The sequence below is a fragment of the Kineococcus siccus genome (assembly GCF_009906795.1).
Lineage (GTDB): Bacteria > Actinomycetota > Actinomycetes > Actinomycetales > Kineococcaceae > Kineococcus > Kineococcus siccus.
The window spans coordinates 1-57,671 of the sequence record NZ_JAAALN010000001.1 but is presented as its reverse complement, the minus strand read 5'-3'; the positions used below and the strand labels follow the sequence as shown (position 1 = coordinate 57,671).

The 57,671-nt window shown below is 72.9% G+C and carries 44 protein-coding genes and 2 pseudogenes; 24 read left to right on the top strand and 22 right to left on the bottom strand.

Features of this window, described 5'->3' with window-relative positions:
* Positions 1-135 precede the first annotated feature (135 nt).
* From GTR02_RS24070 to GTR02_RS00205, 6 genes and pseudogenes are all read left to right on the top strand, one after another.
* Complete coding sequence (locus GTR02_RS24070; RefSeq protein WP_166605458.1) at positions 136-3,180, top strand: PD-(D/E)XK nuclease family protein; 3,045 nt, start codon at positions 136-138, stop codon at positions 3,178-3,180.
* Complete coding sequence (locus GTR02_RS00230; protein WP_166605457.1) at positions 3,177-6,413, top strand: UvrD-helicase domain-containing protein; 3,237 nt, start codon at positions 3,177-3,179, stop codon at positions 6,411-6,413. Before GTR02_RS24070 ends, GTR02_RS00230 begins: the two co-directional genes overlap by 4 nt.
* Before the next feature lie 119 nt (positions 6,414-6,532).
* Positions 6,533-7,119 (top strand): annotated as a pseudogene (locus GTR02_RS24830) (DUF6308 family protein).
* Between the two features lie 87 nt (positions 7,120-7,206).
* Positions 7,207-8,070, top strand: a complete 864-nt coding sequence (locus GTR02_RS00215; RefSeq protein ID WP_166605454.1) for a hypothetical protein — start codon at positions 7,207-7,209, stop codon at positions 8,068-8,070.
* Between the two features lie 562 nt (positions 8,071-8,632).
* Positions 8,633-11,725 (top strand): DEAD/DEAH box helicase, encoded by a 3,093-nt coding sequence (locus tag GTR02_RS00210; RefSeq protein WP_166605453.1) that lies wholly within the window; start codon positions 8,633-8,635, stop codon positions 11,723-11,725.
* Positions 11,726-12,228: 503 nt separating this feature from the next.
* Positions 12,229-13,623: a hypothetical protein gene (locus tag GTR02_RS00205; protein WP_166605452.1), complete on the top strand. Its 1,395-nt coding sequence runs from the start codon at positions 12,229-12,231 to the stop codon at positions 13,621-13,623.
* Positions 13,624-14,238: 615 nt separating this feature from the next.
* Here GTR02_RS00205 and GTR02_RS00200 read toward each other — a convergent pair.
* Complete coding sequence (locus GTR02_RS00200) at positions 14,239-15,459, bottom strand: 5-methylcytosine restriction system specificity protein McrC (RefSeq protein ID WP_166605451.1); 1,221 nt, start codon at positions 15,457-15,459, stop codon at positions 14,239-14,241.
* Between the two features lie 10 nt (positions 15,460-15,469).
* A complete protein-coding gene (locus tag GTR02_RS00195; RefSeq protein WP_166605450.1) occupies positions 15,470-18,769 on the bottom strand; it encodes an AAA family ATPase in 3,300 nt (1,099 codons plus the stop codon).
* 164 nt (positions 18,770-18,933) lie between these two features.
* Between GTR02_RS00195 and manD the strand changes: the two genes are divergently transcribed.
* On the top strand, positions 18,934-20,154 hold the full coding sequence (manD, locus tag GTR02_RS00190; RefSeq protein WP_166605449.1) for a D-mannonate dehydratase ManD: 1,221 nt from the start codon (positions 18,934-18,936) through the stop codon (positions 20,152-20,154).
* 13 nt (positions 20,155-20,167) lie between these two features.
* Here the strand turns inward: manD and GTR02_RS00185 are convergent, their stop codons facing one another.
* A complete protein-coding gene (locus GTR02_RS00185) occupies positions 20,168-21,448 on the bottom strand; it encodes a DUF4143 domain-containing protein (protein ID WP_205708352.1) in 1,281 nt (426 codons plus the stop codon).
* Between the two features lie 95 nt (positions 21,449-21,543).
* Here GTR02_RS00185 and GTR02_RS00180 point away from each other — a divergent pair, with 95 nt between their 5' ends.
* Positions 21,544-22,938 (top strand): ADP-ribosylglycohydrolase family protein, encoded by a 1,395-nt coding sequence (locus GTR02_RS00180; protein WP_166605448.1) that lies wholly within the window; start codon positions 21,544-21,546, stop codon positions 22,936-22,938.
* Positions 22,939-23,009: 71 nt separating this feature from the next.
* On the opposite strand, the gene GTR02_RS00175 is transcribed toward GTR02_RS00180, so the two are convergent.
* The 3 genes and pseudogenes from GTR02_RS00175 to GTR02_RS24825 form a co-directional block, all read right to left on the bottom strand.
* A complete protein-coding gene (locus tag GTR02_RS00175) occupies positions 23,010-23,429 on the bottom strand; it encodes a peptidase inhibitor family I36 protein (protein ID WP_166605447.1) in 420 nt (139 codons plus the stop codon).
* A gap of 134 nt (positions 23,430-23,563) precedes the next feature.
* A complete protein-coding gene (locus GTR02_RS00170) occupies positions 23,564-24,604 on the bottom strand; it encodes a helix-turn-helix transcriptional regulator (RefSeq protein WP_166605446.1) in 1,041 nt (346 codons plus the stop codon).
* A gap of 86 nt (positions 24,605-24,690) precedes the next feature.
* A pseudogene (locus GTR02_RS24825) lies at positions 24,691-25,090 on the bottom strand (very short patch repair endonuclease).
* A gap of 267 nt (positions 25,091-25,357) precedes the next feature.
* Between GTR02_RS24825 and GTR02_RS00160 the strand changes: the two are divergent.
* The 5 genes from GTR02_RS00160 (at position 25,358) to GTR02_RS00140 (ending at position 30,187) form a co-directional block, all read left to right on the top strand.
* Positions 25,358-26,170 (top strand): transglutaminase-like domain-containing protein, encoded by an 813-nt coding sequence (locus GTR02_RS00160; RefSeq protein WP_166605445.1) that lies wholly within the window; start codon positions 25,358-25,360, stop codon positions 26,168-26,170.
* Positions 26,167-27,051: a transglutaminase domain-containing protein gene (locus GTR02_RS00155; protein WP_166605444.1), complete on the top strand. Its 885-nt coding sequence runs from the start codon at positions 26,167-26,169 to the stop codon at positions 27,049-27,051. The genes GTR02_RS00160 and GTR02_RS00155 overlap by 4 nt, the downstream gene beginning before the upstream one ends.
* Before the next feature lie 25 nt (positions 27,052-27,076).
* Positions 27,077-28,591: an IS1096 element passenger TnpR family protein gene (locus GTR02_RS00150; protein WP_166605443.1), complete on the top strand. Its 1,515-nt coding sequence runs from the start codon at positions 27,077-27,079 to the stop codon at positions 28,589-28,591.
* A 130-nt stretch (positions 28,592-28,721) separates the two neighbouring features.
* Positions 28,722-29,333: a DUF6318 family protein gene (locus tag GTR02_RS00145; protein WP_166605442.1), complete on the top strand. Its 612-nt coding sequence runs from the start codon at positions 28,722-28,724 to the stop codon at positions 29,331-29,333.
* 413 nt (positions 29,334-29,746) lie between these two features.
* The gene (locus GTR02_RS00140; RefSeq protein ID WP_166605441.1) at positions 29,747-30,187 is read left to right on the top strand and encodes a PKD domain-containing protein; all 441 of its coding nucleotides are present in this window, start codon (positions 29,747-29,749) and stop codon (positions 30,185-30,187) included.
* Here the strand turns inward: GTR02_RS00140 and GTR02_RS00135 are convergent, their stop codons facing one another.
* From GTR02_RS00135 to GTR02_RS00125, 3 genes are all read right to left on the bottom strand, one after another.
* Positions 30,188-31,306 (bottom strand): NAD(P)/FAD-dependent oxidoreductase, encoded by a 1,119-nt coding sequence (locus GTR02_RS00135; protein WP_338073476.1) that lies wholly within the window; start codon positions 31,304-31,306, stop codon positions 30,188-30,190. It abuts the gene before it with no gap.
* A gap of 287 nt (positions 31,307-31,593) precedes the next feature.
* Positions 31,594-31,914, bottom strand: a complete 321-nt coding sequence (locus GTR02_RS00130; RefSeq protein ID WP_205708350.1) for a PadR family transcriptional regulator — start codon at positions 31,912-31,914, stop codon at positions 31,594-31,596.
* Positions 31,911-32,912, bottom strand: coding sequence for a hypothetical protein (locus GTR02_RS00125; RefSeq protein WP_166605439.1), 1,002 nt, complete (start codon positions 32,910-32,912; stop codon positions 31,911-31,913). The genes GTR02_RS00130 and GTR02_RS00125 overlap by 4 nt, the downstream gene beginning before the upstream one ends.
* A 117-nt stretch (positions 32,913-33,029) precedes the next feature.
* Here GTR02_RS00125 and GTR02_RS00120 point away from each other — a divergent pair, with 117 nt between their 5' ends.
* Complete coding sequence (locus GTR02_RS00120) at positions 33,030-33,230, top strand: hypothetical protein (RefSeq protein WP_166605438.1); 201 nt, start codon at positions 33,030-33,032, stop codon at positions 33,228-33,230.
* 9 nt (positions 33,231-33,239) lie between these two features.
* Here GTR02_RS00120 and GTR02_RS00115 read toward each other — a convergent pair whose 3' ends face one another.
* Together GTR02_RS00115 and GTR02_RS00110 are read right to left on the bottom strand one after the other, a co-directional pair.
* Entirely contained in the window at positions 33,240-34,331 is a 1,092-nt protein-coding gene (locus tag GTR02_RS00115; RefSeq protein WP_166605437.1) for a glycosyltransferase, read from the bottom strand.
* Positions 34,328-35,422: a glycosyltransferase family 4 protein gene (locus GTR02_RS00110; RefSeq protein WP_338073475.1), complete on the bottom strand. Its 1,095-nt coding sequence runs from the start codon at positions 35,420-35,422 to the stop codon at positions 34,328-34,330. Before GTR02_RS00110 ends, GTR02_RS00115 begins: the two co-directional genes overlap by 4 nt.
* A gap of 112 nt (positions 35,423-35,534) precedes the next feature.
* Between GTR02_RS00110 and GTR02_RS00105 the strand changes: the two genes are divergently transcribed.
* Positions 35,535-36,653: a spore photoproduct lyase family protein gene (locus GTR02_RS00105; RefSeq protein ID WP_166605436.1), complete on the top strand. Its 1,119-nt coding sequence runs from the start codon at positions 35,535-35,537 to the stop codon at positions 36,651-36,653.
* On the opposite strand, the gene GTR02_RS00100 is transcribed toward GTR02_RS00105, so the two are convergent.
* From GTR02_RS00100 to GTR02_RS00075, 6 genes are all read right to left on the bottom strand, one after another.
* Positions 36,641-37,636: an ERCC4 domain-containing protein gene (locus GTR02_RS00100; protein ID WP_166605435.1), complete on the bottom strand. Its 996-nt coding sequence runs from the start codon at positions 37,634-37,636 to the stop codon at positions 36,641-36,643. The genes GTR02_RS00105 and GTR02_RS00100 overlap by 13 nt on opposite strands.
* 43 nt (positions 37,637-37,679) lie before the next feature.
* The gene (locus GTR02_RS00095) at positions 37,680-38,459 is read right to left on the bottom strand and encodes a GolD/DthD family dehydrogenase (RefSeq protein WP_166605434.1); all 780 of its coding nucleotides are present in this window, start codon (positions 38,457-38,459) and stop codon (positions 37,680-37,682) included.
* A gap of 42 nt (positions 38,460-38,501) precedes the next feature.
* Positions 38,502-39,572 carry a substrate-binding domain-containing protein gene (locus tag GTR02_RS00090; RefSeq protein ID WP_166605433.1) on the bottom strand — a complete coding sequence of 357 codons (1,071 nt, stop codon included), beginning with the start codon at positions 39,570-39,572 and terminating at the stop codon, positions 38,502-38,504.
* A gap of 66 nt (positions 39,573-39,638) precedes the next feature.
* A complete protein-coding gene (locus tag GTR02_RS00085; RefSeq protein ID WP_166605432.1) occupies positions 39,639-40,625 on the bottom strand; it encodes an ABC transporter permease in 987 nt (328 codons plus the stop codon).
* Position 40,626: 1 nt separating this feature from the next.
* Positions 40,627-42,225: a sugar ABC transporter ATP-binding protein gene (locus GTR02_RS00080; RefSeq protein WP_338073473.1), complete on the bottom strand. Its 1,599-nt coding sequence runs from the start codon at positions 42,223-42,225 to the stop codon at positions 40,627-40,629.
* A 120-nt stretch (positions 42,226-42,345) separates the two neighbouring features.
* A complete protein-coding gene (locus GTR02_RS00075; RefSeq protein WP_166605431.1) occupies positions 42,346-43,872 on the bottom strand; it encodes an FGGY family carbohydrate kinase in 1,527 nt (508 codons plus the stop codon).
* A 158-nt stretch (positions 43,873-44,030) separates the two neighbouring features.
* Here GTR02_RS00075 and GTR02_RS00070 point away from each other — a divergent pair, with 158 nt between their 5' ends.
* From GTR02_RS00070 to GTR02_RS00055, 4 genes are all read left to right on the top strand, one after another.
* Positions 44,031-44,846 carry a DeoR family transcriptional regulator gene (locus GTR02_RS00070; protein WP_166605430.1) on the top strand — a complete coding sequence of 272 codons (816 nt, stop codon included), beginning with the start codon at positions 44,031-44,033 and terminating at the stop codon, positions 44,844-44,846.
* 12 nt (positions 44,847-44,858) lie between these two features.
* The gene (locus GTR02_RS00065; RefSeq protein WP_166605429.1) at positions 44,859-45,905 is read left to right on the top strand and encodes a zinc-dependent alcohol dehydrogenase; all 1,047 of its coding nucleotides are present in this window, start codon (positions 44,859-44,861) and stop codon (positions 45,903-45,905) included.
* Between the two features lie 5 nt (positions 45,906-45,910).
* A complete protein-coding gene (locus tag GTR02_RS00060) occupies positions 45,911-46,552 on the top strand; it encodes a class II aldolase/adducin family protein (protein WP_166605489.1) in 642 nt (213 codons plus the stop codon).
* 112 nt (positions 46,553-46,664) lie between these two features.
* Positions 46,665-48,443, top strand: coding sequence for an alpha/beta hydrolase (locus tag GTR02_RS00055; protein ID WP_166605428.1), 1,779 nt, complete (start codon positions 46,665-46,667; stop codon positions 48,441-48,443).
* A gap of 13 nt (positions 48,444-48,456) precedes the next feature.
* Here GTR02_RS00055 and rfbB read toward each other — a convergent pair whose 3' ends face one another.
* A complete protein-coding gene (gene rfbB / locus GTR02_RS00050) occupies positions 48,457-49,425 on the bottom strand; it encodes a dTDP-glucose 4,6-dehydratase (RefSeq protein WP_166605427.1) in 969 nt (322 codons plus the stop codon).
* A gap of 31 nt (positions 49,426-49,456) precedes the next feature.
* On the opposite strand from rfbB, the gene rfbA reads away from it, so the two are divergent.
* Positions 49,457-50,329, top strand: coding sequence for a glucose-1-phosphate thymidylyltransferase RfbA (rfbA, locus tag GTR02_RS00045; protein ID WP_166605426.1), 873 nt, complete (start codon positions 49,457-49,459; stop codon positions 50,327-50,329).
* A gap of 17 nt (positions 50,330-50,346) precedes the next feature.
* On the opposite strand, the gene rfbD is transcribed toward rfbA, so the two are convergent.
* Entirely contained in the window at positions 50,347-51,198 is an 852-nt protein-coding gene (rfbD, locus tag GTR02_RS00040; protein WP_166605425.1) for a dTDP-4-dehydrorhamnose reductase, read from the bottom strand.
* A 107-nt stretch (positions 51,199-51,305) separates the two neighbouring features.
* Here rfbD and GTR02_RS00035 point away from each other — a divergent pair, with 107 nt between their 5' ends.
* Positions 51,306-51,932 (top strand): dTDP-4-dehydrorhamnose 3,5-epimerase family protein, encoded by a 627-nt coding sequence (locus GTR02_RS00035; protein ID WP_166605424.1) that lies wholly within the window; start codon positions 51,306-51,308, stop codon positions 51,930-51,932.
* Positions 51,933-51,946: 14 nt separating this feature from the next.
* Here the strand turns inward: GTR02_RS00035 and GTR02_RS00030 are convergent, their stop codons facing one another.
* Genes GTR02_RS00030 through GTR02_RS00020 form a run of 3 tightly spaced genes read right to left on the bottom strand, consistent with a single transcriptional unit; the run spans position 51,947 to position 55,090 of the window.
* Complete coding sequence (locus GTR02_RS00030) at positions 51,947-52,921, bottom strand: glycosyltransferase (protein ID WP_205708349.1); 975 nt, start codon at positions 52,919-52,921, stop codon at positions 51,947-51,949.
* Positions 52,918-54,021: an acyltransferase family protein gene (locus GTR02_RS00025; protein WP_166605423.1), complete on the bottom strand. Its 1,104-nt coding sequence runs from the start codon at positions 54,019-54,021 to the stop codon at positions 52,918-52,920. The genes GTR02_RS00030 and GTR02_RS00025 overlap by 4 nt, the downstream gene beginning before the upstream one ends.
* 1 nt (position 54,022) lies before the next feature.
* Positions 54,023-55,090 carry an acyltransferase family protein gene (locus tag GTR02_RS00020; protein WP_166605422.1) on the bottom strand — a complete coding sequence of 356 codons (1,068 nt, stop codon included), beginning with the start codon at positions 55,088-55,090 and terminating at the stop codon, positions 54,023-54,025.
* A gap of 319 nt (positions 55,091-55,409) precedes the next feature.
* Between GTR02_RS00020 and GTR02_RS00015 the strand changes: the two genes are divergently transcribed.
* From GTR02_RS00015 to GTR02_RS00005, 3 genes are all read left to right on the top strand, one after another.
* Positions 55,410-56,192: a CDP-alcohol phosphatidyltransferase family protein gene (locus GTR02_RS00015; RefSeq protein WP_205708348.1), complete on the top strand. Its 783-nt coding sequence runs from the start codon at positions 55,410-55,412 to the stop codon at positions 56,190-56,192.
* Positions 56,189-56,629, top strand: a complete 441-nt coding sequence (locus GTR02_RS00010) for an adenylyltransferase/cytidyltransferase family protein (protein ID WP_166605421.1) — start codon at positions 56,189-56,191, stop codon at positions 56,627-56,629. The genes GTR02_RS00015 and GTR02_RS00010 overlap by 4 nt, the downstream gene beginning before the upstream one ends.
* A gap of 5 nt (positions 56,630-56,634) precedes the next feature.
* A partial coding sequence (locus GTR02_RS00005) for a glycosyltransferase (protein ID WP_205708347.1) occupies positions 56,635-57,671 on the top strand: 1,037 nt, incomplete at its 3' end.

Sequence of the window (57,671 nt, the reverse complement as noted above, 5' to 3'; positions counted from 1 at the left end):
GCCTTCCGCGCGCGGACGACAGGACCCGCGCGTAACGGGGGCTGAGGTCCGTCGCCTTCACAAGTTGCCCGGCCCGAAGGACGTAGCGATGGGCGCCGCATCGACAGATTGCAACCGTCTGACTACGGTCCGATGGTGAGCGCTGACCGGTTCGAGGCCGCGCGAGCCACGCTGCTCGACGCTCGCGCCGGGGATCCGCTGGCTCGCACCCACGTGATCGTCCCCGGCACCATCGCGGCCATCACCCTGCGGCGCACGCTCGCGGCCTCGTCCGGTCTCGCCAACGTCCGGTTCGGGTCCGTCAGCCAGCTCGCCGAGCAGCTGGCCGCCCTTCACTTGGCTCTGGATCTCGCCGGCCCACGCTCACTGGTGACACCAGGCCGCCGATGCGAGGCCCTGCGCCGCGCCCTCGCCACCTCCTCCCCCAGCTCAGTCACGACCATGGCCGACGACCTCGCCGGCGCCCGGCTGCTCGAGAGGCTGGTGGGCGAGCTCGACCGGGCGGACGTCGACCCCCTTCACCGCCCGACCGATCTCTCTCCACGCGCCGGGGACGTCCTCGACCTGTACGCGGACTACCGCCACCACCTCGGCGGTGCGCTCACCCCTCCGGAGCTGCTGCGGGCGGCGGCAGCAGCGGTCAGAGCGGGCACCGACCTGCCGGTGCGGGTGCTCCTGGCCACCGACGAGCCGGTCAACGCCGCCGAACGTGAACTCCTGGAGGAGCTCAGCGCCGCCGGTCACCTCCACCGCGTGCCGCGGGAGGCGTCCCCGACGACCGTCGACGTCCACCTCACCGTGGCCCCGGACGCGGAGGAGGAGGTGCGCACGGCGGTGCGCCGCGTGGTCGACCACCTCGAACGGCACCCCGTGCGGCCGGAGCGCCTCGGGATCGCCTTCAGCACCGAGGTGCCGTACGCCCGGATGCTCGCCGAGCAGCTCAGCGCCGCTGGCCTTCCGCACCACGTCGCGGTGCGGCGTCGCCTGGACGAGACCCTCGCGGGCCGCACCCTGCTGTCCGCTCTTCAGCTGCACCGTCGCGGGTACCCCCGCGCTGACACGCTGACGTGGCTCTCCGCGGCGCCGATGAGGACGGCGGACGGGGAGCCGGTGCCGTCGTGGCGGTGGGAGCAGATCTCCCGAGAAGCCGGCGTCTCCCGCGGGCTGGACACCTGGCGGTTGCGGCTGGACCGCTGGAGCCGCAAACAAGCGGCCCACGACACCACCGACGGGGCTGCTCGAGAGGCCCGCGACCGGCGACTGGCCGACGCGGCGAGCCTCGGCGACACCGTGGAGGCGATCGCTGGGCTCGCCGACGCGGCCCTCACGGCAACGACGTGGACCGACGTGTCGAACGGCTTGCTCGCCCTGCTCCGGCAGTGCCTGGGTGAGCCGACGGTGGTGGACGGCTGGTCGCGGAGCACCTCTGCCGACCTCGACGCGGTGGTCGAGCGCGAGCAGCAGGCGCACACCGACGTGACCCGGGCGCTCACAGACCTCGCCGAGCTGGACCGCACGTCAGCTCCACCGACCCCGGCCTCGGTCGCGGACGTCGTCGCCGACGAGCTCCGCGCCTCCGTGCCCGGCACCACGACCCTCGGCCGAGGCATCCTCGTGGGCTCCATCGCTGACTTCACCGGAGCGGAGCTCGACCTGCTGGTCGTCGTGGGGCTCACCGAGGACGCGGCGCCCGCCCGGCAACGCGAACACCCCGTCCTACGAGACGCCGATCGCGAGCTCCTGTCACCGCACCTCGCCACAGTGGCCTCCCGTCGTGCGGACGCGCGAGATGCCTGGGTCGCAGCACTCGGCGCGGCACGGCACGTGCACCTGTCCACGGCACGAGCCAACACCCGCTCCCAACGTCGTCAGTTCCCCTCGCCCTGGTTCCTCGAGGAAGCTGAGCGGCTGGCCGGCCGACGGGTGTCGATGGAAGACCTCACGGCCCTCACCGCCGACTGGCTCACGACGTACGACTCGTCCACCGACGCCCTGCTCCGCACCGGAGTCTTCGCCTCCCCGCACGAGCTGGACGTCGCCATCGCGGTGCGCGGCGGCGTCGACGTCCTGGCTTCCCACGACCACCGTCTGCGCCGTGGTCTGCGCGCCGCCCGCACCCGAGCGCGCGGCACCTTCGGGGAGTGGACAGGAGGCGTAGGCGCACTGCCAGCGGTCGTGCGCACGGAGATCGACCAGCGCCACTCGGCGAGCGCCCTCCAGGAGTGGGCGACCTGCCCCACCCGGCACCTGTTCCAGTACGTGCTGGGGATCCGCGACGTCGAGGACGTCGGTGCCCGGGACGGGGTGGACCCCCGGGAGCGCGGGACCCTGGTGCACGCCGTCCTCGAGCAGTTCCTGTCGGATCACCTCGGAGACACGGAGCGGCCCGGCCGTGACCCGGGGGAGGCCTGGTCCGACGCCGACCTCGACGACCTCCTGCGCATCTTCGAAGACCGCGTTGCCGGCTTCGTCGCCGAGGGCCTCGCGGGTCGTCACGCCGCCGTCTGGTCCGTGGAACGGTCCCGGCTGCGGCGAGCGCTCACCGCAGCGCTGCAGGCCGACAGCGAGTCCCGCCGCCGCAACGGTTCGTGGCCCATCGCCCTGGAGATGCCGTTCGGCCGCGATGGTCACCCCGACCTCGAGGTGTACCTGCCGACGCAGGGTCCGGTCACCTTCGCGGGCTTCGTCGACCGGGTCGACGCCACCATCGACGGCGGACTGGTGGTCCTCGACTACAAGGCCGGGAAGGCGGCGAAGTACGCCGACCTGCCGGTGCGGGGCAGCGGCGAGGCGGCGCCAGACGTCGTCGACCGGGGACGCATGCTGCAGCTCCCGCTGTACGCCCTCGCCTCTCGAGCTCGGTTCGGATCAGATCGGACACCTGTCGAGGGTTACTTCTCGCTGGTGGAGCGCGGGGGCGTCGAGGTCGGATCGGCGATCGACGACGCCGCGGTCGAGCGGCTCACGGACGCCCTCGAGGTCTCCGTCTCCGGCATCCGTTTGGGGATCTTCCCCGCCAACCCCGGCAAACCGGACGACAGCCGCGGGTGGGACGCGTGCCGCTACTGCGCGTTCGACCGGGTGTGCCCCGACACCCGGGGGGAGCAGTGGCGCGCGGCGCGCGAGAGCCCCGCGGTCGCCGAGTACCGCCGTCTCGTCGGCACGGAGGAGGAGGCGTGAGTACCCCCTTCGCCGACCAAGCAGACCGGAACCGCATCCGCACTGCCCACACAAACACCCTCTTCGTCGAGGCCGGTGCAGGCACGGGGAAGACGACGGCCCTGGTCGCTCGCGTCGTCGACATGGTCGCCACCGCGCACTTGACGTCCATCGACGGACTGGCAGCCATCACCTTCACCGAGAACGCGGCGGCAGAGCTGCGCAGCCGCATCCGGGAGGGCCTCGAGGACGGTGCGCGCGGGGCGCACCGCGGCGCCGCGTACGACGACGCACAACGAGCGCGGTGCCGGAGCGCGCTGGACCACCTCGACGACGCTGTGATCGCGACGTTGCACGGGTGGGCTACCCGTATCCTCGGCGAGGCACCGCTGGAGGCAGGCCTCCCACCGACCTTCACGATCGCTACCGCCGCGGGCGGGCACGACCTCGTCGCCGAGGACTGGCAGGACGCCCTCTCCGACCTGCTCGCTGACGAGACGCTGCAGCGGCACGTCGTCGCCGGCCTCACGCTCGGCCTCTCCCTCGACAAGCTGCGCGAAGTCGCGACCGCACTGTCGCAGTCGTGGGACCGGCTGGTGACACGTCCGCTGCGAGCGCGGCCCATGCCGAGGGTCGACGCGTCGTCCATCACGGGCCACCTGCGCCGCGCCGTGCAGGACGCCCCGGCGTGGCCCGCCGGCGACCGTCTGACGGACTTCCTGCAGGAGTGGATCGTCCCCCTGCTCGACGCTCTCGAGCACGCCCGCGAGGAAGCCGACGTCCTCGACCTGCTGACCGAGAAGGTGCTGAAGAACGTCGGCAACAAGGCTGCCTGGACGGCCGCCGGTCTCGACAAGGGCCGCGTCATCGACGCGCTGACACGCGCTGAAGACGAGCGGCTGGCCCTGCTCGGTGCCGTAGGGGCGGCGGTCACCGAGACACTCGCGGCCCGCCTGCAGGACTGGGTGCTCGAGCAGTCGACGCGCCGACGAACCGAAGGGGCGCTCGACTACCACGACCTCCTGGTGCACGCGCGGGACCTGTTGCGCGCGGAGCGGTCAGTCCGGGAGAAGCTCCACGCGGCGTGGCCCGTGCTCATGATCGACGAGTTCCAGGACACGGACCCGCTGCAGATCGAGATCGCCTGCCTCATCGCGGGGGACTGCGGCGCGGCCCCTCCGACGCACTGGTCGCAGATTCCCATCCCGGACGGTCGCCTGTTCTTCGTCGGCGACGCCAAGCAGTCCATCTACCGCTTCCGCCGGGCCGATGTCGCGACCTTTGCGGCGGTCGGCGACGAGCACGACTCCGGCCGCAGCGGACTGACCGTCAACTTCCGCAGCGTGCCCGGAGTGCTGGCCGCAGCCAACCACGCCTTCGACGAGCTGATCGGCTCCGACCCGGGCGCCGGCATGCCTTACTCGCGGCTGCACCCCGCCCGCGCGGCCGTGGTCGCCGACCAGCCTCCGGTCCTGCTCCTCGGTGGCCCGCACCCTGGCGCCGGGGCAGCCACACTGCGGCAGCAGGAGACCGAACACATCGCCGACGTCATCGTGCGGGCGAAGGCCGAGGGGTGGCTCGTGGGCGACGGGCGACCCGCGACCTTCTCGGACGTCGCGGTCCTGCTCCCCACCCGGACGACGCTGCCCGCGCTGCAGCGGGCGCTGGACGCTCGGGGTGTTCCGTACCGGATCGAGAGCCGCAGTCTCGTGTGGTCGACCGAGGCCGTCCGCAACCTCGTGACGCTCCTGCAGGCGATCGACTCCCCCGCCGACGAGGTCGCGCTGCTCGCGGCGCTGCGGCAGCCGGGGCTCGCGTGCTCGGACGTCGACCTCCTCGAGTGGCGGGCCGCCGGTGGGCGGTGGTCGCTGTTCGCGCGCACTCCCGACGAGCTGACCACCGAGCACCCCGTCGCATCGGCCTTGCAGCTCTTGCGCGGCTGGCACGAGCGCCGTTGGTGGATCCCCGTCAACCACCTCGTCGACGAGGTCGTGCGCGAGCTGCGCCTCGTTGAGCTGACGGCGTCTCAGCCACGACCGCGTGACCACTGGCGTCGGCTCCGCTTCGTCGTCGACCAGGCACGAGCCTGGTGCGACGCCGGTGGCGCCGGGCTGAGCGGGTTCGTCGCGTGGGCCGTCCAGCAGACGGAGAGCGACGCTGACCTGCTCGAGACGGTGGTCCCCGAGGCCGACGACGACGCGGTGCGCATACTCACGGTCCACGGGTCCAAGGGGCTCGAGTTCCCGATCACGGTGGTAGCTGGCCTCAGCAGCTCCGGCCGCCGCACGGACAGCGTGCTCTGGGCGGACACCGGGCCGCTCGTCCGCTTCAAGGCCGACGTCCTCGAGATGGCCGGCTGGCCGGACGCCACCACCACCGAGGACGCCGAACGCGCACGGGAAGCAACGCGTCTCCTGTACGTCGCGCTCACCCGGGCCATGGACCATCTCGTCATCGGTTGCTACTACCGGCCCCCGAAGACGAAGTCGAGCAAGACCAGTGCTGCACAGCGCCTGTGGGAGCTGTTGTCGCCGGCCGGCCTGGTCCGCACGGAGGCAGCCCCGCCCCCCTCGGCCACCGACCCTCTGCTCGAGCCCGTGACCACGTGGTCGATCCCCGACCGCGACGCCTTCTCGCGCGACCGCGCCCAGCTGCTCGCTGACCTCGCCGCGCGAGTGGCGACCAGCCCCACAGCGCTGGCGCGGGAACGAGCAAGCTCCGACGAGTCGACCGTTCCGGTGGACGTCCCGCTGACCGCTCCACAGCGGTCGAGGGGGTCTACTCGCCGTGGTGGCCGCGGCGCGGCCATCGGTACCGCCGTGCACCGGGTCCTCGAGCTCGCCACCCTTCCGACACCCGCGGAGGAGGAGCTGCAGGCACTGGCGCTTGCGGCGTGCCTAGCGCAGGGCATTCCGGACCTGGTCACCGACGTCGCCGGTCGTGTGCGGACCGCACTGGCCTCTGACGTGGCCCAGCACCTCACACCGGAGTCGTCGTGGCGAGAGGTGTACCTCGTCGTCGACGACGGCACGCGGTACGTCGAGGGCTACATCGACCTGCTTGCGGAGACCGACGACGGCCGTCTGGTGGTGGTGGACTGGAAGACCGACAGGGCCGTCACCGCCGCGGAGATGGCCGCCAAGCGAGAGCTCTACCGACCGCAGCTGTCCGCCTACGCCGACGCGGTGGAGCGCGTCCTCGGACGCCGTCCCGAGACCCACCTCGTCTTCGCCCGTCCCACCTCTGAGGAGTGACTCTGGTGCCCAGCACGACAACGCCCCTGCGCGGAGCCGACCTGCACGCTTGGCTCGACCGTCCGTCAGTCGTGCAAGACCTCAAGACCTACTTCGGCGTCGGACGACCAGCCGACGAGATGCCCCCCGTCACCGGCGGGTGGTTCGAGGCCATCGACGGCGGCGGTGATCGCCCAGCGGTCGCCGACGTCATCACGGCCGTCGACGTCCTCGCGGTCGGCGCGTTGAGCGTCGCGATTCCCGCGCCGGCGGCGCTGGACCTGGTGGACGGTCCCGTCGGGCGGAGGCTCGCTGCGCTGCTCCCCCAGATCCCCGTTGGCGTCGACCTGGCTGGTTCCGAGGTCCTCGTCGTGTCGGACGATGGGGCGGCCGCCGATTTCTGGAGGACTGTGCAGGAGTTGAAGGGCGTCGGTTCCGTGACCGCCGGCAAGCTGCTCGCTCGAAGCGGCCCGCCTTGATCCCGGTCCACGACGGCGTGGTCAGGGCCGCCTTGGGGTGGTCCCGCAACCGCTTCTGGCTGACCATGTGGGAGGAGTTTCAGGACCCAGCACTATCAGTCGCGCTCCGTCGTCTCGCCGCAGAAGCCGACCTGCACTTTCGCGTCTCCGCCCTGCGGGTCCTCGACGTCGCTCTGTGGATGGGCCACCGCAGGGACGCGGTACAGCTCGACCTCGACGAGCTTCCGGTGTCGCACAAACTGGCGTGAGAAGGACAGCAGGCTACCGACACGCACTACCGGTGCACGGGACGCGGACCGGGGCATGCTCAAAGCATGAGTGGCGATGACTCCCTCGTGGACGGTCAGTTCGTGAAGCACGTGCGTGGCCGGTTGACGCAGACGGTGCGCATCTTTGTCGGCCCCGAGGTCAACAGCGGCGTCGACGCCTGCTACCGGCTACCGATCGCTCAGGAGGTCTCCCGGGAACTTATTTACCAGCACAACGAGATCGGCTCACTGAAGGAGTGGCTCGTCGTTCGGGGCGGAATGCTCGAGCTGCCGGGCGAAGGTGGAGGCGGTACAGGGCCGGGTCTTGAACCCCTGGTCGGCCTGACGGCCGCGGACAGAGCGTGGGCGGAGCAGGCGCGGCCCGCGGTAGAGCGGGCCATCACGGCCGTCGTGACCGAGTTCATCGACAACCCGTACTTGCACCGCGTTGAGCACTCCCTGCATGCCGAGTTGTTCCACTTCGTCAAGGAGCATGAGGTGCTGTCTCAGATAGTCACCTTTGCCGGTGGCGCCCTGAGCACTCAACTAGTTCACAAGGAGTGGCCTGAAACAAGACCTCGCCCAGACAAGGAAGGACAAGGACGCGGGAACTTCGATCTGGCGATCCTGGCGCCAGCGCAGGTGCAGCGAGCAACCTTCAGGCAACTGCGTGACGGTCGAATCGAGGCGCCGATCGTCATCGAAGTGGGGCTCGACTACGGCCTCAAGCACCTGCGACAGGACGCCTACAAGTTCAGCAACAGTCAGGTCGCCTTTCCCTATCTCTTGCACCTCTCGCGCGTCGCCATCCGAGATGCTCCGAAGATCGAAGAGTATCTGCAAACGCTTGACGCTCCTTTTCGTACTGCCTACGTGCAGGTCGACCCCCGCGGTGGTCCGGTTCGCTACAAGCACCTCGGTGACGACCGTGTCCACACTCGGGGTCGGTGAGGCTGTACCGCATGTCATCAGTGATCGACCGAAGCTAGTCGAAGCAACGCCACCCGTACGTCGCGCGACATCTTCAACTCGGGCTCCCGGTCTTGGCGCACCGCTGCCACTGCCGGGGGTCGAAGGCCGGCGGGTCGCTCGAGAGTTCCGGGCGCGCTGGGCCGACATGGCTGCCGGCTCTCACCATCACTACGTCACCGGCGGACTCCAGCTCAGTGACGTCATGCACTCAGCCACGCACGGCGTCGTTTCTACAACCGCGCGACCCAGCTCGAGTCCGGCTCAGACGCGCGGCTCGACGCGATCGACATCAGCCTCAGCGCCGCCCTGCTCGATGCGGAGGAGGGCCGTGACCTCGCCAGGCTCGGCGTCCCACGCATCGGGGCCGGCATCGGCGGGCTGCGCTGGTCCGACCTATCAGCGGTGCTCACACGAGCCGGCGACGACTCCCCCGTCGAGCTCGTGGTGGTCACGCGGTCGCAGTCCCGCTGAGGCCGCGCGCCGGCCATCCCGGACGATCGGTGTCCTCGTCTGAGAAGGTGCAAAGGTGAGCACGGAAGACGTGAGACTCGTTGAAGGCCTGCACGAAGTCCTCATCGCGGAAGACCTCGCAGCTGCGCTTGCCAGCGCACAGGACTGGACGACGGTCGTCAGCAGCGTTGATGACGCGGATGCGCCGCACGTCTTGGCTCGGCACGTCAGCGCCCTGGTTCAGCGGTCGCTGGAAGCGACGACGGACCGCTCCGAGCGCCTCGCGCTCGTGCGCGGTGTTCTCGACGCCCTAGGGGAGTCGCGAGCGATGCCGATGGCCGACACAGCCGATGCGCCTCGACAGCTCTTGTCAGCCCACCGGGCACGCGCCCTCGCGCAGCCGGCGACCACTCGACCCGCGACTCCCCTGTCCGAGGCGGCCCTGCTGACCAACAGCTCAGCCGACCCGAGCCTCGCGGCGGAGCTGCGCGCCGAGCTGGCCAGTGCGGACCGCGTCGACTTGCTGTGCGCCTTCGTGAAGTGGTCCGGGATGCAGCTGCTGGAGCGGGCTCTCACGGACTTGAGGGACCGCGGCGTCCCCTTCCGTGTCATCACGACGACGTACATGGGAGCGACGGAGCGCCGGGCCGTGGACGCCCTGGTCAACGACTTCGGCGCCGACGTCAAGGTCATCTACGAGACGACGCGGACCAGACTGCACGGCAAGGCGTGGGTGGTCCACCGAGAGACCGGGTTCAGCACCGCGTACGTCGGGTCGTCCAACCTCTCGCGCTCAGCGTTGCTGGACGGCCTGGAGTGGAACGTCCGGCTCTCCGCCGTGGCCAACCCGGCGTTGCTGGCGAAGTTCGACGCGACCTTCGCCAGCTACTGGGCCAGCAGCTCGTTCGAGACGTACGTGCCCGCACGCGACGGCGAGCGGTTGGACGCGGCGCTCGCCGACGCGGGTGGCCAGCGCGGTCCCGGCACACCCGTCGACCTCTCGGGCCTGGAGGTCACCCCTCGCCCTCACCAGCAGGAGATGCTCGAGCAGCTCGCCGGCGAGCGCCAGCTGCACGACCGCCACCGCAACCTGGTCGTCGCTGCCACCGGCACCGGCAAGACCGTCCTCGCCGCGTTCGACTACCGACAGCTGCGCGAGCAGCACGGCCGGGACCTCACGCTGCTGTTCGTCGCGCACCGTCGCGAACTCCTCGAGCAGGCGCGCCGCACCTACCGTGAGGTGCTGGGAGACGGCGCCTTCGGTGAGCTGCTCGTCGGAGGCGAGCGCCCGCGGAGGGGCACGCACGTCTTCGCGAGCGTGCAGTCGCTGAGCGCCGACGTGGTCGAAGCCTTGGACCCCCACCGGTACGACGTCGTGGTGCTCGACGAGTGCCACCACGCCAGCGCGAGCAGCTACCAGCGGATCCTCGGGCGGCTCCAGCCGATCGAGCTGCTGGGCCTGACGGCGACGCCGGAGCGCGCCGACGGGCAGGACGTGTTGGCCGTCTTCGGTGGTCGCACAGCGGCCGAACTGCGCCTGTGGGACGCGTTGGCGGACGACCTGCTCGTACCGTTCCACTACTTCGCGGTCGACGACGGTACGGATCTCCGCGACCTCACGTGGCGCCGCGGCGGGTACGCCGTCGAAGGGCTGACCAACCTCTACACCGGCGACGACGCCCGCGCCCGCCTCGTGCTGCGCGAGCTGCGCCGCCGGGTGAGCGACGTCCGCACCATGCGAGCCATCGGCTTCTGCGTCAGCGTCGAGCACGCCCGCTACATGGCCCGGGTCTTCCGCGACGCGGGCATCGACGCGCTGGCCGTCAGCGGGAGCAGCACACCCGAGGAACGCGCCGCGGCCCTGCGTCGGCTGAGAGACGGCGAGGTCCGCATCGTCTTCGCCGTCGACCTCTACAACGAGGGCGTCGACGTCCCCCAGGTGGACACCGTCCTCTTCCTGCGACCGACCGAGTCCTCCACCGTGTTCCTGCAGCAGCTCGGGCGTGGGCTGCGGACGGCGCCCGGCAAGCCGGTGCTGACAGCCCTGGACTTCGTCGGCCATCAGAACGCCGACTTCCGCTTCGACACCCGGTTCCGCGCCCTCACGGGCGCGAGCCGCGGCAACCTACAGCACCAGGCGGAGCAGGGCTTCCCCTTCCTCCCCGCCGGGTGCTCGATCGTGCTCGACGAGGTGGTGCAGCAGCGCGTCCTCGCCAGCATCCAGCGCCAGCTCAGCCCGCGAGCGCGCGCCATCCTGGCCGAGGTCCGGGCGAGGGGCGCGAACCGCATCGCCGACTTCCTCGACGAGAGCGGCCTGAGCGTGCGCGAACTCCTCGGCACCAACCGCTCGTGGACGGACCTGCGGCGACGCGCCGGCGTGGAGGAGCGTCCGACTGGACCCCTCGAGACCACCCTGCTGAGGCGGGTCCGTGCCGTCACCCACGTCGACGACCGCGCCCGCCACGACGCCTACCGCCGAATGCTCACCGACGACGTCAGTCCCGATGCGCTCTCCCCTGTCGAACGCCACCTCGCCGGCATGCTCACGAGCTCCCTCTGGCCATCGGGCGCACCGGGCGACCTGCCGACCGTCCTGGACGTCCTGCGGCGAGAGGCCGCGGTGCGGGACGAGCTGAGTCAGCTCGTCGAGATCGCCTTCGATGCCGCCCGCCACCCGACGACCGCCCTCACGGGTGACCGCGCCGACCTGCCGCTCAGCGTCCACGCGCGCTACTCCCGCGACGAGATCGTCAGCGCACTCGGTGTGGCCACCCCGGCGCGGCCGCCGGTGTCCTTCCGCGAGGGAGTCGTCTGGGCGCCCGAGCGGCGGACCGACGCCCTCCTCGTCACGCTGGCCAAGTCGGAAGCCGACTACTCGCCCACAACCATGTACCGCGACTACCCGCTCACGCGGGAACTCTTCCACTGGGAGTCGCAGTCGCGCACGACCGTGGCGTCCGCCACCGGGCAGCGCTACCTCAACCACCGGACGCTCGGCACGCACGTCCTCCTCTTCGCGCGGCAGCGCAAGCAGGGCGACATGGGCGCCGAGCCCTACCTGTTCCTCGGGCCAGCCGACTACGTGTCGCACGAGGGCGAACGGCCCATCGGCATCACCTGGCGGCTGCACCACTCGATGCCAACGGACTTCTTCGCAGAAGCCGCCCTGGTCAACGCCAGCTGATGTCCGTGGAGACTGACCATTTTGGCTCTTCACGAACGAGGGTGTAGCTAGGGTCTGCATCTTCCGGCCTCGAGCTGGACCGGGCGATGCACTCCGTCTTCATCCGAACCCGAGCGGCGACCCGTGCAGGTGCTCCAGTCGACAGCCGATGGCCTCGGTCGGTCCGTCGCTGGTGCCGGTCCGATCTGAGTACGCGAGCACGTCGGCGGCGTTCGCCACCGCTCTCGACATCACACCGGTCGAGGCGGCCCCGACCAAGCGAGCGCCGTTCTCCGTGGTGTCCTCTATATCCGTTTCAACGCGCCTTGAAGGCGACGAAATCCTGCGCGTCGGTCTCTCCGCGAAGCCTCTGCCCACGCCGACTCCCGCGACCATGTAAAGCGTGTCCGCTCGGCGTGTCTCAAGAGCATCTCGTGATCGCCCCCAACGTCGGCGCCCGAAGGTATCGTTCCCGTAGAAGCACCCCGAAGGGCGACGAACGCCCGCGCAGCTTGAGGAGAGCGATGAGCCGTGAACTCGAACTGATCAGCGATGGCAGCGGCCTCGCAGTCATCGGCGCGGCGGACGATGTCGAGCGGTTCTTCCTGTCATCCGGGATCGACAAGCTTCCCTCGAAGACTCTCGACCTCCGTCGAGTTCGAGCAGCGACGAAGACCGGCGGCGGAGTCGCCGAGGCAGGCGAAACCGTCGCGACGAACGCTGGGCGATGGGTGAAGCTGACCGAGGAGTCGGCGCGGGCCATGAGGGACCTGCAGCTGATGAAAGGGGCTACCGAGGGCGTCTCGCGGGCCATCGCGGTGAACAACAAGGGCAGCACGCAACACATTCTGCAGGTCGTCACGAGATCGGGAACGATGCTCACCAACCCCGCAGTGCTCGCTGGGGTCGGAGCAGTCATGTCGCAGTACGCGATGCAGCAGCAGATGGACGAGATCGTCGAGTACCTCGAACTCATCGATGAGAAGGTCACTGACGTCCTCCGTGGGCAGAAGGATGCTGTGCTCGCTGACATGATCGGCGTGGACTTGACGATTGAAGACGCGCTGATCGTCCGCGACGAGGTCGGCCGCGTGTCGCAAATCACCTGGTCGAAGGTGCAGGCCACCTCACAGACGCTCGCTCGAACGCAGGCGTATGCGCTGCGTGAGCTGGACGCGATTGCCGAAAAGCTTCAGAGGAAGGCCGATGTCGGCAAGATCGCTAAAGCGACACAGGAGGCCGAGCCGAAGGTGCGGGAGTGGCTCGCGGTCCTCGCGCGCACGTTTCAGCTCCAGGAGGGCGTGTCGGTGCTCGAACTCGACCACGTACTCGACGCCTCGCCCGAGGAACTCGACAGCCACCACGCGGGTCTGCTGAAGGCACGCCAGAACCGTCTCGAGCGGATCGAGCGGAGCACTGCCGCGCTGCTGGCGCAGATGGACGCGACCGTGCACAAGGCCAACGCTAAGGTGCTCACCAACCCGTTCGACTCACCCGCCGCCGTCGAGTCGAGCAACCAGATCGCTGACGAGGTTCGCGGCCTCCGTGGACGGCTTGGAATCGAGTCCGACGTCGAGTCGACAAGGGCAAAGCGTTGGAGCCAGGCCGCGGGCGAAGTACTAGAAATGGTTCGCGTTGGAACGGCCGAAGGAGCCGTTGCTGCAAAGCGGTTCGGCGACCAAACCTTCGACCGCGCCACCGGGGTCTTCCGGTCCGTCGACCTCGACCTCGACCTCGACGGCGACGAAGACCCGGACCGGACAAGAGCAGCGGCAGCAGCGAAGTCTGCCGGAGCGGCGGTCAAGCTAGCTGCCACCGACGTCGCAGGAGCTGTTGGCCACTTGTTCCAGCGCAAGCGCGCACACGAAGCACAGGTCGACGAACCCCGACCACATCCTTCAGGGCGCGTCGATTCGTGAACGGGCTCTTCCGAGGGGGGATGCATCGTCAGTCGTCGAGGCACCCCTCCCCAGGGTCGCCGCCGTCATTCTTCCACGCTCTTCACGATGCAGGACAAGGCGGCCTGACCAAAGGTACGCCAGGTAGGGGTTGAAGCCTTTCGATGACGGAGGTGTCTACACGAGTACCACCCGGAAGACCTCGACGTGCCCGACGCTGCCTTCCGCCACCCCCGACCTGACCACGTTCACCGGTCTGGGCGACCTGGGCCTGACCAGCATCGCGGGCACTGGAACGCCGGGTCACCGAACCCGACGACTGGTGCCGCCACTGCGGTTGCGAAGGCCGGCCCATCGGGCCGCCGTGTCAGCGTCGGGCCTCGGCCTCGGCCTCGGCCTCGGCCTCGGCCCATCACACCTCTGAGTGCCTACCCGCGGTGCATCAACCAATGCACCAACGGCTGAGGAGGCGACGGCGGACGTCACGCACAACGCGGGTGCCAGCTCGCCGTGCACCGCCACCCAGATCTCCGGCCCGAGTGACCTGGCCTGTTGACCACCCCAGCTTCCGCCCGAAACGTCAGGCGCTCTTCCACCCGGACGCTCGAGGCCGTGGGGGGCACACCGCACGGCTGCCTACGGGAGCGTAGCTGCCCACCTCGCCGGGGGTGACGCCTCATGAGCCTGAGTGGCACTCAGCCGCACCGCCTGAGCGAGAACGGCAACGGCCTCGAGCAGCGCGCCAGGCCGAACAGCCACGTCCAACGTCCGTACCCGCACCGTCTTCCCCGCCGCGGCGATGCGGACGTCTCCGACGTCCGCCTCCCCCGCCGCGTAGATCAGCAAGCCCTCGTCCAGGTCGTGCGCGGTCAGGTACGCGAGCATCTGGTAGACGTCCGCGTTGGGGATGCTGCCGGTCGTCCGCTTGTACTTGCAGTCCCCGACGAACACGCAGCGGCCGTCCTGCCACCAGGTGAGGTCGGGCTCCAGCGGCACCCGGTGCTCGACGTCGAGCCACCGACGCAGTCCAGCACTGCCGACGGGGAACTCTCTCTCGCTGGCGCCGATCGCCTCGCGCAGCGCCGCGCGCACGAACTCCTCGAAGACCGCGTTCATGTCGACCAGGAGGCCTGCACCGAAGCGTTCGCCGGCGCGCGCTTCGAGTCCGCCGGTGATCAGGCTCGCGGCGAGGGAGAAGGCCGGTCGGTAGTGCACGTTCAACCGGGTCCAGAGGGGCGTTGGGACCCGCCGGGTGTCAGCGAGCGGCGAGATGTCGTGGAGGAGGTGGTGCAACCGGTCGACGGTGCGGCGAGACCCCTGCGAGCGGAGTCGCAGCCGGCGCAGCACGTCGACCGCGGTGCGGAGCACCTGGTTCTCCAAGATGTCGGCAGTGAACTCGTCGAACTCCACCTCGACGGGCAGGGCCATCCCCCGTCGTCGCGTCATCTGGTCGGTCATCCTCACCCGACCGCGCACCGTGGTCGCCGCGTCCTGCTGGCGTCGGTAGGAGTGCAGCAGCCCGGCGCGGGTCGCGTTCCGGGTGAAGCGGGCGAAGAGCTCGACCAGCGCCTCGCTCATCGTCGTGTCTGCCGCGAGCGTCGTCTCGGACCGCCAGTCCGCGGGCGACGCTCGGTAGGCCAGCATGAACAGCAATGGCGCGAGACCGACCTTGGGCCGGAGTTCGAGCATCACGTCCCCGACCTGCACGACTCCGACAGTCGACCCACACGTGAGGCGGTAGCGGTCGGTGGAACCCGGCTCTGGCACCACGGACAAGCCGGGGACCACGTCCCGCAGCGCGTCCCTCTCCGCGACGGACAGCTCGACGGGATCGCTCAGCTGGTGCTCCGTCAGCACCAGCAACCGCTCACCCACCCGAGCGGAGCCGGTCCAGGGCGAAGCGCTCCAACGCCGTCGGGTCGCCGTAGAAGTGCTCCTCCAGGAAGGGCAGCACCGAGTAGCGCCACGCGCGCTCGACCACCTGCTCCGTCAGACCGGGTCGTAAGAAGTGGCTAGGGCCGATGGCGAGGTTGCGGTCGGCGAGCTCGGCGTTCGCCCGGTCCACGACGTCAGCCACCCAAACGAGCTCCGGAGCGTGGTCGCCGAGCCAGCGCCGCAGCACGCCGTCGATCGGCGGGGTGTCGGGGAAGAAGGGCACGAAGTGGAAGCGTCGCCGCAGGGCCGTGTCGACGAGCGCGATGGACCGGTCGGCCGTGTTCATCGTCGCGATGATCTTCAGGTTGACCGGCAGCGCGAAGGGCGTCTCGGAGTACTGCAGCCGGATCTCCTCGTCGCGGTACTCCAGCAGGAACAGCAGTTCGCCGAGGATCTTCGCGACGTTGCCGCGGTTCAGCTCGTCGATGAGCAGGACGTGCGTCACGTCCGGACGTTCGTTGGCCTGCGCAGCGATCTTCTTCAGCGGGCCGTCGACGACCTCGTAGGTGACCTGACCGCCGTCGGACAGGCGTGGCCGGTACCCCTCGATGAAGTCCTCGTAGGCGTAGGACGGGTGGAACTGCACCTTCTCGACCAGCCCGCCCCCGCGCGCCAGGTGACCGGCCAGCCGACGAGCGACGAAGGTCTTGCCCGTCCCGGGCGGACCGTAGAACACTACCTGCCCCTTGTCCTCGAGCAGCTCGACGCTCTCTGCGAGGAACTCCTCGGTCAGGTAGAGCTCGTCGGCCAACGTCGCCAGCGACGACTCCGGCACGTGCTCGCGGTGCAGCAGCCACCAGGAGAAGGCCTGCATCGCCCACGAGTCGTCGGCGAAGTGGGGTTCCAACAACCGCCTGATGGTCTCGTTGGTGCGCACGGCGACCTCGGCCTGCGAGCCCGCACGGGAATCAGGACGACCCAGCAGATCCAGCACGGCGAGCTTCCCCGCCTCCCCGCGGGACACGTAGCCGGGGAACCACGCCTGGGGCTGAGCGACCGCCAGCGCCTTGACCAGGACGGCCTCGCCGACCCGGAGCAGCTTGTACCCACCCTGGAGGCAGTCGGCCAGCCGGTCGACGAGGGGACCGTCCCCGTGCAGGAGGTGCAGCAGCGTGCGCGCCACCTGAGCGCGGCCCACGTCGTCGCTCAGGAGGGCGTTGAAGCCGGGCTGCGGTCCCGGTGACCCGTAAGCGGGGCCGGCGAGACGGTGCAACACGGGGACGTTGAGGTCGGTGAGGGCCTCCGTAGTCAGGGCGACCGCGAGCTCCGCCCTCTCGACGCCCCGCTGGACGTCGATCTCCGTGGGGTACCCCCGCTCCCGCCGGAAGAGAGCCACCAGGTCCGCCAGGTCATCCATGCCGCTCCCTCCGACGAACCGCGCGTACGCGTCCTTGTCCTGCTGGCTCCACGTCTGCAGCGCCTTCCCCGACAGCACACGGCGCAGCAGCACGTCTGCGTCGAGGCGGTCCCGCAGTTCTCGCGCCGCCGTGCTCTGGAGCCGGTCCCGGAACTCGTCGAGGAACTCGAGCCCCTGCGTGTACAGCACCGCCGGGTCGAGGCTGCGCTCGTGCGGCCACTCGACGAGGGCGTACGCCTTCTCGAGCATTCGGAGCTGGTGCAGCGGGTAGCGCGTGACGTCCCGTGCACCGAGCAGGAAGGACGCCAGGACCGCGCACGAGCTGGAGGCCGACATGGTCGACGGTGCGAGCTGCGCGAAGGTCGTGATCCCGGCCTCGACGTCACCGTCGGCCCAGAGGGCGTCCAGCGCCCGACGCACAGAGGGCGCGTCGGCCGCCAGCCACGTCCTCAGCTCGTCGGTGACCTGACCGTCGAGCTCGCTGGTCCCGAGTGCCGTCGAGAGCGTCGTCCGCCAGTCCCCGTCGGCGAGTGCCGTCCGCGTCATGGCGAGGAGCTCAGCCGTGGCCAACGGGCCTCGGCGGTCGGCGTCCAGGTCCACCGTCTGAGCGAAGCGCTCGGCCCAGTGCAGCAGGGACGTCCAGCCGGTGGTCTCCGGACCGTCCCCGAGCGGGATGAGGGCGTGCACGGCCCGCCACTGACGCGGGGTGACGCGGAAGTTGGTGGCGTTGGCCAGCTTGAGGACGGCCAGGTCGGCGAGCTCCGGGGTATTCTTGGCGAGGGTGCGGGTGATGTGCGGCACCACGTGTCGCACCACGCGGAAGTCGACGCGGTACTCGTTCGGATCCGCGTCGGCCGGCCGGAAGTCGGGGGTGGGACTCTGCTGGGGCTCGGACGTCAGGCGGCCCACGAGGTGGATGCCTCCCTCGGGTCCGGACGCCCACAGCAGGACTCCGTCACCGGGGCGCATCTCCGTGCGGTAGCGGGTGACGGTCCAGTCCTCCACGTGCCCCGGCGGCATGTCCGGCAGCTTCGCTGCCAGGTCCCACTGCTTCGGGTTCGCCTGGAACATCCACAGCTTCCGCTCGCCGTCAGCCCACGGTGATCCCGCCGGCCACGTCACGAGGGCCTGCAGGTCTTCGGCGTAGCCGTCGCTGAGGCGGAACAGGTAGCCCTGCTTGACGTTCCCGTTGACGTCGAACGGACCGTCGCTCGTCGACCGGACGGGCAAGGAGGCCAGCGGAAGCCCCTCCGCGAGGGGGAAGTACTCGACGCGCACCAGCCACCCGTGGTCACGTCCGCCCACAGGTCCGTAGGGGCGGCGGGCTTGCACGGGCGCGGCGACGACCTCCCCGAGCGCGACGACGTGACCCCGCCGGTAGTGCACGACGGTGTCCCCGAGGGCCATCCGAGCGACGTCGAGGTGGTGAGCGACAGCGTTGCCCACGAGGCCGGCGAAGACGACGCCGAGCCTCGACTCGTCCGCGTAGGCCTGGCCCTGGTTGACCCACCACGTGGTGCCGCTCTGCCTCGCCTGCCGGTTGTAGCGAGGTCGCAGGTGCTGGAGCAGTCGAGCCTTCGCGGCGACCGGGTCGTCCACCTCGCGCCAGGCGATCGTGTGGCGCGCGAATGTCTCCGGGAGCGACTCGACGGCCGGGTCGAGCTCTGCGAGGACCTGGTCGCGGAGGACGGAACCGCCAGAGAGGTGCTGGCGCAGCCGCTGCCGGAGGGCGCCCGTCGAGCCCACGTAGACGACCGTCCCGTCCGCGTCCCGGAGGACGTGGACCGCTGCGCCCTCGGGGGCCGTCGGCAAGACGGAAGGGGTGAACGGCTGGGGCTCTGTGAAGCCGTCGAAGAGGTCCACTGAGCTGCCCACACCATCCTCCGTCACCTGGGATGACTCACAGTACTGGGGCTTGGCCGGTCACCGTCCGCCTGACCGCACGACGTCGTGGGCCGTGCCGGTCGCGCCCTCACGGGTCTCGACCTCGCCCTAGGCTCACACCACCGGGGAGTGGACACGCAACCTCAGGGAGAACCGTGAAGATCGTCGACGCTGCCGTCTTCGTCACCTGTCCCGGCCGCAACTTCGTCACCTTGAAGATCACCACCGACGAGGGTGTCACCGGCCTCGGCGACGCCACCCTCAACGGCCGCGAGCAGGCCGTGGTCACCTACCTGCGCGAGCACGTCGTCCCACTGCTGATCGGCACCGACCCGCACCGCATCGAGGACACCTGGCAGCCGCTGTACCGCGGTGCGTACTGGCGCCGGGGTCCGGTGACCATGGCCGCGATCGCGGCCGTCGACGTCGCGCTGTGGGACATCAAGGCGAAGGTCGCGAACCTCCCGCTCTACCAGCTGCTCGGCGGCGCCTCCCGCGACCGGGTGCGCACCTACGGCCACGCGAACGGTCGGGACATCCCCGAGCTGCTCGACTCCGTGCGGGCGCGGCAGGCCGAGGGGTACCAGGCGAGCCGTGTGCAGACGGGTGTCCCCGGGCTGGAGAAGGTCTACGGCGTGCACACGGGGGAGGTGATCGCGGCCAACGCCACCAGGCTGGACCAGCGCGCCCTCCCCGTCGTGGAGGACTGGGACACCCCCGCCTATCTTCGGCACCTACCGACGGTCCTGGAGGCGGTCCGGAACGAGTTCGGGCCGGAGCTCCCACTGCTGCATGACGCCCACCACCGGCTCACGCCGCTGCAGGCCGCGAAGCTCGGCAAGGACATCGAGCGCTACGAGCTGTTCTGGCTGGAGGACTGCACCCCGGCGGAGAACCAGCAGGCGTTCCGCGTCGTGCGGCAGCACACCACCACCCCCCTCGCGGTCGGGGAGGTGTTCAACACGGTCTTCGACTACCAGACGCTGGTGAGCGCGCAGCTCATCGACTACGTCCGCTCCGCCGTCACGCACTTCGGCGGGGTCTCTCCGCTGCGCAAGCTGTTCGACTTCGCCGACCAGCACCAGATCAAGAGCGGTATCCACGGGCCGGAAGACATCTCCCCCGTCGGCATGGCCGCGGCCATCCACCTCGACCTCGCCGTGCACAACTTCGGCATCCAGGAGTACTCGGGCCACACCGACGCCACGAACGAGGTGTTCCGGCACGCCTACACGTTCACCGACGGCCACCTCCACCCGGGCGAGGCGCCGGGCATCGGCGTCGAGTACGACGAGGAGCTCGGGGCGGCGCACCCCTACGTCCCGGCCTACCTGCCGGTGAACCGGCTTGCGGACGGAACCGTCCACGACTGGTGAGTGGCAGCCGGGTTCAGGGCCCGAGCAGCGCCGCCGGCACAACAGCGATCCCGTCCCGCCGCCGGTAGGCGTCCGCCCCCGACGTGACCACCACCGCGTCGAGCACGTCGTCGCCGAGCGTCTCTTGCAGCCAGTGCAGGTGCTTCGCGTCCGCGTCGGTGACCGTGCCGGCGAGCTTCACCTCGATGGCGACGACCTTTCCGTCGCCCCGTTCCACCACGAGGTCGACCTCGTGGTCGCCGCCCCGCAGACGCAGGTGACCCGTGCGGGCCTCGGCGGCCTGGGCGTGGACGCGGACGTCGAGGGTGACGAGCGACTCGAACAGCTGCCCGAGCAGCGTCGCCTCCCGGCCGGCCCCGCGGGAGGGTGCCGCACCGAGGAGGGAGTCGGCATCGACTCCGAGCAGCCGGGCGGCGAAGGCCGGGTCGGCGAGGTGGTGCTTGGGGGCGGCACCGAGGCGGGCCAGGTGGTTGCGGGACGGGGTCCACGCCGGAACAGGGTCGAGGAACCACAGGCGTTCGAGGATGTCGCGGTAGGCGGTGGTCGTGGTCTTCGCGGGCTTGTCGACGTCGCCGGGGGTGGCGGCCTCGAGCAGCCGGTCGTACGCGGTCGTGGTCGACTCCGCGGCGGCGTAGGCGGCCATCCACCGGCGCAACGCTGCGGGGTTGCGGACCGCGCGGCCGAGGTCGGGGAAGTCACGGTCGATGATCGCGTCGACGTACCCGTCGAGCTGGGCCCGGCGCAGCCGTGGTGTCAGCGCACGGATCGCCGGCAAACCGGAGCGGCAGATCTCGTCGGCGTACTGGTCCAGCCCGACGGTCGTGGTGCCGGCGACAGCGGGCCGTCGACCGGTCAGCAGGTCCGCGAGGGAGACCGTCGGTCGGCCGACGCCGCGCTCGGCGAGGGTCATAGGCCTCATGCGCAGGCGCACGATCCGGCCGGCCCCGCTGTGCACACCGGGGTCTCGAGGCACGGCTGATCGTGCGAGCAGGTACGACCCCGGTGCGGCACCGGCGTCCACGGCGCGTCGCACGGCGTCCCAGGTGGACGGGACGTGCTGCCACTCGTCGACGAGGACGGGCGTCGGCCCGCGCAGCGCCCGGTTCGGGTCCGCGACGACGAGGTCTCGCTGCGCGGGGTCGTCGAGCTGGACGACAGTGCGGGCGTGCTGCAGCGCCGTCCGCGTCTTGCCGACGCCCTTCGCGCCCTCCAGAGCGACTGCAGCCAGGCCGGCCAGGTACTCCTGCAGCTCTGCATCGACGACGCGGGCCGCGTACGGCGGCGGACTGGGCACCCACCTAGGCTACCTTTTGGCGGATTCAGACGCTACTGTTTGGCGCCGTTCGGCGCTACCGTCTGACGACCGCCGAGCTCGACGAAGGAGGGGACGTGGACCGACTGCACCGCGTGATGGGCGCCCTCGTGGGCTCGGCCGTCGGCGACGCCCTGGGCGCGCCGTTCGAGTTCGGTCCGCCGGACGCTTTCTGCGGCCGCTTCCCAACCTCCGCCCGCGGCGTCGCCACCGAGATGTGCGGCGGCGGCACCCTGGACTGGGAGCTGGGCGAGTTCACCGACGACACGCAGATGGCGCTGCTGGTGGGGCAGTCGCTCGTGGAGCGCGACGACCTCGACGAGGCCGACGTCTTCGACCGCTTCCGGCGCTGGGCGGAAGCGGACCCGCCGGACATCGGCATCCAGACCCGCGCGGTGCTGCAGTCGGGACTGCCCTGGGACACCGCCGCGGCTGAGCACGTGCGCGCCGGGAACCGGGCCGCCGGCAACGGGTCGCTCATGCGCACCACCCCGGCGGCGATCTTCTTCGCGAGCGCCGGGCGGGAGGCGACGATGGACGCCGCCCGGCGCATCAGCGCCCTCACCCACGGCGATCCCGCGGCCGGGGAGGGGTGCGCGCTCTTTCACGAGGTGCTGCGCGTGCTCCTGGACGGCGGAGACGCCGACGAGGCCGTGGCTGCGGCGCTGCCGCTCGTGGCGGAGCCGCACCGGGCGAAGTGGGCGCAGGTGTGCGCGCCGGAGTGGCGACCGGAGGACGCGGCCGAGGCCAACGGCGCCGTCTGGCCGACGCTCGGGTCGGCGCTGTGGGCGCTCCGGCACTCGACCACGTTCGAGGAGGCGCTGCGCCTGGTCGTCGACCTCGGCGGGGACACCGACACGGTCGCCTGCGTCACCGGCGCGCTCGCCGGCGCCCGGGCGGGCATCACCGGCATCCCGATCCGCTGGACGTCCGTCGTCCACGGCCGCATTCCGGGCTTCGGGCCGGAGGTATGGGAGCTGCGCGACCTGCAGCTGCTGGCCGCACGTCTGGACGGGAACCGCGGTGTCCGCCTCCACGAGCCGCCGCCCACCCGCGGCCAGAAGGCCGTCGAGGTCACCCCCGGCGTGTGGGCGGCGGACCTGGACGGCGCGCGCCGCAGCGACCGCGACTTCGCCGTCGTCTCGCTGTGCCGCACCGGCGGACGCTTCGGCCACGACGTGCAGCGCTTCGCCTACCTCACCGACGACGACAGCAACCCCGTGCTCGTCACCGTCCTCGACGACGTCCTGGACGACATCGCCGCCCTCCGCGCCGACGGCCGGCGGGTGCTCGTGCACTGCCACGCCGGCGCCTCGCGCACCGGGCTGGTGCTGCGGGCATGGGCCATGCGGGAGGAAGGCCTCTCGCCACAGGAGGCGACCCAGTGGGTCGCGGCGGTCTGGCCGCACCTCAGCCTCTGGAACGACAGCTTCACGACAGCCCTGGACAGGTGGGGGCCCGAGGGCGAATGACCGACGGAGCGCCTTCCGCCCATCTCCCCCGATCAGGCCCGCTCAGTCCGTGCCGCCGCCGCCGCCGCCGATCAGGAGACGCGGAATCCGGAGGCGACGTTCCGCCAGGCCGTGACGCAGTTGCGACCGGTAGGGGTCCAGTCGGCGTACGCCGACGGACCACCCAGGTTGATGTCCCTGTACAACTTCACGTCACAGCTGTTGAAGTCCTGGATGGACTCGATCCGGTCGTTCCAGCCGACGATCCTCAGGTCGGAGTACGTGTACTCGTTGTCCGTCGTCGTCGCGGTGCAGGCGCTGCCGCCGTAGTAGACGAGCACGTCCCCGGTGAAGTTGGGGCCGTCGTAGAACTTCGCCCGGAGGGTGTCCCCGTCTCCGCTCCGGAGGACCGTCACGCTGGCCGCCGAAGCGGCGGCCGCGTTGGACACGGACAAGGCGATCGCGCCGGCGGCCACGGTGAGCGCGAGGGCGCGGAGGTGCTTGGTAGGCATGGTGTCTCCTGAGCTCTGAGGGTGAGGCGACGTCGCCTCGCAGCCAGGATGAGACCAACGACACCGGGTGCGCCACGAGGGCTACGCAGACCTGCGTACCCATGCCTGTGACCGGCTGGTCCCTGCTACCGCGGTCACCCGCCGACCGCCGCCGTCCCGTCGAGCCGGCCGCACCCGCCCACGACGGGGAGCAGTCCGAGCTCGCGCCCTCGAGACACCGCGGCGAGCCGATCCGAAACGGACAGCGCGCGGTAGACGTTCTCCAGGTGCTTGTGCACGGTGCGTTCGCTGATCCCCACTTGCCGGCCGATCGCGGCGGCCGTGAGACCGTGAGAGAGGTGGCAGAGAATCGCGTACTGGCGCGTGGTCAACGTGGATCGGAGGGTTGTCCGACCTCCGCCCACCTCGTCGATGACGACAGCGCTGGAGCCGGGCAAGGCGGGGCGCCAGCGCAGCCGGACCGCACCGCGCCTGGTCGGCAGCGCGCCCACCGGCTGGGACGGGCCGAGCGCTGTTCGGCTCACGCGCAGCACCGTCGTCAGAGCTACCTGGTGGCGTTCCAAGAGGGCAGCCGCTTCGCCGTTGAGGTGGATGACCTCGTCGCCCCGGAACAGGACCAGACCGGCGCCCGAGGAGACCGCGTGCTCGAGGTCGATCACCAGGTTCTGGCGACGGCGATCAGCACCGGCCCGGCGGAGGAAGCCCGCGAAGGCACGGAGAACCTCGACGTCGTCGTCGTCGAAGGGACGGCTGCGGTTGACGCCCCAACCGTGAACGACGCCGGCGCTGGTGAGGTCGCCCGCGAGCAGGGCGAAGGGCACGCGGTTCGGTTCCAAGAGCTGTCGGCGCATCAGGTTGCGCGCCCACTGCGCAGGACCGCAGAGGTCCTCGACGCGCGCGGCCGACAGGTGGTGGTGCTCAGCGAGGTAGACCACCGCAGGGTTGGTCCTGAAGATCGCCTGCACGTCCGCGTGCAGCATCGGACGCAGGAGCTCGGGAATCTCCGTGATCCGAGGAGTCCTCCCGGGAGCGACTTCGACCTCGCCCGCCACGTCACCCGGCACCAGGCACAGCAACGACGACAGGCCCTGCAGCACCTGCGCTGCGGGGTCGGTGACCTCCAGCAGCTCCATGCCCAGGTCGTGCACGGACCGCCACCGCTTGACCGTGAGCATGGACCTGTCGTAGCACGCTCAATGACTCACCGCATCTGGGTGACGCCTCACTGTGAACTGTGCGGCTGGTGCCCGACGGGGCTGCGTCAGCGCCGGGAGAGGGGTGGAATCGCAGCGCGGGCGTGCACGACCCCCGCCACCCGGTCGGCGGCCGCGACGGCGGGCACGTACTCCCACCCGCAGCGGGCACCAGCCCAGCCCCAGCAGGTGGGCGTCGGTGTCGCGGTCCCGCGCAGCGATACTCGCGAACTTCACGCGCCACCACTCGGCGTTGGCCTTCGGCGGGTGGAAGTGCTGCGGGCAGGCGTGCCAGAAGCAGCCGTCGACGAAGACGGCCACGCGGGCGCCGCGGAAGACGAGGTCCGCGCGACGACGGCGGTTGGTCCCGGGCGGCGTCGTGTCGACGAGGTAGCGCAGGCCGCGCCGGTGCAGCTCGCGGCGCAACGCGAGCTCAGGCCGGGTGTCGCGGCGGCCCGTGCGGCTCAACAGGAGGGCCGCGGAAGAGGACGAGGGCGGTGGCGCCGGGCCCGGGTCCTGCCACGCTGGCGTCACCCCGCACCGTGCTGCACGCCCCGACCGTAGGAGTCTGAGGTGACCCGGCGTCCGGCCCGTCCACAGGGTCACCTCCCGCGGGGCCCCCCGACCGGCTAGCGTCCCCTGCACGACTCGACGCAGAGGTGGCACCGCACCCTGCGACGCCACCGCGCCGGGAGCCGGCGGAGGACCCGCCGGGGGACGCCGAGGAGCTCACGGATGACGGTGCGGCGGGTACACGTGGGGTGCGAGTTCGTGCACGAGGCCGCCGTCGACACACCGTCGGTCGTGCAGGTCATGGCCGTCCGCGACGAGGGCGTGCGGGTCACCGACGAGCGGTGGTCGATCGAGCCGGCGCAGCCCGGGCGCACCTACACCGACCTCTACGGCAACGAGTGCCTGCGCCTCATCATCCCGTCGGGCCGTTCGACCTTCCGCTACGACGCCATCGCCGAGGTCCCCGACGCCACCGAGGACGTCGACGTCACCGCGCCGGAGATCGCCCCGATCGACCTGCCCGACGACGTCCTGCTCTACACGCTGCCCAGCCGCTACGTCGTGCCCGACCTGCTGGGCGACGAGGCGTGGACCCGCTTCTCGCAGCTGCCCAAGGGCTACACCCGCGTCCAGGCCATCTGCGACCACGTCCACCGGCACCTGACGTTCCAGTACGGCAGCAGCACACCGTCCTCGACCGCGGCCGACGTGTACGCGTCCGGCTACGGCGTCTGCCGCGACTTCACCCACCTCGCGATCACCTTCTGCCGCGCCCTGAGCATCCCCGCGCGCTATGTCTTCGGGTACCTGCCGGAGATGGACATCGAGGGCACGGCCATCGTCCCGGACTTCTCCGCGTGGATGGAGGTGTGGCTCGGCGACCGCTGGTGGACCTTCGACCCGCGCAACAACACGCCCCGCAAGGGCCGCGTCCTCATCGGCCGGGGACGCGACGCATCAGATGTGGCGATGTTGACCACCTTCGGGGGACCCTTGCTGGAGTCCATGGTCGTCCACGCGGAGGAGGTCGAGTGATCCTCGACGACGCGCTGTCCGCTCCCCTGCTGGACCACAAGGCGCTGGACCTGGACGGCGCCGAGTGCATCACCTACCGGCTCGAGCAGACCTTCCGCTACGACTACGACCTCCCCGTGGCCAAGGTGCGTCAGCGGCTCGTCGTCGTCCCGCCCGTGCGCCACGGCGACCTGCACCGCCGGCACTACGCGCTGGACGTCGAGGGATCGCGCGCGCGGCCCCGCGAGCGCCTCACCTCCGTCGGCAACCACCTCGTCGAGGTGCACGCCGCGCGGGTCGACGAGCACATCGAGTTCCGCCTCACCGCCCTCCTGGAACGTGACGGCGACGCCCTCCCGGTGCTTCCGCGGTCTGCGCTGCAGGACAGTCGCTGGCGCCTGCCGACCCGCCTCACCGCGGCCGACGAGCGGCTCCGCGGCTGGGCCGCCGAGTTGCGCCGCCCGCGCGAGACGACGCTCGACACCGCCGAGCGCGTCTGCCATGCCGTGCACCGGACGATGACGTACGAGTACGGCCCGACCGGCACCCGCACCACCGCCGCCGAAGCGCTCGACGGCGGCCGCGGCGTCTGCCAGGACTACGCCCACATCATGCTGGCGCTCTGCCACGAGCTCGGCGTTCCCGCGCGCTACGTCTCCGGGCACCTGCTCGGCCAGGGCGGGACCCACGCGTGGGTCGAGGTGCTCGTCGCCGCCGACGGTGCTGCCGTGGCCGTGCCGTTCGACCCCTGCAACGGCCGCCGCGCCGGACGGAAGTACGTCACGGTCGCCACCGGCCGCGACTACACCGACGTCGCCCCGACGGCCGGGACGTACGTCGGCCCGGCCACCGGACGGCTCACCAGTTCGCGGCGCCTCGGCATCGTGGACGTCGCGGCCTGAGCCCGCGGCTCGCTAGGCTTGTGCGGTGCCCCGCCGACGCCCCGGGATCCCACCCGCGGTGCAGGCTGTGGTCGACGCGCTCACCCCGCAGCAGCTCGGGGAACTGCTCTCGGGACGATCGTCGACCGGTCCCGACGTCGTCCCCTCGCTGACCCTCCTCCCCCGGCGCGCGACGCCGGTCACCTACCGCGTGCGGGTGGACCTCGCCCGCACGCGGCCGCCGGTCTGGCGCCGCCTGGAGGTGAACTCCGACCTGACGCTGGACGCCGTCCACGACGTCCTGCAGACGGCGATGGGCTGGAGCAACAGCCACCTGCACGCGTTCCGCCGCCTGGGCACGGCCGCCGGCCGCGCGGAGCCGTTCCTGCTCAACGCCTTCGACGTCTCCGAGGGCGACCCGGGAACTCCGGAGGCCGACGTCCACCTCGACCAGGTGCTCGCGGACCCGGGAGACCGGCTCGGGTACACGTACGACTTCGGGGACGGGTGGGACCACGTCGTCCGCCTCGAGGAAGTGCGTGAGCGGCCTCCCGGTGCTCCGGATGCCCTCTGTCTCAGCGGCAGGCGCGCCTGCCCGCCCGAGGACTGCGGCGGCCCGGGAGGGTACGCCGAACTCCTCTACGCGCTCGCGACTCGCGTTGACGGCGCACCGGTCGCGCCGCACCTGCGGGAACTCCTCGACACGCACGGCGATCTCCGGCCCGCGGAGTTCTCCGCGGAGGCGGTCAACGAGGAACTGGTGCACGGGCCGCGGCCGCCGGAACTCCCCGGTGTGCCGTCGCACCCGGAACTCCACGTCGACGGGCTGCCGGGGATCGTGACCGACCTCCTGTCCCGCCTCCCCCTCGACACGGCCCGCACGGTCCACGACCTGGCCCGCCGCGCCCTCCCGCACGGGACCCTGGCCGCCGCGCTCAGTCCCGAGGAACTGGCGGAGATCACGCGGGACGTCCGGTGGCTGCTCGACCGGATCGGCGAGGAGGGGGTGACGCTGACGGGCGCGGGGTACCTCCCACCCGCCGTGGTGCAGGACGCGTTCGAGGCCCTGCGCCTCGACGACACGTGGATCGGCACGGGGAATCGTGAGGTCCACACGCTCCCCGTGCTGGTGTTCCGCACCGCCGTCCAGGACCTCGGGCTGCTGCGGAAGCACCGCGGACGCCTGCTCGTCACCCCTGCCGGCCGCTCGCTGCGCACGGATCCCGCACGCCTGGTCGGGCACATCGCCGCCCGCCTTCCCGCGGGCCGGGACGACGCCGCGCAGGTCGCCGGGACTCTGGCGCTCCTCGGTGTCGCGGCGGGGGACGCCACGGTGCACGACCGCATCACCCCCCTGGGCGTCGAAGTGCTCACCGCGCTCGGGTGGGCCACCGCTGCGGGCCCGCTGACACGCGGTGACGTGTTCGACGCCGCACGACCGACCCTGGACGTGCTCGAGCGGACCGGAGTGGCCGCCTACCGCAGCCGGCTCGCGTCGGGAGCGAAGCAGAGTCCGGCCGCCCGGAAGTTCGCCCGGCTGGTGCTCACGACTCCTCGCTGACGGGTGCCGACCCGGAGCGCGGACGAGGGGGCAGCGCCCGGTGTCGTGCGCTGAGGACACTCAGCCGGACGGCCCACCGGCCTGTGGACGAAGCCAGCGGGGACCGGCCTGCCGCACCTACCGTGAGTGGGTGCTGCGACGAACCGCCCTGCCCGTGAGTGGTGTCCTGCTGCTCCTCGCCGCCGTGACGGGCTGCAGCGCCGACGCGGAGCAGCCCGCGGCGCCGGCCGTCCCGGCGAGGACGCCGGTGGCGACGCCGTCCGCGACCACGGCGGCCCCGACGCCGGAGGCGACGACCCCCACGCCCGTCGCCACGGTCTCGCTGCCCGCACCGACGTTCCGGCCGGAGGGGACGTTCAACGAGGACGACGCGATCGGCTTCGCGGCGTACTACCTGTTGGTGTTGAACCACGCTCGGGCGACCGGCGACCCGTCCCTGCTGCGGAGCATCAGTGAGCCGGACTGCGGCACTTGCGCCTACCACGCGGAAGGGGTCGACCAGGCGAGGGAACAGCGCCTCGTCGGTGAGAACCTCGACATTCACTTTGACTCGGGCATGTTGACCTACTACTCACCTGAAACTCAAGAGGCCGACATCCTGGTCGAGATGAGCAACGGCCCTGGCCAGTACCTCAGGCAAGACGGCTCGACCTTCGGTCAGGTCCCGGCGTTGACCTCGACCGGCGTCATCGAGGTCCACATGAGGGCCGGGCGCTGGCTCGTCCAAGGGTTGCCTGGATGAAGCACCGTCCTACTGCACTGATCCTCCTCACCACGTGCGTCTTGATGAGCGTCTTGGTCACGCCTGCTCAGGCCGCCTCCTGCAGCGGCTCAACTCAAGCTCGAGCAGCGACAGACATCGTCGTCCGTGGTGCTATGCGTTGCAGCGACACTCCGCGCCGCGCACCATCGGGCGCAAAGGGCACGCCTGCTGCGAGCGTCGCCCCGGTCGTCGACATCCGCCGCACCCCTGCCTGCTCGCGCAACGACCCGCGCTTGGGTGGCGTCGCCAACGACAACTCGTGCGGCGCGGCGACGACGTGCCCACCGGGCCAGGTGATGCTGACCACCTGGACGAGTCCGACGGGAGCGAACCAGTGGGCGCGGGGGGCGTCGCGGTGCACGTCGCTCGCGGAGGCGGGCGAGGCGGCCGCGGTGATCCTGCCGACCGTGACCATCGAGGACGTGCGGCGCATCGGGTTGCCGCCGGCGACGGCGACGCTGCAGCCCGACTCCGGGCAGGTGGCGATCAACCTGGCCGTGAACCTCATGGCCACCGCGGGGCAGGTGACGCGGACGGTGGACATCCTCGGGTTCCCCGTGACGATCCGCGCGACGCCGGTGACCTACCGGTGGACGTGCGGGGACGGGGCCGTCGTCGGGCCGACGAGCGACCCGGGCGCACCGTGGCCGGCGCTCACGGTGACGCACACCTACCGGCAGCCCGGGAACTACGAGATCACCCTCACGACCGCCTACACGGCGGAGTACTCCGTCGCGGGCCTCGGGTTCCAGCCGATCGCCGGGACCGTGGCGATCGACTCGCCGGCCACCCCGGTCACGGCCCTCGCGGGGACGACCGTCCTCACCCCCTGATCACCGCGAGCCGAAGCGGGACGGGCGGAACGACGCGATCAGCGGGTTCTCGGCGCCCGTGACGACCTCGCGGGCCGTGAACTCCCCCAGCACCAGCCCGAGCGTCGCGCCGCTGTGCGTGAACAGCACGTGCAAGCCTGCGACTCCGGGCACCGCGCCGACGACGGGTTCGCCGTCGCCCGGGATCGGCTTGGGCCCGACGCCGAGGCCGGCCACCTCCAGCCGCGGGGTGCCGGCCAGCACCCGCGTCGCCTCGGCGATCAGCCCGGCCACCGTGGAGTCGTGGACCAGGTGGTCGCCGTCACCGCGCACCTCGACCTCGCGCTCGGACCACCCCGCGTCGAGCACGAGCGTCCCGCCCGGCGCAGGCCGCACCGCGACGCGCGGGGTGTTCAGGACGACCCGCAGGCCCACGTCGACGGGCGCGGTGCGGACCAGCAGCGCGACGGGCGACTGCTCGGGCACCGCGACGCCCAGCGCGGCCAGCTCCCGCGGCACCCACGCGCCCGCGGCGAGGACGACGGCGTCCGCGGGGAACTCGGCCCCCGACGCCGCCCGCACGCCGGTGACCCGCCCGCCGCTCACGACGGGCACGCACCGCCCGGCCCCCTCGTGCACGGTGCCGCCCGCCGCGACGACCTCCGCCAGGAGCGCGTCCACGACCAGCGGCAGGTCGGCCCAGCCCTCTCCGGCGTTGAACACCGCGCCCTCCGCCGCGACGGCCGAGCCGTCCACGCCCGGCACGCGCGCGGCGATCTCGTTCCGCTCGAGCCAGACCGAGTCGTAGCCGATCGACAGCTCGTGCTCGTGCCGCGCACGGTGGCTCTCCCCCGGCGCGGCCCACGTGAGCCCACCGTCGAAGCGCACGCGGTCGTCCAGCCCGGTCCGGTGCGCGAACGTCCGCCACCGGTCGAGGCCCACGGTGCGCAGGCGGTGGTAGGCGTCCGTGCGCGCCCCCGCGGAGTTCAGCCACGACAGCGAGCGACCCGACGCCCCCGAGGCGACGGCGCCCTCGGTCACGAGGTCGACGTGCGCACCGAGGCGGACGAGGTGCGCCGCGGTCGAGGCACCGAGGATGCCGGCACCGATGACGACGACGCGGGGCGCGGAACGGCTCACGGGTCCTCCGGGGTGGTGGTCGCAGCGGCGCGATGCTCGACCACCGACGCGTCCCATGCTGGCCGATGGGCATGGTCGCGGCAGCCGCGGGTCCGCTCTGGTAGGCACGAGGGGTGCGCCCCAGGGCGGTGACCTTCAGCGGTGTGTGGCGCGGTCTTCGTGGCGTTTTCTGACACGGGCGGCGGCGCTAGACGGTGAGCGCGTGTGACAGCCGATCCGTCGAGGAGCAGCGCGCTGTCGACGCGAACACGTCTGCGTCACCTGCTCGCGTGGCGGGCGACCGGGGGTCACTCGGCGCGGCCGACGGCCTCCGCCGCGGCGACGAACGCCCGCCACTGGGCGTGCAGCTCCGCCAGCTGCTCCCGTCCTGCGGTCGTCAGCTCGTAGACCTTGCGCGCGGGACCCGCCTCACCCTCCTCCCACCGCGCGGTGACCGCTCCCTCGTCCTCCAGGCGGACCAGGGTCGGGTAGAGCTGGGCGCCTTTGATCGGTTGGAGTCCGGCCGAGACGAGGGCCTGGGAGATGCCGTACCCGTGCCGCGGCGCCGCCGCGAGCACGTCGAGCACGAGCATCGGCAGCGACACCCGCTGCCACCCGGCGAGGCTCATGCCTGCCGAGCCCAGGGTCGTCCGCGCCAGGCCGCGACCGATCGGGAGAGCCCCACGAGCACCAGGAAGGCGCCCAGGGGGATGCTCAGCGCACCCCAGCTGTTGTTGACGAGGATCAGCAGACCGATCACGAGGGGAACGCCGGTCCCGGCGACGGTGGCCACCCACCACCACCGCGCCCGGGCGGTCCGGTCAGCCCGCGCGACCTCCCGCGCGAGCACCAGGGGGTGACCGAACTCCGCATGAGCCGGCACACCGGACGAAGACACCTGCTGCTCGACCTCCGCGACGTGGGCCCGGGCCGTGGCCCGCGGCACCAGCCGGGACACCAGCCCGCCGCGGAAGCGACGCAGCCACTCGGCGTCGTCCCACTCCAGCCGCAGACTCGGCTGCGGCATCCGGGCGGCGACCACGAGCACCACGACACCAGGGACGAGCAGTCCCGCACCCAGGAGCAGCACCGGCACGTCGCCGGCCACGACGACGTCAGGACCCACTTCGACCGCCGCAGCGATGCCCGCGACAGCGACGGCCAGGACGCCCAGGAGCACACCCGCCATCCAGGCCGGACGACCAGCGGAGAACAGAGACCGCCCGACGACCCAGCCGAGGAAGACCGCCGCCACGCTCACCGCGACGAGAGTCGCCCCCAGCTCGAGGTCCACGAACCAGCCGTTGCGTAGCGCCGTGGACGCCACCGCCACGGCACCGAGGGCCAGTAGCGTCCCGCCGACCTCCCGCAGCGCCGCGCGCCGCCCCCCACCCTCAGAAGTCCGCACCGCTTCGCCCGTGGTCCCCAGCTCGGTCGCGTCCTCGCCGGCCAGCTCGGCGGCGTCACCGAAGACCTCGGCCGCCGGCAGCCCGGCCGCGCGCACCGCAGCGAGCAGTTCGCCCTCGCGCCGCTCGAGCACGTCCGCGGGGACGTGCTTCCCGGTGATCGCGCTCTGGTAGCGCGCTACCCACTTGCGGTCCTGCTCCGGCCACGTCCGCTGATCCATGTCGATCCCCGCCGTCTACCTAGGTTGATTTTCTAGGTAGATAGAACCAGAGAGGCCACGCGAGACGCAAGGGCCACCCGCTGCAACCTCGCGAAGTCCGCGAGCCTGCCGGCGGTCGTGCACGTCACGACGGCCTTGGCCCGCCGGCCCGCGGACCTCGACGAGATCGCCGCACCGCTGCGCTGGCCCGTCGACCGCGACCGCGTGATCGGCGCCGCCACGTCGCTGTGCGCCGGTTCACCCGTCGGCACCCCGCTCTGGCGGGAACCGGGGGTGTTCGACCTCCTGCCGGCGACGGCGGTGTCGCTGCCGCGGTGAACGTCGAGCTCAGCGGCGCGCCGCGACGAGCCCGTGCACCCGGAGGAACCCCTGCACCGTCCCCCACCACGGGAACTGCTCGGCCCGCGCCCGGGCGCGCCGCCCGTCCGCGGCCCCGTCCAGGACGCGGGACACCGCGGTCGCGAACGCCTCGGGGCTCCCGGCCGCGACGAGCCCCGCGCCCGGGACGAGGACCTCCGCGAGCCCGGTGTCGGCGTGCACCACGACGGGCGTCCCGCACGCGAGGGCCTCGAGCCCCGACAACCCGAACGTCTCGACCGGCCCCGGGGCGAGGACCACGTCGGCGCTCGCCAGCAGCGCCGCGACGGTCGCGCGGTCGCGGAGGAAACCCGTGAACTCCACCGGCAGGCCCGCCGCGCGGCGTTCCAGGAACCGCCGCTGCGGGCCGTCACCCGCGACGACGAGGCGCACCCGCCGGCCCCGGGCGGCGAGCCGCCGCACGGCGTCGACGGCCAGGTCGACGCGCTTCTCGCGCGACAACCGGCTCGACACGACCAGCAGGGGATCCTCGTGCGGCGCGCGCGGTCGCGGCCGGAACTCCTCGAGGTCCACCCCGAGCGGGACGAGGGCCGGTCGCGCCCCGATCCGCCGGAACTCCTCCGCCGCCCACCCCGTCGTGCAGACCACCGTGTCGAACTCCTCGACCAGCCGCGCGTTCCAGGCGTCCGCCGCCGCCGTGCCGGCCCGTCCGCTGCCGGGCAGCCACTGCCCCAGCACCCGGTCGAGGCGCTCGTGGCTGACCGCGAGGCTGGGGACGCCCTCCCGGCGGGCCCAGGACCCGAGCCACAGCAGGCTCGACCGGTCGTGGACCTCGAGGCGCTCGGGCCAGGACGCCGCCAGCGCGCGCTGCAGGTCGCTGCGCCCCGTCGTCAGGCGGTACCCGGTCCCGGGGACGCGGGGGGAGGCGATGGTCACCGCGGTCCCCCACGGTCCGCGCCGCCGCCGGGTCACCGGACCCGGCACGACCACGGTCACCTCGTGCCCCCGCTGCGCGTACCCGGCGGCCAGCTGCTGCAGCACCGTCCGGATGCCGCCGGAACGGGGGGCGACGAAGTTCGCCACCAGGACGATGGACGTCACCCGACGAGCTCGTCGTACGTCGCGACCAGCTGCTCGCCGATGGAGAACCAGTCGCGGTGCTGCACCGAGGGCCGGGCCGCGAACGCCAGCTCCTGCCGCGCCTGGGCGTCCTGCGCGAGGCGGGCGACCTCGGCCTGCAGGTCCGCCGCCGCGCCGGGCGCGAACATCGAGCCGTTGACGCCCGGGACGACGAGGTCCAGCAGCCCACCGGCCGCGGGGGCGACGACGGGCACGGAACTCGCGAGCGCCTCCTGAGCCGACTGGCAGAACGTCTCGTGCCGGCCCGTGTGCACGAACAGGTCCAGCGACGCGTACGCGGCCGACAGCTCCTGCCCGTGCAGCATCCCGAGGAACTCGGCGCGCGGCAGCAGCCGCTGCAGCTGCGGTCGCTGCGGGCCGTCCCCGACCACCACGAGCCGCACCCCCGGGAGGGCGTCGACGGCGGTCAGCAGGTGCAGCTCCTTCTCCCGGGCCAGCCGCCCGACGTAGCCGACGAGGACCTCGCCGCGCGGCGCGAGCCGGCGCCGCAGGTCGTCGTCGCGGTGCAGCGGCGAGAACCGCTCGAGGTCCACGCCCCGCGGCCACCGCGAGACGTCGGGAACCCCGTGCGAGCGCAGCTGCGCGCACGCCTGCCGGCTCGGCGCGAGGGTGCGCGCGGCCATCCCGTGCACGCGGCGCAGCCACCGCCACAGCGTCGTCGACACCCCGCCGAGGCCGTACTGCTCGACGAAACCGGGCAGGTCGGTCTGGTAGATCGCGACCGCGGGAACCCCCGCTCGCCGGGCGAGGGTCGCGGCCTGCGCCCCCAGCACCGTGGGTGCCGCCAGGTGCACGACGTCGGGGCGGAAGCTCCCCAGCGCCTGCGCCAGCACGGGCGTCGGGTACGCGACGCGCTGCGCGGCGTGCCCCGGCAGCGGGACGGAGGGGATCCGCACGACGCGGTAGGGACCGCACGTCCGGGGCCCGCGCCCGGGAGCGACGACGACGGCCTCGTGACCGCGGCGCGCGAGGTGCTCGCACACCCGCTGGACGGACCGCGTGACCCCGTTGACCTGTGGCAGGAACGACTCGGTGACGATCGCGACGCGCACGGCACCAGCGTCCCCGGGCGGCGAGGACGGGAGGGGAACGCCGCCACGGCGCCGAACCGAACTCCCGGGGAAGAGCGCGCGGCGTGTGTCCCGTCACACGCCGTCAGGACGGATGCGTCCCGGCGGACCAGGTGTTGCACCTGACGTGCCGAGTGCCCCCGCCCGCCCGATCCTGTGGACCCCGACGCACGTGCTGGTCACCGCCTCCGCCGCCGCCGAACCGCACGGCCGCAGCATCGTCGAACGGCTCACCGCGGCGGGCGTCGAGGACGTCACCCTGCTGCCCGGTGACCGCCTCCCCAGCCTGCGCCAGGCCGACGAGCGCGCCACCTACGCCCGCGCCAAGCGCACCCTCGCCGTGGTCACCAGCGCCGCGAGCAAGCGCAGGCCGACGCCCATCCCGCCGAGCGCGGACTGGTCGTTCCCGCTCGCCGAGGGCTGCCCCGGGCACTGCCAGTACTGCTACCTCGCGGGCTCGCTGTCGGGGCCGCCGATCACGCGCGTCTACGCCGACCTGCCGCGCATCCTCGCCGGGCTCGACGACGTCGTGGGCGCGGGTTCGGTCACGTCCGGGACCGAGGCGCGCGGGCACGAGGGGACGACGTTCGAGGCGTCCTGCTACACCGACCCGCTGGCGGTCGAGCACGTCACGGGTTCGCTCGCCGCGACGATCACCCACTTCGGCACGCACGACTGGGCCGGCCCCGTTCAGCTGCGGCTGACCACCAAGTACGACGACGTCGACGGCCTCCTCGACCTGCCGCACCACGGCCGCACGCGCATCCGCGCCTCGGTCAACGTCCGCGGCGTCGAGCGCTTCGAGGGCGGCACGGCCCGCGTCGCCGCGCGGCTGCGGGCGCTCGGGAAGCTGGCCCGCGCCGGCTACCCCGTGGGCCTGACCATCGCCCCGATCATGCCCGTCGAGGACTGGGAGCAGCAGTACGGCCAGCTGCTCGCCGCCGCCGGGGCGGAGCTCGCGGACGTGCCCGGCCTCGACCTCACCGTCGAGTGCATCACGCACCGGTTCACGCCCAAGAGCAAGGACGTCCAGCTCGGCTGGTACCCGGGCACCAAGCTCGACCTCGACGAGGACGCCCGCACGCGCAAGCACGGCAAGTTCGGCGCGGTGAAGTACGTCTACGACAAGGACACCATGAAGGACCTCCGGACGTGGTTCGAGGCGGCCCTCGCGCGGGACCTGCCCCAGGCCCGCTACCTCTACTGGACCTGATCGGGGCCGCTGGGCCCGGCGCCCCCGTGGGCGGCCCGCCAGGCCGCGACGATCTCGGGTCGCAACCGGCCGCGGTCCGACACCGGCAGCCCCTGGGCGAGCGCCCAGGCACGCACCTCCCGCGACGACGGCTCGGGCGCCTCGAGCCCGCCCGGCGCCTGCCCTTCGCCGACGCGCGCCACCGCCGAACCCTCCTCGCCCGCCCACGTCCACGCGGCCGCCAGCCAGCGGTAGGTCCACTCCTCCGCCGTCTTGCGGTTCTCGCAGAAGACGACGGGGATCGTCGGGAAGCGCACCTGCAGCTCCGCGAGGCCGTCGGCCACCTGAGCGGGCCGCACGTGCTCCAGGGCGAACACCTTGGCGTAGCCCTCCTCGACGACGACCGCCGCCCGCGGCAGGGCGGCCAGTTCTCCCAGGGCGTAGCGCAACCGGCCGCTCGTGAGGCTCGACGCCAGGTCCGCGAGCGACTTCCGCTCCACCGCGGCCACGGTGCGTCCGCCCGCCACGACGGCGTAGTCGCCGCACGGCAGTCCCCTGCGGACCAGCGAGACCTGCTGGGTGGAGAACCGGTACGGGTACCGCTCGTGGGCGTCGACGACGATCTCCAGGTCGGCGAGGCCCGCGGCCCGGGCCGTGGGCAGCGTGACGTCGGGCCTCGCCTGCTTGCGGGTGCGCGGTGACTGCCAGAACACCATCTCGCGGCCCCGGGCCCGCGTGAAGACGATCTGCGACCGGTTCTCCCGCCCCCGGTCGGCCACCACGTCGATCGCGGCGCCGCGGCGGGTGCAGGCCTCCAAGCCCACCTCCTCGACGATGTCCGCGTCGGCCGGCCAGGACTCCAGCGGCAGCGGGTGGCAGTAGAGCCCGCTCGTCCGGGGCCAGGTGTCCTTCGTGGCGAACACCAGCCCCGACCCGAGCGGCAGACGCAGCAGGTAGGGGAGCCGGCTGTCCGGGTCGGGATTGCGCGCGATGAGCAGCTCCACGACGTCAGTGTGCCCGCGGTCGGCCCCGCCGCGCACGCACCCGCTACCGGATCGTGTAGCCCCCGTCGACGACGAGGTCGGTGCCGTTGACCATGTCCGCGGCGCCCGAGGCCAGGAACAGCGCGGCCCCCGCGATCTCGCGGGGCAGCGCGAACCGGCCCGTCGGGATGGCGGCCTTCGCCGCGTCCCCCTTGGGACCCGACCAGGCCTTGCGGCCCAGGTCGGTGAGGACGACGGTCGGCGAGATGGAGTTCGCGGTGACGCCGCGCCCCGCCCACTCCGACGCCAGCACCCGCGTGAGGCCGACGACGCCGGCCTTGGACGCGCAGTAGGCGGCGTGACCGTCGAGGGCGACCGACGCCGCCTGCGAGGCCATCGTGATGACCTTGCCGTGCCCCCGCTCGAGCATGCCCCGCCCGACGGCCTGCGCCGTGAGGAACGTGCCCGTCAGGTTGATGGCGATCGTCCGGGTGAAGGACGCGGGGGTGAGCTCCTCGGCGGGGGCGAGGTCGACGATGCCGGCGCAGGTCACGAGGACGTCGACGCCGCCCGTCGCCGCGACCGCGGCGCCCGTGAAGGCCTCGACCGACGCGGGGTCGGCGACGTCGCCCTGCAGGCCGATCGCCCCGCCGCCCAGCTCCTCCGCCCGGCGGGCCGCCGCGTCGCCGTCGAGGTCGACGACGACGAGGCGGGCCCCCACCGAGGCGAAGACGCCCGCCATGGCGCTGCCGATCCCCGAGGCGCCGCCGGTGATGAGGGCCGTGCGGCCGTCGAGCCGGAAGCTGAGGTCGACGCCCTCGTCGGTCGGTTCGGGACTGCTCATGACGGGCTCCTCGGGGGTTCGGTGGCGTCGGGGGTCAGCGGGTCACTCGGTCTGACCGGGGATGCCCTCGTAGGCGATGTTCCCGGTCTTCAGGTTCTTCGCGGTCAGCTCGGGCAGGGCCGCCAGGAACTCGCTGCGCTTGGTGACGACGTGCTCCATGGCGACGTCGACGTTCTCCTGGGTGATCTGCGGCATGTCGTACACGGGCTTGGTGTCGACCTGCTCGCCCTTGGCCAGCGCCGCCGCGACCGCGAGACCGGCGGACAGCTCCACGGTGCCGTTCTGCAGCATCGTGCCGATGAACTCGCCGCTCTTGACCGCGTTGAGGCCGTCCTCGATGCCGTCGATGCCGACGACCGGCTTGCTGATGCCGGCCTCCTTCATGGCCTGCAGCGCCCCGAGGCCCATGTCGTCGTTCTGCGCGACGACGCCGTCGATCTGCCCGCTGAACGCGGAGATCCAGTTGGCCATCCGGTTCACGGCCTGGTCGCGGTCCCAGTTCGCGGTGTCCTGCGCCAGCACCTTGATGTCCGGGTACTTCTTCAGCGTCTCGTCGATGCCGGTCTGGCGGTCGATCTGGCCGGACTGACCGATCGGGCCCTGCAGGACCACGATGTTGCCCTTGCCGCCCAGCTTGTCCGCCATCATCTGCATCTCCGCGGCACCGGCCGCGACGTCGTCGGGCTGCACGCTCGCCTTGAGCGCGGCGTTGTTCAGCTTGGCGTTGACGTCGAGGATCGGGATGCCCGCCGCGTTGGCCGCCTCGACCTGCGGGCCGAGGGAGTCGGCCTGCACGGGGATGACGATGATCGCGTCGACGCCCGCGCTGACGAACTGGTCGACCTGGTCGGCCTGGGTGTTGACGTCGTCGTTGGCGGAGTTCCACAGGAGCTCGATGTCGTTGGCCTTGGCGTAGGCCTCCATGCCCTCCTTGCCGGCCGTGATGAACGACGTCATGTTGTAGGCGCTGACGCCGATGCGCAGGCCACCGCCGCCGCTCGCCTCCCCGCCACCGCCGGTGTCGGCGGTCGGGTCACCGGCACCGCAGGCACCGAGGGTGAGGGCGAGCCCGGCGGCGGCGGCGCCGGTGAGGATCTTGCTGATGCGGAACACGGGGTCTCCTCGGAGTGGTGGTGCGTGGGGGGAGGCTTGCTGCGGGGTGGTCTTGCTGCGGGGTGGTCAGGTGCGGCGCTTGACGGACCACACGTCGACGGCGACGGCGGCGACGATGAGGACGCCCTTGATGACGTTCTGCCAGTAGGCCGGGACGAGCAGGATGTCCAGGCCGTTGTTGAGGGTCTGGATCAGGAGCAGGCCCAGGGCGGTGCCCCAGACCGTGCCGCGGCCGCCCATGAGGGAGGCCCCGCCGATGACGACGGCGGCGATCGCGTCCAGCTCGTAGCCCTGACCGAGCGTGGGGGGCCCGGAGCTGACGCGGGAGGCGAGCATGACGCCCGAGACGCCGGCCAGCAGACCGCTGACGGCGTAGACGCTGAACAGCGTGCGGCGCGCGTTGACGCCCGCGATCTCCGCGGCGGTCCGGTTGCCGCCGACCGCGTAGATGCGCATGCCGTAGGCCGTGCGGCGCATGGCGATACCCAGCCCGACGATGCCGACGATCATGAGGATGACGGGGATCTGCAGGCCCAGGACGCGGGTGTTGGCGATGCTGCCGAACTCCGCGGGCAGGCCGTTGATCGGTGCGCCGTCGCCGATGACGAACGCGACGCCCGACCCGGCGGTCAGCATGCCGAGCGTCGCGATGAAGGGTGGGACGTCCACCCGGGAGACGAGGAACCCGTTGATGGCCCCGGCCAGGAGGCCGACGGCCATCGCAGCCCCCACGGTCATCCACACCTGACCCGGGTTGGCCTTCGCGATCGCCGCCCCGGTCATGGCGGACACCGCGATGATGCTGCCCACCGAGAGGTCGATGCCCCCCGTGAGGATGACGAGGGTCTGCCCCAGCGCGATCAGCGCGAAGGGCGCCGCCGCGACGAGGATCGTCTGCAGGTTGTCGAGGCTGGAGAACCGCAGGCTGCGGTAGCTGAAGAACGCGATGACGAGCAGCATCACGATCAGCATCGCGCGCCGGATCAGCTGGGCGACGAACCACTCGCGGCTGAAGCGGCGGCGCGGGAGGGGAGCGGCGGCGGTCGCGCTCATGTCAGGCGTCCCCTTCTTCGGGTCGACGGTCGGGTGCTGCGGAGCGCTGGTCCGTGGTTGCGGAGCGCTGGTCGGTGCGGGGGTCGAGCCCCGAGGACAGGCGGAAGATGAGCTCCTGGACGTCCGGACGGTCCAGGTCGTCGCGGTCGAGCTCGCCGACGACCCCGCCCTCGCGCATGACGAGCGCGCGGTGGGAGAGGCCGAGGACCTCGGTCATGTCGGAGGAGGCCATGACCACGGCCATGCCGGCCTCCGCCAGGTCGGCGATGATCCGGTAGATCTCCGAGCGGGCGCCGACGTCGACGCCGCGCGTGGGCTCGTCGAGCAGGAGCACCTGGACGTCGTCGGTGAGCCAGCGGGCCAGCACGACCTTCTGCTGGTTGCCGCCCGACAGCGTGCCGACCTCCTGGCCCAGCCCGCGGCTGCGCAGCCGGACCGACTCCATGGCCGCACCGACGCTCTGCGCGCGGGCCCGCTGCTTCAGCCACCCGGCGACGCTGAACTGCGACAGCCGCGGCAGCGTGCCGTTGTCCAGGACGCTGAGCCCCATGACGGCCCCGGACTGCTTGCGGTCCTCGGGGACGAGAGCCATGCCGGCCGCGATGGCGGCCGCGGGCGAGCGGCGCCGGACCTCCCGGCCCGAGACGAGGAGACGCCCGGACGTCGTGGCCCGGACGCCGAAGACGCCCTCCAGCAGTTCGGTGCGGCCCGCCCCCACCAGCCCGGCGAGGCCGAGGATCTCCCCGCGCCGCACCTGGAAGGAGCACCCGCCGGCCTGCCCGGCCACGTGCAGGTCCTCGACCCGGAGCACCTGCTCGGCGTCGCGCGGCACGGTGTGCAGCGGGGGGAACAGGTCCTCCAGCTCCCGGCCGATCATCGCCGAGACGATGTCGTCGTCGGAGACCTCGGTCATCGGCCGGTCCAGGACCAGGCCGCCGTCGCGCAGGACGACCACGCGGTCGGCCAGGGCGCGGATCTCCGCCATCTTGTGGGTGGTGAACACCATCGCCACCCCGGAGTCGCGGAGCTGGCGCACGACGCGGTAGAGGCCCTCGACCTCGCGCTCGGAGATCGCGGAGCTCGGCTCGTCGAGCAGGAGCACCTTCGCGCCGCGGCTGGAGTTCTTGACGATCTCCACGATCTGCTGCATGCCGACCGGCAGCGTGCCCATCCGGGCACCGGGGTCGATGTCGACGCCGAACACCTCGAGCATCTCCGCCGCCCGGCGCGACATGCCGCGCCGGTCGAGCGTCCGGAACCGCGTCGTGAGCTCGCGACCCACGAAGAGGTTCTCGTACACCGTCATGTGCGCGATCGAGGCGAGCTCCTGCGGCACGATCGCGACGCCGAGGCGGTGCGCGTCGCGGATGTCGCCGGCCGACAGCTCCTCACCGCGCACGCGGACGGTGCCGGCGTCGGCGCGGTACTGACCCGACGCGATCTTCATCATGGTCGACTTGCCGGCGCCGTTCTCGCCGGCGAGGGCGGTGACGGTGCCGAGCTCGAGGGAGAGGGAGACGCCCTTGAGGACGGGGACCCCGCCGAAGGACTTCTCCAGGGCGAGGCACTCCAGCACGGGCCCCTCGGTCGTGGTCGTCACCGGGCCCCCCGCCCGGAGCGGGCCGGGCCGACTGCGTCGTCGCGGTTCACTGTGGTGCCTTCCGTGTCGTGTCCTGCTGCACTGCGGGTCCGGCCCCGGGTCGTCCGGGACGAGGCGAGGTCAGGGGCTGTAGGTGCTGAGGACGGCCATCGCGGGCCGCAGGGCGCGGTAGAGGCCCGCGTGCACCGCCCCGAGCTCCGCGTAGGTCTCCACCGCAGCGGGTTCCGGGAGGACCGTGCGCCCCCGCCGGCCCATGGCGGCGGCCGCCGTCGTGAGGTCGGGGTGGAACCTCGCCGCGGTGGCGCCGATCATGCCCGCGCCGAGCGCGGTCGTCTCGGGTTCCGCGCACAGGTCCATCGGATGGCCGCTGACGTCGGCGAGGACCTGCGCCCACAACCCGCTGCGCGACCCCCCGCCCGTCACGAGCCACGTCGCGGGCGGGGCGTCGACGGCCGCGGCGACGCCCTCGACGAGCGCCTTGGCCTCGAACGCGATGCCCTCGAGCAGAGCGCGGTACAGGTGGGCGCGGGTGTGCCCGCCCGTCCAGCCGACGACGGCGCCGCGGGCGGCGGCGTCCCAGTGCGGGGTCTGCGCCCCGTTCCAGTACGGCAGGGCGAGCAGGCCACCCGCGCCCGCGGGGAGCTTCGACGCCGCCACCTCCAGCAGTTCCTCGGGCGCCAGGTCGACCCCCGTGGCGCCGAACGGCCCGAACGTGTCGCAGAACCACGTGACCAGGTACGTGCCGGAGGAGAGGAACGCCTCGAGCAGGTAGCCGGAACCCCCGGCCGAGGCGACGGTGCGGTAGCTGCGGTCCCAGCGGTACTCGGGGCGGACGCTGCCGCAGACGAGCGCCGTCCCGACGTTCAGGTAGAGCGTGCCGGGCGCGACGGCACCGGCGCCGATCGCTGCGCACTGGCCGTCCCCGCCGCCGGCCACGACCCGGGTCCCCGGCCGCAGGCCCGTCGCGGTCGCCGCGGCGGCCGTGACCTCGCCGACGACGTCACCCGGTCGGACGCAAGCGGGCAGCTGCTCGACGCGGACCCCGGCGAGGTCGCACAGCTCCGGGGACCAGTCGAGCGTGCGCATGTCCATGAGCCCCGTGGAGTCGGCGCTGGCCCAGCTCGACGCCCACGCGTCGGTCAGCCGCAGGGTCAGGTAGGCGCCGACGTCGCCGATGCGCGCCGCGCGCTGCAGCACAGCGGGTTCGTGGCGGGCCAGCCAGGCGATCTTGTAGAGCGAGGGCGTGGTGTCCGGCGGCCGGCCGGACACCTCGTGCACGCGGGGGCTGCCGAGCTCCTCGACCTCCCGCCGGGCGCGGGAGTCCAGCCACAGGATCGCGGGGCGCAGCTCCTCGACGCCGTCCAGGCACACGAACGTCTCGCGCTGGTGGGTCACGGTGACGGAGGCGATGCGCGAGGGAGCCACCTGGGCCACGACGGCCCGGACCGCGGCGCACGTGGCCGACCACCAGTCGGCGGCGTGCTGCTCGTGGGCGCCCGGGAGACCGGCGGCGCCGCGGTGGGTCGCGATGGGGCTGCGCCCCGAGGCGACGGCGTGCCCGGCGGCGTCGAAGGCGACGGCCTTGGTCGCGGTGGTCGAGCAGTCGACGGCCAGCACGAGGTCCGCACCGTCACCAGGTCCGCGCACAGTCCCGTCGCCCTCTCCCTCAAGTTCCCGCGCGGCGTCGTCGCCGAGCGGGGCACCGGCCCATCGTCCGGATGATGAACCTCACATGTCAAGCGGTGGATCGGTAACGAATCGTGTTACGTTTCCGCCCGTTCACCCGCCGCCGAAGGAGACGCGCCGTGGCCCCCGACGTCCCGACCCGCCGTCGCCAGGCGATCGCTCAGCACGTCCAGGACGCCGGGACGGCCCGCATCGAGGACCTGGCCGAGCGCTTCGGCGTGAGCCCCATGACGATCCACCGCGACCTCGACCTGCTCGCCGCCGAGGGCTGGCTGGAGCGGACGCGCGGCGGCGCCCGGACGGCGAGCCTGCGCCAGCACGAGCGGAACGTGAACCTGCGACGCCGTCAGCAGACCGCGACGAAGCGGGCGCTGGCCCGGGCCGCCATGGCCCACCTGCGGCCCGGCATGTCCCTCGCCCTCGACGACTCGACCACGGTCGCCGCGCTGCAACCGCACCTCGGGGCGCTGCGGCCGCTGACGATCATCACGAACTTCCTACCGACGATCATCGCGGGCGCCGCCGACCCCGACATCGACCTCGTGTGCCTCGGCGGGCAGTACGACCGGAACCTCGACTCCTTCGACGGGCCCTCGGTCACCGACCAGCTCCTCACCCTCACCGCGGACGCCGTCGTCATGTCGGCGGCCGCGGTGCACCAGGGGTTCCTGCTCTACCCAACCCCCGACGCGGCCCGGCGCAAGCGCGTGTTCATCGAGATGGGCGAGCTGAAGATCCTGCTCGTCGACAGCACGAAGTTCGCGGCCCGCGCCTCCTACCGCGTCGCGCCCGTCGCGCTGTTCGACCTGGTGATCGTGGACGCGGACACCGCGCCCGAGCACCGCGACGCCCTCGCGGCCGCGGGCGTCGCGGTCGAGGTCGTGGAGGTTCTCCCCGCCGACGACGAGCCCGTCCCCCCCACCTCCCCGACCTGACCGGAGAAACCCATGCGCGCAGCTGTCTTCCACGGCCCCGGGAAGCTCACCATCGAGGACGTCCCCCGGGTCGTCCCCGGCCCGGGCGAGATCTCGGTCGCCGTGCACGCCGCGGCCACCTGCGGCACCGACCTGAAGTCCTACCGCCGCGGCCACCCGAAGCTCTTCCCCGTCCTGCCCAGCCGGTTCGGCCACGAGTTCGCCGGCGTCGTCGACGAGGTGGGCGAGGGCGTCGGGCAGTTCGCGGTGGGGCAGCGCGTGGTCGCGGCGAACACCGCCCCGTGCGGGCACTGCTGGGCGTGCACGAAGCAGCGGCCGAGCCTGTGCGAGAACCTCGAGTTCCTCAACGGCGCCTTCGCCGAGCAGGTCGTCGTGCCGGCGGCCATCGTCAGCCGCAACACCTACGTGCTCGCCGACTCGGTGAGCTTCGCCTCGGCCGCCCCGCTGGAACCCCTCGCCACGGTGGTGCACGGCATGGCCGAGGCCGGCGTGGAGCTGGGCGACACGGTCGTCGTGCACGGCTGCGGTCCCATCGGCCTGATGTTCGTCCGGCTGTCCCGGCTGCGGGGTGCGCGCGTCATCGCCACCGACCGCTCCGCGACCCGCCTGGCGCAGGCCCGCGAGGCGGGCGCGACGACCGTGGACCTCACCGACCTGGCCACGACGGCGGACCGCTCGGCCGCCGTCCGGGAGCTCACCGAGGGGGGCCGCGGCGCCGACGTCGCGGTCGAGGCCGTCGGGCTGCCCGAGGTCTGGGAGCAGACCGTGGAGAGCCTGCGCCCCGGCGGGACGGCTCTGCTGTTCGGCGGGCCGAAGGCGGGATCGCGGTTCTCCGTGGACGCGGTTGCCATGCACTACAGCGAGTACACGCTCAAGGGCGTGTTCCACCACACCCCGCAGCACGTGAAGACGGCGCTCGACCTGCTGACCTCCGGGGACCTCGACGGCGAGTCGCTGATCTCCGAGCACCGGCCGCTCGACGCGCTGGTCGACAGCCTCGAGGACATGGCCGCGGGGCGTGGGGCCAAGTACCTGCTCACGCCGCTGGGTGCGCTGTGAGCGGCCTGCTCCTGGCCGACGAGCGCGCGGCCGTCGTCGCGCTGGCGCAGCGCATGGTGCGCGACCGCCTCGTGGTCGGCACGTCCGGCAACGTGTCGCAGCGCTGCGGCGACCTCGTCGTCTGCACGCCCAGCGGGACCGACTACGACACCATGCGCCCGGCCGACGTCGTCGTCGTCGACCTCGACGGGACCGTCGTCGACGGCGACCTGCGGCCCACCGTGGAACTGCCCCTGCACCTCGTCTGCTACACCGAGCACGAGGCCCGCGCCGTCGTGCACACCCACTCCACCGCCGCGACGGCCCTGTCCCTCCTGCGCGACGACGTGCCCGCCGTGCACTACCAGCTCGCGATGTTCGGGGGCCCGGTGAGCGTCGCCCCGTACGCCACCTACGGGACGACCCAGCTGCGGGACAACGTGTCCCGGGCCCTGGCCGGGCGCAGCGGCTGCGTGATGAAGCACCACGGGACCCTGTGCACGGGCAGCTCGCTGGGCGCGGCGTACGACCGCGCCCGGCAGCTGGAGTGGCTGTGCGACGTCTGGATGCGGGCCAGCGCCGTCGGCGTCCCCGCGCTCCTGCCGCCCGACGAGGTCGAGCGCGTCGTCGAGCGCTTCGGCGGCTACGGGCAGCCCCCCACGACCTGACGAAGCACACGGGAACCCCCTGGCGGGCGAACGCTCCCTGCCCCCTCGCAGGACCCGCTGCTACGTTCCAGACGACCGAGCGTGCGTGGACCGTCGAACCCAGGAGCCCGCGGTGACCGGACCGTCGCGTCGTCAGTTCGTGGCCGCGGCCGCCGGGGTGGGGACCGCGGCGGCCGTGCTCGCCAGCGCCCCGTCCGCGTCCTCGGCCCGCGGCGCCCTCGCGGCGGGCGCGGACCCGGTGCCCCCGGCCTCGCTCACCGCCGACGTCACGCTCGCTCCCGGGACGGTCGCGGCGACCGTGACCGGACGCGTGTACGTCGTCCTCACCACCGACGACGACGCGGAACCCCGCGAGCAGGTGGGCGGGGTCGCCGACGGCGTCCCGTTCTGGGGCCTCGACGTCGCGGGCCTGGTTCCCGGCGGCAGCACCCGCGTCCCGCTCGGCGCCCCGGCCGACGGCTTCCCCGCCCGGGACGCGTCCGCGCTGCCGCCGGGGACCTACCGCGCGCAGGCGTTCCTCAACGTCTACACGCACTTCTCCCGGTCCGACGGCGCGGAGGTCGACCTGCACCTGCCGGGCGGCGACGGGCACGACGTGTTCGACGGCACGGGGAACCTGTGCGGGCCCGTCGTCGAGGTGACGCTGCCGGCCGGGCCGGGAGGAGCGCTGCGGCTCGTCCTGGACCGCGTGCTGCCGCCGCGTGAGCCCGTCCCGGCCGGGGGCACCGCGCAGCAGGGCAACCCGGGCGACTCCGAGCACGTCCGGCACGTGAAGGTCCGCAGCGCCGCCCTGTCGCGGTTCTGGGGCCGGGACGTGTTCGTCGGAGCGGACGTGCTGCTCCCGCCCGGCTACGACGACCCGGCGAACGCCGGCACCCGCTACCCGGTCGAGGTGAACCACGGGCACTTCCCGCAGGGGGCACCCCGGGGGTTCACCGAGGACGGCAGCACCCCGTTCGGCGCGTTCTGGCTGTCCGGCACCGCGCCCGCGTTCATCGTCGTGGCCTTCCGCCACGAGAACCCCTACTACGACGACTCCTACGCGGTGGACAGCGCGAACCTCGGCCCCTACGGCACCGCGCTGAACACCGAGCTGCTGCCCGAGGTGGACCGGCTGTTCCGCACCGTCGGGCAGCCCTGGGCGCGCGTGCTCTCCGGCGGTTCCACGGGCGGCTGGGAGGCCGCCGCGACGCAGGTGTTCCACCCCGACCTCTACGGCGGGGCCTGGATCGGCTACCCCGACCCCCTCGACTTCCACGCCCTCGAGCTCGTCGACGTCTACGGCGACGACAACGCCTACGTCACCCGCCACGCCTACCTCGACGCCCCCGTCCCCGCGGCCCGCGAGGTGTCCGGCAAGGCGCGGTTCACGACGGCCCAGGAGAACGCCCGCGAACGGGCGCTCGGCAGCCGCGGCCGGTCCGGTCTCGGGCAGTGGGACGTCTGGCAGGCCGTGTTCTCCCCGTGCGGCGAGGACGGCTACCCGGCGCCGATCTGGGACAAGACCACGGGGGTCGTCGACCACGCCGTCGCGCGGTACTGGGAGGACCACTACGACCTCGCCGCGCACGTCGAGCGGAACTGGGACGACCTGCGCGCCCGGCTCGACGGGAAGCTGACGATCTACGTCGGCGATGCGGACACGTTCTTCCTCAACGTGGGCGTCGACCGGTTCAAGGAGCGCGTCGACCGGCTCGAGGGGTCGAACGTCACCTACCACTTCGGCCGCAACCAGCCGCACGGCTGGTCGCCCTGGAGCATCCGCGAGTTCTACGACCTGATCGCCGACCACGTCGTGGCGCACGCCCCGGCCGCGGACCAACCGGCCGCCGCCGCCTGGCGCGCCGGCGCCGCGCCCGCCGACGGCACGGGTTCCGAGGCGATCGGCTGAGGGGCCCCCGGGCTCAGGCGAGCAGCGGCCGCCACCAGTCGGCGCGGTCGCGGTACCAGCGCACCGTCTCGGCGAGACCCTCGGCGAAGTCCCGCCGCGGGGCGTACCCGAGCTCACGGCTGATCTTCGTGATGTCCACGGAGTACCGCAGGTCGTGGCCCGGCCGGTCCGCCACCTCGCGCACCCGGCTCCAGTCCGCGCCCACCTCGGCGAGCACGCGCACGGTGAGCTCGCGGTTCGTCAGCTCGGTGCCGCCGCCGATGTTGTACGTCTCCCCGGGCCGCCCGGACCGCAGCACGAGGTCGATCCCGCGGCAGTGGTCGTCCACGTGGAGCCAGTCGCGCACGTTGGTGCCCGACCCGTACAGGGGGACCGTGCCGCCCGTGAGCAGGCGCGTCACGAAGAGCGGGATGACCTTCTCGGGGAACTGGTAGGGGCCGTAGTTGTTGGAGCAGCGCGTGATGCAGACGGGCAGGCCGTGCGTGCGGTGCGCCGCACGGGCGAGGAGGTCGCTGGACGCCTTCGACGCGGCGTACGGCGAGTTCGGCTCCAGCGGCCGGTCCTCGCTCCACGAGCCCTCGGCGATGCTGCCGTACACCTCGTCCGTCGAGACGTGCACGAACTTCTCCACCCCGCGGCGCAGGGCCGCGTCGAGCAGCACCTGGGTACCGACGACGTTCGTCCGGACGAAGTCGAGCGCGCCGCCGATCGAGCGGTCGACGTGGCTCTCGGCCGCGAAGTGCACGACGGCGTCGCACCCGGCGAGGGCCTCCTCGACCGCGCCCGGGTCGATGATGTCCCCGCGCACGAGCTCCAGCCGCGGGTCCTCCGCGACCGGCGCGAGGTTCGCGGGGTTGCCCGCGTAGGTGAGCTTGTCCAGCACGACGAGCCGTTCGACGTCGCCCGTGCCGGAACCCCTCAGCGCGCTGCGCACGAAGTGGCTGCCGATGAAACCGGCACCACCCGTCACCAGCAGCCTCATGGGACGGATGCTACTGGCATACTCGCCGGACATGCGGGGAATCATCCTGGCCGGTGGCTCCGGCACCCGGTTGCACCCCATCACCCGGGCGACGAGCAAGCAGCTCATCGCGGTGTACGACAAGCCGATGGTCTACTACCCGCTGTCCACGCTGATGCTGGCGGGCGTGCGCGACGTGCTCGTCATCACGACGCCGCAGGACGCCGACCAGTTCACCCGGTTGCTGGGCGACGGGTCGGACTTCGGGATGTCCCTGACGTACGCCCAGCAGCCCTCCCCCGACGGGCTGGCCCAGGCGTTCCTCATCGGCCGCGACTTCATCGGCGACGACACCGTCGCGCTCGTGCTGGGCGACAACATCTTCTACGGACCCGGCCTCGGCCAGCAGCTGCAACGGTTCTCGGCGGTGCGGGGGGCGGCCATCTTCGCCTACTGGGTCCGGGAGCCGGCGGCGTACGGCATCGTCGAGTTCGACGACGCGGGCACCGTGCTGACGCTCACCGAGAAGCCGTCCGTCCCCCGCAGCAACTACGCCGTCCCCGGCCTGTACTTCTACGACAACGACGTCGTCGAGATCGCCCGGGGGCTGCGGCCCTCGGCCCGCGGGGAGCTCGAGATCACCGACGTGAACCTCACCTACCTGCGCCGGGGCGACCTGCACGTCGAGGTGCTCCCGCGGGGGACGGCCTGGCTGGACACCGGGACCTTCGACCAGATGCTGGCGGCCAGCAACTACGTGAGCACGCTCGAGTCGCGGCAGGGCCTGAAGATCGGCTGCCCCGAGGAGGTGGCCTGGCGGCAGGGCTGGCTGAGCGACGAGGAGCTGCGGGCCCGGGGCTCCTCGCTGAGCAAGAGCGGGTACGGCAGCTACCTCCTCGAGCTGCTCGACCGCGAGCGCGGCTGAGACGGCGCGGGCCGAGCTCACGCCAGGACGGTGCCCGCCGCGGCGGCCCACCGCTCCCGCCAGTCCCCGGGCGGGGAGACGCCCACCTCCGCGAGGCGGTCCACGTCGAGGACGGAGAACCGCGGCCGCACGGCGGCGGTCGGGTACTCGGCGGACGGGACGGGGCGCAGGACGACGTCGTGCAGGCCCGCGGAGCCCAGCACCGCACCGGCGAACGCGAACCAGGACGCCCGGCCCCCCGCCGTGGCGTGGTAGGTGCCCGGCGGTGCGGCGCGCACGACCAGGTCGCGCAGGACGCGAGCGACGTCCGCGGTCCACGTCGGCTGACCGACCTGGTCGTCGACCACGGCCAGCGCGCCGCGCTCGCGCCCCACCCGGACCATCGTCTTGGGGAAGCACGGTCCGTGCCGCCCGTAGAGCCACGACGTGCGCACCACGAGCGCGTCCGGGTTCCCGGCGAGCACCGCCCGCTCGCCCGCCAGCTTGGTGCGGCCGTACGCGGACAGCGGCGCCGTCGCGTCCGACACCCGGTAGGGGGTGCTCGCGCGGCCGTCGAAGACGTAGTCCGTGGACACGTGGACGAGCCGGGCCCCGGCGGCGGCCGAGGCGACGGCCAGGTTCCCCGCCCCGCGCGCGTTCACCGCGGCGGCGGCGTCCTCGTCCGCCTCCGCGGCGTCGACCGCGGTGTAGGCCGCGCAGTTCACCACCACGTCGGCCTCGGCGACCGCGGCCGCGCACGCGTCGGCGTCCACCACGTCGAGATCGCGGCGCGCCAGGGCGACCACGTCCGCGCCGCCCGGCGCGGCCGACAGGACCCGCACCACGTCCCGGCCCAGCAGGCCGGCCGCCCCCGTCACGACCCAGCGCACGACGGACCTCCCGCTCCCGCGCACGGCCGTGCGCTGCTCCTAGGCTGACGGTCCCGCGCCCCCGGTGGGCGCGGCCCGGCAGGACCCCCCGGCCCCAGGAGCGCCCCGTGCAGACCCGCCAGCTCGCGATCGCCGGCGCCCAGGTGCTGACGCCCCGGCAGTTCGACGACGACCGCGGCACGTTCCTCGAGTGGTTCACCGACGACGCGTTCCGCGCCGCCACCGGCGCGCCCTTCGACCTGGCCCAGGCGAACTGCTCCGTCTCGGCCGCGGGCGTGCTGCGCGGCGTGCACTTCGCCGACGTGCCTCCGGGGCAGGCGAAGTACGTGTTCTGCGCGAGCGGCGCGGTCCTGGACGTCGTGGTGGACCTGCGGGTCGGGTCGCCGACGTTCGGGCGGTGGGAGTCGGTCGTGCTCGACGACGTCGACCGGCGCGCCGTCCACCTCCCGGTGGGGCTGGGGCACGCGTTCCTGTCCCTCGCCGACGCCTCCACCGTCGTGTACCTGTGCTCCGCGGGCTACGCGCCGGGCCGCGAGCACGGCGTCGACCCGTTCGACCCGGACCTGGGCATCACCTGGCCCACGACGGGCCGCGACGGGGCTCCGCTCACCCTGCGGCTGTCGGACAAGGACCGCGAGGCACCGTCGCTGCGCACGGCCCGGGACACCGGGCTGCTGCCGACCCTCGAGGCGTGCACCGCCCACGCGGCGACACGCGGCGACGACCGCGGCTGAGCTGCCGGCCCGCCTCACGACGCCTCCCGCGGACGGCGGTACTCGACGTACGTCCAGCCCCACGCGCCGCTGACGAACCCGGCGCCCCGCGCCAGCGTCCGCGCGCCCCGCGCCACCAGGGCGGGGCGCCGGGTGAGGACACCGGCCCCCACGGACACCGCGCCCGTCGCGACGCGCGCGGCACCCCGCACCGTCAGCCCCCCGCGGGTGCGCCAGCGCCGCAGCGGGTCCGGCGCCAGGGCCAGGGACGTCCGGCTCCACCCGTTGCCGCTGCGCAGGGCCCGCCGCAGCACCCAGTCGCGCGTCGCGCGGGCCGCCGGGACGACGTCGGTCACCACCGCCTCGTCGCACCACACCAGGGACAGCCCGGCGGCGGTCAGCTCGCGCGTGAAGAGGGTGTCGGACCCGCCGCTCAGGCCGAAGCGCTCGTCGAAGACGACGCCCGTGGCGCGCACGGCCCGCAGGTCCAGCAGCAGGTTGTTGGTGGCGGCGACGTGCACGCGCGTCCCCGTGGGCAGCCGGCGGCGGTCGAAGAACCGGCCGGCGACGATCCACGGGTCCAGCGGTTCGGCGAAGGAGGAGACGACCGGGCCGACGACCCCCGCCGCCCCCGTCTCCTCGTGGACGGCGAGCAGGTCCGCCAGCCACCGCGGTCCCGGCCGCTCGTCGTCGTCGAGGAACACCAGGAGGTCGTCGGCGGCGGCCTCGGCCAGGGCCCGGTTGCGCGCCGCCGCGATGCCGGGCCGCGGCTCGTGGGCGTAGTCCAGGGGGGCCGTCGCGGTGGCGGCCGCCGCCGCGACGAGCTCCCCGGCCCCGGCGTCCGGGTCGTTGTCCACGACGAGCACGCGCGCCGCGGGCAGCCGGGCCGCCTGGGCCAGCACGAGCGGCAGCAGCTCCGCGAGGTCGGCGGGGCGCCGGTAGGTCAGGACGGCCACCACGACCCGCGCGGTGCCGGGTGCCGGGTGCCGACCGGGCACGTCGCCGCTCACGCGGGCCCCCCGTCGCCGGTGCGCCCCGCGGCCCCGCGGCCGCGGGCCCGCCGCACGGTCACCGGCAGCTCCTGCAGCCACCCGGGTTGCCGGTAGAGGACCTGCAGCCGGGGAACCTCGTGCAGCGCGAGGGCGAGGACGACCGCGACCGCGGCGACGACGGGCACGACGAACGGCGCCCAGGGCCCGAGGTCGTCGATCCGGCCGAGGGCGACCAGGACGACGACGGCGGTGATGACCAGCGGGGTGTGCGCGACGTAGACCTGCAGGGTGCGCGCACCCAGCCAGGGGACGACGCGCAGGTGGCGCAGCACCCGGCTCGCGGCGACGCCCAGGACGACGCCGCACACGGCGAGGACGAAGGGGACGACGGGCAGGCGCGCGAGGTCCCAGCGCTGCGCGGCCCCGGCCAGCGCGGCCGCGGCGACGACCGCCGCGACGGTGGGGACCCGGCCCGCCGCCCCGACGCGGAGCACGAGGTGGCGCAGGTGCGCGCCGGCGAGGAAGAAGAACCAGTACTGCGGGGCCTTCGTCCAGCCCACGTTGGAGAGCTCGAGGTGGCCCGTCGCCGCCATCGACAGCGCGAGCGCCGCGAGCAGCTGCAGGCGGTGGTCGACCCCGCGCAGGCAGCGCCCGAGCACGTAGAACAACCCGAGGGCCCAGACGAACCAGAGTTCCAGCCGGGGGGCGACGGGGGCGACGACGACACCGGCCCCCGAGAGGAACAGCCCCCGCAGGCTGCAGCAGTTCCCCTGCGCCGCAACGCCCGCCAGGAAGAACGCCGCACCGACGGCCGACCACACCAGGAGGACCCACAGGTACAGCGAGAGCTTGGCCCGCCACAGCGGACCCCAGCCCGCGGTGAACCACTTGGCCGCGAAGAGACCGGCCGTGGTGAAGAACAGCGGCATCCGCACCGACACCAGGGCGTCGTTCACCGCGAGCCACTCGCGCACGGGCAGTCCGACCGAGGAGAGCCAGTTCGCGCTGTGGTAGAGCACGACGAGGACGATGGCGAGGCCCCGGGCGCTGTCGACCCAGGCCACCCGCGCGACCGGCGTGCGCCCGGGGGACGGCAGCGTCGTCGGACCGCTGCTCACGTCAGGCCCGTCCCCGGCGCGCGGCCCGCGCCGGCCGCTGCAGGGTGGGCGTCCCGGAACGCGACCACGGCGGCAGCGCGTACAGGAGGCCCACCACCGGGACGGCGCGGTAGCGCACCGCCACCGCCGGGACGAGCAGGCCGACCAGCACCAGCAGCGCGGTGGCGAGCACCGCACGCCGCACCCCCGCGAGCGCCAGGACGTTGGCCGTGACGGCCACCGCGACCCAGTGGGTCGTGTAGTAGACGATCGAGTCCCGGCCCAGCGCGGCCGCCGCCCGCACGGGCGCCGCCGAGCGCCAGCGCCGGGCGACCGCGGCGAGAACCACGACGGTGGCGAGCACCCCGACGACCGACACCGGCCGGTAGCGGGTGTCCACGCCCCCGGCCGACAGCCCCGCGAACACCGCGGCGCAGACCGCGGCGACGGGCACTACGGCCGGGTGCCGCGGCAGGGCCAGGGACGGGCGCACGCGCGCCAGGTGGTCGCCGAGCAGGAAGACGCCGAACAGGAACAGCAGGCGCCGCAACGCCTCCGGCTGGTCCAGGAACGCCACGAGCAGCAGCGGCACCACGAGCGCGGACCGGACCCGGGGCGGCAGCACGAGGGCCAGCAGGTAGTAGAGGAGGAGGTGGAGCAGGTACCAGGTGTACGTCTGCGGCGAGACGACGAACTGCGCGATCCGGGCCGGGCCGAAGTTCCCGTCCCCGGCGACGTGGCTGCCGGCGGTGAGGACCAGCACCGTGACGCAGGTCCACACCAGCCACGGCCAGCCGATCAGCCGGAGCTTGCCGTCGACGTAGGTCCCCGGCGGCTTGCGCAGCGACAGCGGCAGGAGCAGGCCCGACAGCAGGACCAGCACCGGGATCCGCAGCGGGGACAGCCCGTTCGTCGTCGCGGCCACCCACCGCGGCGGCTCGACGCCGACGACGTCCAGCGCGATGACCGCGTGGTAGAGGACCACCAGCACGACGGCCGTGCCGCGCACGGCGTCCAGCCAGTCGTGGCGCCCGTCGAGCCGCCCCGCACCGTCCGCGTCGCCCGGCGTCGTCACCGGTGCCCCGCGCACGGGGGGAGTTCGCCCGTGGCCTGCATGCGCACGCTCCTCGCTCTCCGGGGCTGCGAGCCCGCCCCCGCCCCGACGACCCGGCGCGGAGGTGACCGACGCGGCGGCGGCCGTCAGCTTCGCACAGCGGGTGGGCCCGAGGTGGGGGAACGGCGACGTCGGCCGACCACCGGCCGGACCGCGCGGATCGACCGGTTCCGCCCCGCGTGCGGACCCCGGCTGGCACCCTTGGTCGGACCATGGAGACCAACCCCACCCCCGCACCGGCCGGCGCTGCACCGCGGCGCGCGGGCTCGCCCCGGCGGCGGCGGGGAGCGGCGTCGTGAGCAGCGCGACGCCCGGGGCCACGGTGACGGCCCCCTCGCGCTACGCCGAGGCCGTGGCCCGCCTCGGCCAGGCCCAGAAGAGCGCCAAGGGCGCACCCGCCTACTCGCGCTTCGTGAACCGCCCGCTGGGCCGCCGCCTCGCGGCCGCCGCCCACGTCCTCGGGCGCACGCCCAACCAGGTCACCGCGGCGTCGGCCGTGTGCACCGCGGCCGGGATCGCGGTCCTCGCGCTCGTGACCCCCGCGTGGTGGACCGGTCTGCTCGTGGGGGCGCTGCTCGTCCTCGGCTACGGCCTCGACGCGGCCGACGGGCAGCTGGCCCGGCTGCGCGGCGGGGGTTCCGCGGTCGGCGAGTGGCTGGACCACGTGGTCGACGCGGCGAAGACCGCGACCCTGCACCTGGCCGTCCTCATCGGCGCCTACCGCACGTGGGACCCGCGGCCGGAGGCCTGGCTGCTCGTCCCCCTCGTCTTCAGCGCCGTCGCGTCGACGTGGTTCTTCACCATCATCCTCAACGACCACCTCCGCCGGGCGGCCGGGACGCGGGACGGGCAGGCCGTCGTGCGCGCCGGCGAGGCGCGGCAGCACTCGCGCCTGCGGTCGCTGGCCTCCGTGCCGGTCGACTACGGCGTGCTGTGCCTGGTGATGCTGCTGGCCGGCTGGCCGGCCGTCTTCGCCTGGGTCTACGGCGCGCTGGCCGCGGGTTTCGTCCTCGTCACCGCCGCCTCGATGGTGAGCTGGTACCGCCAGGTCGACGCCCTGGGTCGGGGCACGTCGTGAGCGCCCCGGACGGGGCGCGGCCGGTCCTCGGCTACGTGCCCGGGGTCTACGACCTTTTCCACATCGGCCACCTCAACATCCTGCGACGGGCGCGCCTGCACTGCGACGAGCTGATCGTCGGCGCCGTCACCGACGAGGTCGTCGAACTCACCAAGGGCCGGCGTCCCGTCATCCCGCTGGTGGAGCGCATGGAGATCCTCGAGAGCCTCGCCCTCGTCGACCGCGTCGTCGCGGACGACTGCACGAGCGACAAGCTGCCCATGTGGCAGCGCCTGCGGTTCGACGTGCTGTTCAAGGGCGACGACTGGCAGGGCACCCCGAAGGGCGCGGTGCTCGAGGCCAGCATGGCCGCCGTGGGGGCGAGCGTCGTGTACTTCCCGTACACCCACGCAACGACCTCGACGCTGCTGCGGCAGTTCATCGAAGCGCACGGCTGAGGGTCGTGGCGCACGAGCGGCGCATCGCGGTCCTGCAGTCGTTCCGGAGTCCGCGGCCCACCTCGAACCCCTACCTGACCCTCCTCCTGCGGGCCCTGCCGCCCGACGTCGACGTGCGCACCTTCTCCTGGTCGCGCGCCCTCCTCGGCCGCTACGACGTCCTGCACCTGCACTGGCCGGAACTGCTGCTGCGCAGCGACCGCCCCTCGCGCCGCGCCCTGCGCGCGGCCGCGACGGCCGCGCTGGTCCTGCGCCTGCGGCTGGCGCGCACAGCCGTCGTCCGGACGGTGCACAACCCCTCCCCCCACGAGGCGGGAACTCCTCTGGAGGGCGCGCTGCTCGCGGCCCTCGACGCCGGCACGACGCTGACGGTCCACCTGAGCGACCGGACGCTGCCCGCCGTGCGCCCCGGGCCGTCCGTCGTCGTGCCGCACGGGCACTACCGGGACTGGTACCCGCCGGCCGCCGGCGTGCGAACCGTGCCGGGCCGGCTCCTGCACCTGGGGCTCCTGCGCCCCTACAAGAACGTCGACGACCTCCTGGCCGCGTTCCGGGCCACGACGGGTGCCCTCCAGCTGCGGGTCGTGGGCGCGCCCGGCGACGCCGCGCTGGCGGACCGGGTCCGGCAGGCGGCCCGCGAGGACCCCCGCGTGACCGTCGAGCTGCGCCACCTCGACGACGCCGAGCTGGCGCGCGAGGTCGCAGCGTGCGAGCTCGTGGTCCTGCCCTACGCGGCCCGCGGCGGTTCCGGGGCGCAGCTGCTGGCCCTGTCCCTCGACCGGCCCGTGCTCGTCCCCGACGACGAGGGGGCGGCACGGCTGGCGCGGGAGGTCGGTCCCGGCTGGGTCCACACCTTCAGCGGGCGGCTCGGCGGTGACGACCTCCTGCGGGCGCTCGCGGCCGTCCGGACCCGCGGGCGCAGCGCCCGCCCCGACCTCTCGCGGCGCGACTGGGCGGACGCGGGGCGGCAGCACCGCGACGCCTACCGGCACGCCCGCGCCCTCCGCCGTCGCGGTGCCGTCCACGCGCCGGCGGACGCGGC

Bases quoted from the DNA above. Each gene is read 5' to 3' on its own strand.
- GTR02_RS00205 (WP_166605452.1), top strand. From the start codon at position 12,229: ATGAGCCGTGAACTCGAACTGATCAGCGATGGCAGCGGCCTCGCAGTC.
- GTR02_RS00065 (WP_166605429.1), top strand. From the start codon at position 44,859: ATGCGCGCAGCTGTCTTCCACGGCCCCGGGAAGCTCACCATCGAGGAC.
- GTR02_RS00130 (WP_205708350.1), bottom strand. From the start codon at position 31,914: ATGAGCCTCGCCGGGTGGCAGCGGGTGTCGCTGCCGATGCTCGTGCTC.
- GTR02_RS00105 (WP_166605436.1), top strand. From the start codon at position 35,535: ATGCGTCCCGGCGGACCAGGTGTTGCACCTGACGTGCCGAGTGCCCCC.
- GTR02_RS00170 (WP_166605446.1), bottom strand. From the start codon at position 24,604: ATGCTCACGGTCAAGCGGTGGCGGTCCGTGCACGACCTGGGCATGGAG.
- rfbB (WP_166605427.1), bottom strand. From the start codon at position 49,425: ATGAGGCTGCTGGTGACGGGTGGTGCCGGTTTCATCGGCAGCCACTTC.
- GTR02_RS00095 (WP_166605434.1), bottom strand. From the start codon at position 38,459: ATGAGCAGTCCCGAACCGACCGACGAGGGCGTCGACCTCAGCTTCCGG.
- GTR02_RS00125 (WP_166605439.1), bottom strand. From the start codon at position 32,912: ATGGATCAGCGGACGTGGCCGGAGCAGGACCGCAAGTGGGTAGCGCGC.
- GTR02_RS00085 (WP_166605432.1), bottom strand. From the start codon at position 40,625: ATGAGCGCGACCGCCGCCGCTCCCCTCCCGCGCCGCCGCTTCAGCCGC.
- GTR02_RS00175 (WP_166605447.1), bottom strand. From the start codon at position 23,429: ATGCCTACCAAGCACCTCCGCGCCCTCGCGCTCACCGTGGCCGCCGGC.
- rfbA (WP_166605426.1), top strand. From the start codon at position 49,457: ATGCGGGGAATCATCCTGGCCGGTGGCTCCGGCACCCGGTTGCACCCC.
- GTR02_RS00160 (WP_166605445.1), top strand. From the start codon at position 25,358: ATGACGGTGCGGCGGGTACACGTGGGGTGCGAGTTCGTGCACGAGGCC.